Origin of the sequence: Sphingomonas rosea (assembly GCF_039538065.1) — a bacterium.
GTDB classification, from domain to species: domain Bacteria; phylum Pseudomonadota; class Alphaproteobacteria; order Sphingomonadales; family Sphingomonadaceae; genus Sphingomicrobium; species Sphingomicrobium rosea.
The window spans coordinates 728,580-777,500 of sequence record NZ_BAABBR010000001.1 but is presented as its reverse complement, the minus strand read 5'-3'; the positions used below and the strand labels follow the sequence as shown (position 1 = coordinate 777,500).

The 48,921-nt window shown below is 68.6% G+C and carries 45 protein-coding genes, 1 tRNA gene and 2 rRNA genes (2 of these 48 running past the window's edge); 32 read left to right on the top strand and 16 right to left on the bottom strand.

Annotated features, from left to right (window positions below):
- The 6 genes from ABD693_RS03765 to ABD693_RS03740 all read left to right on the top strand — a co-directional run.
- Positions 1–281: ribosomal RNA gene (locus ABD693_RS03765) — 23S ribosomal RNA — on the top strand; it begins 2,511 nt to the left of the window's first position.
- Between the two features lie 114 nt (positions 282–395).
- Positions 396–510, top strand: a 5S ribosomal RNA gene (rrf, locus tag ABD693_RS03760).
- A gap of 129 nt (positions 511–639) precedes the next feature.
- Positions 640–716: transfer RNA gene (locus ABD693_RS03755), tRNA-Met, on the top strand.
- 73 nt (positions 717–789) lie between these two features.
- On the top strand, positions 790–1,560 hold the full coding sequence (xth, locus tag ABD693_RS03750) for an exodeoxyribonuclease III (protein WP_344695666.1): 771 nt from the start codon (positions 790–792) through the stop codon (positions 1,558–1,560).
- Positions 1,532–1,987, top strand: coding sequence for a hypothetical protein (locus ABD693_RS03745; protein WP_344695665.1), 456 nt, complete (start codon positions 1,532–1,534; stop codon positions 1,985–1,987). Before xth ends, ABD693_RS03745 begins: the two co-directional genes overlap by 29 nt.
- A 115-nt stretch (positions 1,988–2,102) precedes the next feature.
- Positions 2,103–3,668 (top strand): response regulator, encoded by a 1,566-nt coding sequence (locus ABD693_RS03740; RefSeq protein WP_344695664.1) that lies wholly within the window; start codon positions 2,103–2,105, stop codon positions 3,666–3,668.
- On the opposite strand, the gene ABD693_RS03735 is transcribed toward ABD693_RS03740, so the two are convergent.
- Complete coding sequence (locus tag ABD693_RS03735; RefSeq protein WP_344695662.1) at positions 3,665–4,561, bottom strand: arginase family protein; 897 nt, start codon at positions 4,559–4,561, stop codon at positions 3,665–3,667. The genes ABD693_RS03740 and ABD693_RS03735 overlap by 4 nt on opposite strands.
- Before the next feature lie 36 nt (positions 4,562–4,597).
- Here ABD693_RS03735 and hutI point away from each other — a divergent pair, with 36 nt between their 5' ends.
- The 8 genes from hutI to gpmA all read left to right on the top strand — a co-directional run bounded on the left by hutI (position 4,598) and on the right by gpmA (position 14,479).
- Positions 4,598–5,812 (top strand): imidazolonepropionase, encoded by a 1,215-nt coding sequence (gene hutI / locus ABD693_RS03730; protein ID WP_344695661.1) that lies wholly within the window; start codon positions 4,598–4,600, stop codon positions 5,810–5,812.
- A gap of 18 nt (positions 5,813–5,830) precedes the next feature.
- Complete coding sequence (locus tag ABD693_RS03725) at positions 5,831–6,226, top strand: MAPEG family protein (RefSeq protein WP_344695660.1); 396 nt, start codon at positions 5,831–5,833, stop codon at positions 6,224–6,226.
- A 33-nt stretch (positions 6,227–6,259) separates the two neighbouring features.
- The gene (gene hutU / locus ABD693_RS03720; protein ID WP_344695659.1) at positions 6,260–7,927 is read left to right on the top strand and encodes a urocanate hydratase; all 1,668 of its coding nucleotides are present in this window, start codon (positions 6,260–6,262) and stop codon (positions 7,925–7,927) included.
- A 153-nt stretch (positions 7,928–8,080) separates the two neighbouring features.
- Positions 8,081–10,756 (top strand): TonB-dependent receptor, encoded by a 2,676-nt coding sequence (locus ABD693_RS03715; RefSeq protein ID WP_425567246.1) that lies wholly within the window; start codon positions 8,081–8,083, stop codon positions 10,754–10,756.
- Positions 10,757–10,760: 4 nt separating this feature from the next.
- Complete coding sequence (locus ABD693_RS03710; protein WP_344695657.1) at positions 10,761–11,087, top strand: winged helix-turn-helix domain-containing protein; 327 nt, start codon at positions 10,761–10,763, stop codon at positions 11,085–11,087.
- Positions 11,088–11,129: 42 nt separating this feature from the next.
- Positions 11,130–12,638, top strand: a complete 1,509-nt coding sequence (hutH, locus tag ABD693_RS03705) for a histidine ammonia-lyase (protein WP_344695656.1) — start codon at positions 11,130–11,132, stop codon at positions 12,636–12,638.
- An 18-nt stretch (positions 12,639–12,656) separates the two neighbouring features.
- Positions 12,657–13,784, top strand: coding sequence for a M14 family metallopeptidase (locus tag ABD693_RS03700; protein WP_344695655.1), 1,128 nt, complete (start codon positions 12,657–12,659; stop codon positions 13,782–13,784).
- Positions 13,785–13,789: 5 nt separating this feature from the next.
- Complete coding sequence (gpmA, locus tag ABD693_RS03695; RefSeq protein ID WP_344695654.1) at positions 13,790–14,479, top strand: 2,3-diphosphoglycerate-dependent phosphoglycerate mutase; 690 nt, start codon at positions 13,790–13,792, stop codon at positions 14,477–14,479.
- Between the two features lie 10 nt (positions 14,480–14,489).
- Here the strand turns inward: gpmA and ABD693_RS03690 are convergent, their stop codons facing one another.
- Entirely contained in the window at positions 14,490–14,939 is a 450-nt protein-coding gene (locus tag ABD693_RS03690) for a winged helix DNA-binding protein (protein WP_344695653.1), read from the bottom strand.
- A gap of 268 nt (positions 14,940–15,207) precedes the next feature.
- Between ABD693_RS03690 and ABD693_RS03685 the strand changes: the two genes are divergently transcribed.
- Positions 15,208–16,149, top strand: a complete 942-nt coding sequence (locus tag ABD693_RS03685; RefSeq protein ID WP_344695652.1) for a hypothetical protein — start codon at positions 15,208–15,210, stop codon at positions 16,147–16,149.
- 24 nt (positions 16,150–16,173) lie between these two features.
- Here ABD693_RS03685 and lepA read toward each other — a convergent pair whose 3' ends face one another.
- A complete protein-coding gene (lepA, locus tag ABD693_RS03680; RefSeq protein WP_344695651.1) occupies positions 16,174–17,997 on the bottom strand; it encodes a translation elongation factor 4 in 1,824 nt (607 codons plus the stop codon).
- A gap of 161 nt (positions 17,998–18,158) precedes the next feature.
- On the opposite strand from lepA, the gene ABD693_RS03675 reads away from it, so the two are divergent.
- Positions 18,159–20,954 (top strand): M16 family metallopeptidase, encoded by a 2,796-nt coding sequence (locus tag ABD693_RS03675; RefSeq protein WP_344695650.1) that lies wholly within the window; start codon positions 18,159–18,161, stop codon positions 20,952–20,954.
- Between the two features lie 63 nt (positions 20,955–21,017).
- On the opposite strand, the gene ABD693_RS03670 is transcribed toward ABD693_RS03675, so the two are convergent.
- From ABD693_RS03670 to purE, 3 genes are all read right to left on the bottom strand, one after another.
- Positions 21,018–21,494 carry a hypothetical protein gene (locus ABD693_RS03670; protein ID WP_344695649.1) on the bottom strand — a complete coding sequence of 159 codons (477 nt, stop codon included), beginning with the start codon at positions 21,492–21,494 and terminating at the stop codon, positions 21,018–21,020.
- A gap of 73 nt (positions 21,495–21,567) precedes the next feature.
- Positions 21,568–22,623 (bottom strand): 5-(carboxyamino)imidazole ribonucleotide synthase, encoded by a 1,056-nt coding sequence (locus ABD693_RS03665; RefSeq protein ID WP_344695648.1) that lies wholly within the window; start codon positions 22,621–22,623, stop codon positions 21,568–21,570.
- Positions 22,620–23,093 (bottom strand): 5-(carboxyamino)imidazole ribonucleotide mutase, encoded by a 474-nt coding sequence (gene purE / locus ABD693_RS03660; protein ID WP_344695647.1) that lies wholly within the window; start codon positions 23,091–23,093, stop codon positions 22,620–22,622. The genes ABD693_RS03665 and purE overlap by 4 nt, the downstream gene beginning before the upstream one ends.
- Positions 23,094–23,216: 123 nt before the next feature.
- Here purE and ABD693_RS03655 point away from each other — a divergent pair, with 123 nt between their 5' ends.
- Positions 23,217–23,798, top strand: coding sequence for a GGDEF domain-containing protein (locus ABD693_RS03655; protein ID WP_344695646.1), 582 nt, complete (start codon positions 23,217–23,219; stop codon positions 23,796–23,798).
- A gap of 3 nt (positions 23,799–23,801) precedes the next feature.
- On the opposite strand, the gene ABD693_RS03650 is transcribed toward ABD693_RS03655, so the two are convergent.
- Together ABD693_RS03650 and ABD693_RS03645 are read right to left on the bottom strand one after the other, a co-directional pair.
- On the bottom strand, positions 23,802–25,007 hold the full coding sequence (locus tag ABD693_RS03650) for an ABC transporter permease (RefSeq protein WP_344695645.1): 1,206 nt from the start codon (positions 25,005–25,007) through the stop codon (positions 23,802–23,804).
- Positions 25,004–25,924, bottom strand: coding sequence for an ABC transporter ATP-binding protein (locus tag ABD693_RS03645; RefSeq protein WP_344697566.1), 921 nt, complete (start codon positions 25,922–25,924; stop codon positions 25,004–25,006). Before ABD693_RS03645 ends, ABD693_RS03650 begins: the two co-directional genes overlap by 4 nt.
- A gap of 67 nt (positions 25,925–25,991) precedes the next feature.
- Here ABD693_RS03645 and queG point away from each other — a divergent pair, with 67 nt between their 5' ends.
- Positions 25,992–27,050, top strand: coding sequence for a tRNA epoxyqueuosine(34) reductase QueG (gene queG / locus ABD693_RS03640; RefSeq protein ID WP_344695644.1), 1,059 nt, complete (start codon positions 25,992–25,994; stop codon positions 27,048–27,050).
- On the opposite strand, the gene ABD693_RS03635 is transcribed toward queG, so the two are convergent.
- A complete protein-coding gene (locus ABD693_RS03635; RefSeq protein ID WP_344695642.1) occupies positions 27,028–27,381 on the bottom strand; it encodes a hypothetical protein in 354 nt (117 codons plus the stop codon). The genes queG and ABD693_RS03635 overlap by 23 nt on opposite strands.
- 102 nt (positions 27,382–27,483) lie before the next feature.
- On the opposite strand from ABD693_RS03635, the gene ABD693_RS03630 reads away from it, so the two are divergent.
- Positions 27,484–28,479, top strand: coding sequence for an adenosine kinase (locus ABD693_RS03630; RefSeq protein ID WP_344695641.1), 996 nt, complete (start codon positions 27,484–27,486; stop codon positions 28,477–28,479).
- A 76-nt stretch (positions 28,480–28,555) separates the two neighbouring features.
- Here ABD693_RS03630 and ABD693_RS03625 read toward each other — a convergent pair whose 3' ends face one another.
- Both ABD693_RS03625 and ABD693_RS03620 read right to left on the bottom strand, forming a co-directional pair.
- A complete protein-coding gene (locus ABD693_RS03625) occupies positions 28,556–30,175 on the bottom strand; it encodes an amino acid permease (RefSeq protein WP_344695640.1) in 1,620 nt (539 codons plus the stop codon).
- A 97-nt stretch (positions 30,176–30,272) separates the two neighbouring features.
- Positions 30,273–30,650 (bottom strand): HIT domain-containing protein, encoded by a 378-nt coding sequence (locus tag ABD693_RS03620; protein WP_344695639.1) that lies wholly within the window; start codon positions 30,648–30,650, stop codon positions 30,273–30,275.
- Between the two features lie 51 nt (positions 30,651–30,701).
- On the opposite strand from ABD693_RS03620, the gene ABD693_RS03615 reads away from it, so the two are divergent.
- The 11 genes from ABD693_RS03615 to ABD693_RS03565 all read left to right on the top strand — a co-directional run bounded on the left by ABD693_RS03615 (position 30,702) and on the right by ABD693_RS03565 (position 42,691).
- Positions 30,702–31,187 (top strand): SspB family protein, encoded by a 486-nt coding sequence (locus tag ABD693_RS03615; RefSeq protein WP_344695638.1) that lies wholly within the window; start codon positions 30,702–30,704, stop codon positions 31,185–31,187.
- 105 nt (positions 31,188–31,292) lie between these two features.
- Entirely contained in the window at positions 31,293–32,684 is a 1,392-nt protein-coding gene (gene fumC, locus ABD693_RS03610; protein ID WP_344695637.1) for a class II fumarate hydratase, read from the top strand.
- Positions 32,681–33,199, top strand: a complete 519-nt coding sequence (locus ABD693_RS03605) for a hypothetical protein (RefSeq protein WP_344695636.1) — start codon at positions 32,681–32,683, stop codon at positions 33,197–33,199. Before fumC ends, ABD693_RS03605 begins: the two co-directional genes overlap by 4 nt.
- A gap of 167 nt (positions 33,200–33,366) precedes the next feature.
- Complete coding sequence (locus ABD693_RS03600) at positions 33,367–34,014, top strand: ImuA family protein (protein WP_344695635.1); 648 nt, start codon at positions 33,367–33,369, stop codon at positions 34,012–34,014.
- Positions 33,935–35,470 carry a Y-family DNA polymerase gene (locus ABD693_RS03595; RefSeq protein ID WP_344695633.1) on the top strand — a complete coding sequence of 512 codons (1,536 nt, stop codon included), beginning with the start codon at positions 33,935–33,937 and terminating at the stop codon, positions 35,468–35,470. The genes ABD693_RS03600 and ABD693_RS03595 overlap by 80 nt, the downstream gene beginning before the upstream one ends.
- Positions 35,471–35,479: 9 nt before the next feature.
- The gene (locus ABD693_RS03590) at positions 35,480–38,974 is read left to right on the top strand and encodes an error-prone DNA polymerase (protein ID WP_344695632.1); all 3,495 of its coding nucleotides are present in this window, start codon (positions 35,480–35,482) and stop codon (positions 38,972–38,974) included.
- 62 nt (positions 38,975–39,036) lie between these two features.
- Positions 39,037–39,435, top strand: coding sequence for a DUF2147 domain-containing protein (locus ABD693_RS03585; RefSeq protein ID WP_344695631.1), 399 nt, complete (start codon positions 39,037–39,039; stop codon positions 39,433–39,435).
- A gap of 61 nt (positions 39,436–39,496) precedes the next feature.
- On the top strand, positions 39,497–40,507 hold the full coding sequence (gene galE, locus ABD693_RS03580; protein ID WP_344695630.1) for a UDP-glucose 4-epimerase GalE: 1,011 nt from the start codon (positions 39,497–39,499) through the stop codon (positions 40,505–40,507).
- Positions 40,498–42,072 (top strand): M20/M25/M40 family metallo-hydrolase, encoded by a 1,575-nt coding sequence (locus ABD693_RS03575; RefSeq protein WP_344695629.1) that lies wholly within the window; start codon positions 40,498–40,500, stop codon positions 42,070–42,072. The genes galE and ABD693_RS03575 overlap by 10 nt, the downstream gene beginning before the upstream one ends.
- Positions 42,073–42,159: 87 nt before the next feature.
- Entirely contained in the window at positions 42,160–42,285 is a 126-nt protein-coding gene (gene ykgO, locus ABD693_RS03570) for a type B 50S ribosomal protein L36 (RefSeq protein ID WP_003046794.1), read from the top strand.
- 121 nt (positions 42,286–42,406) lie between these two features.
- The gene (locus ABD693_RS03565) at positions 42,407–42,691 is read left to right on the top strand and encodes a hypothetical protein (RefSeq protein WP_344695628.1); all 285 of its coding nucleotides are present in this window, start codon (positions 42,407–42,409) and stop codon (positions 42,689–42,691) included.
- 45 nt (positions 42,692–42,736) lie between these two features.
- On the opposite strand, the gene ABD693_RS03560 is transcribed toward ABD693_RS03565, so the two are convergent.
- Positions 42,737–43,147 (bottom strand): hypothetical protein, encoded by a 411-nt coding sequence (locus ABD693_RS03560; RefSeq protein WP_344695627.1) that lies wholly within the window; start codon positions 43,145–43,147, stop codon positions 42,737–42,739.
- A gap of 2 nt (positions 43,148–43,149) precedes the next feature.
- On the bottom strand, positions 43,150–44,373 hold the full coding sequence (gene purT, locus ABD693_RS03555) for a formate-dependent phosphoribosylglycinamide formyltransferase (protein ID WP_344695626.1): 1,224 nt from the start codon (positions 44,371–44,373) through the stop codon (positions 43,150–43,152).
- Here purT and ABD693_RS03550 point away from each other — a divergent pair.
- Complete coding sequence (locus tag ABD693_RS03550) at positions 44,372–45,262, top strand: peptidylprolyl isomerase (protein WP_344695625.1); 891 nt, start codon at positions 44,372–44,374, stop codon at positions 45,260–45,262. The genes purT and ABD693_RS03550 overlap by 2 nt on opposite strands.
- A 65-nt stretch (positions 45,263–45,327) precedes the next feature.
- Here the strand turns inward: ABD693_RS03550 and ABD693_RS03545 are convergent, their stop codons facing one another.
- The 3 genes from ABD693_RS03545 to ABD693_RS03535 all read right to left on the bottom strand — a co-directional run bounded on the left by ABD693_RS03545 (position 45,328) and on the right by ABD693_RS03535 (position 48,825).
- The gene (locus ABD693_RS03545) at positions 45,328–45,588 is read right to left on the bottom strand and encodes a hypothetical protein (protein WP_344695624.1); all 261 of its coding nucleotides are present in this window, start codon (positions 45,586–45,588) and stop codon (positions 45,328–45,330) included.
- Positions 45,589–45,676: 88 nt separating this feature from the next.
- Positions 45,677–48,157 carry an ABC transporter permease gene (locus ABD693_RS03540; RefSeq protein ID WP_344695623.1) on the bottom strand — a complete coding sequence of 827 codons (2,481 nt, stop codon included), beginning with the start codon at positions 48,155–48,157 and terminating at the stop codon, positions 45,677–45,679.
- Positions 48,154–48,825: an ABC transporter ATP-binding protein gene (locus ABD693_RS03535; protein WP_344695622.1), complete on the bottom strand. Its 672-nt coding sequence runs from the start codon at positions 48,823–48,825 to the stop codon at positions 48,154–48,156. Before ABD693_RS03535 ends, ABD693_RS03540 begins: the two co-directional genes overlap by 4 nt.
- Before the next feature lie 36 nt (positions 48,826–48,861).
- Here ABD693_RS03535 and ABD693_RS03530 point away from each other — a divergent pair, with 36 nt between their 5' ends.
- Positions 48,862–48,921 carry the start of an arylesterase gene (locus tag ABD693_RS03530; RefSeq protein WP_344695621.1) on the top strand. The gene runs 618 nt beyond the window's last position, so only the first 60 of its 678 coding nucleotides appear in the window; it begins with the start codon at positions 48,862–48,864; its stop codon lies beyond the right edge, outside the window.

The window sequence follows — 48,921 nt, the reverse complement described above, 5'->3', positions numbered from 1 at the left end:
AGTTTGGTCCCTATCTGCCGTGGGCGTCGATACTTGAGAGGAGTTGCCCCTAGTACGAGAGGACCGGGGTGAACATGCCTCTGGTGCACCAGTCGTTCCGCCAGGAGCGCAGCTGGGTAGCTATGCATGGACGGGATAACCGCTGAAAGCATCTAAGCGGGAAGCCTCCCTCGAGATAAGGTATCATCGAGCCGTGGAAGACCACCACGTTGATAGGCCGGGTGTGGAAGTGCAGTAATGCATGGAGCTAACCGGTCCTAATTGCTCTGTTCGCGCTTGAGAGTCCCACCATCATCGACAGTTCTGCTGATCGATGGGTGTGTCACTCAGCTAGATGACGCCAGAATATTGGTCCGCACGATTTCTAGAACTCTCTTGTCCCGCCGGCTTCATAGCTTGGTGACCATAGCGTCTGTGACCCACCCGATCCCATCCCGAACTCGGCCGTGAAACCAGACTGCGCCGATGGTACTTCAGCTTAAGCTGCGGAAGAGTAGGTCGTCGCCAGGCTTTGCAGCCGGCGGGCACAAGAGAAAACCCATTCACATGTTGAAGTACGCCGCCGCTCGCCCCTTGGGGTAGCGGCGGCGTTCTTGTCTTTTCGGCTTCCGGCTTTCTGCGGTTGCCAAAACATGTTGGCGCGGGGTGGAGCAGCCCGGTAGCTCGTCAGGCTCATAACCTGAAGGTCGTAGGTTCAAATCCTACCCCCGCAACCAATAAGCAAAGGCCGTCCTTCGGGGCGGCCTTTTGTCGTTTGGAGCCAAGCGGCTTGCCAGACGTCTCCTTCGCGTGCGGATCGCGACCTACAATGTGAACGGCGTCAACGGGCGCCTCCCGGTCCTGCTCGACTGGCTGTCGACCACGCAGCCCGACGTCGTCTGTCTCCAGGAGCTCAAGGCACCGAACGAGAAATTCCCCGAAGCGGCGATCCGCGATGCGGGCTACGGCGCGATCTGGCACGGCCAGAAGAGCTGGAACGGGGTCGCGATCCTCGCGCGCGGCAAGGAGCCGCTCGAAACCCGCCGCGGCCTCCCGAACGATCCCGATCCTTCGCAGAGCCGCTACCTCGAGGCAGCAATCGACGGCGTCCTCGTCGGCTGCCTCTATTTGCCCAATGGCAATCCGCGGCCCGGTCCCAAATACGACTACAAGCTCGCCTGGATCGCGGCCTTCGAAACGCTCGCGGCCGAGCTCATCCAGCTCGAGGAGCCGGTTGTCCTCGCCGGCGACTACAATGTCATCCCGACCGAGGCCGACGCGTACAAGCCGGAGCGCTGGGTCGATGATGCGCTTTTCGCGCCCGAGGTCCGCGACGCCTTCGCGCGGCTCACCACCGCCGGCTGGACCGACGCGCTCCGCCATCGTCATGCCGACGAGCGGATCTTCACTTTCTGGGACTATTTCCGCAACGCCTTCGCCCGCGACGCGGGTCTCAGGATCGACCACCAGCTCCTCAATCCGGCCGCCGCGGCGCGACTCGTGGAGGCCGGAGTCGACCGGTCGGTGCGATCAATGCCGAAGACGAGCGATCATGCGCCGGTATGGATCCGATTGGCGTGACCGCGGCGGCGACGCCGGAAGCCTCGCCCGGCGCCGCGGCGGAGCCTTCACGCTCTGGTCGCGCGCGGGCAAGCCGCTCGGCCGCGCCCTCGACGACGTGGTCGCCACGCGTACGAACGAACCCTATCGCATGGGCGATCGCGCCATGCGCAAGGTGATGCAATACCGCAGCGTCGATTGCGTGGTCGACTGTTTCCGCACCGAAAAGGCGGGGGACCAGCTCGCGTCCCTGCTCCTCGGACTTGACGACAAGGACGTCCTCCTCAAGATCTCGGTTTCTGCGCAATCTTCACGGCCGCTGAAAAACGCGCCTGAACCGCCGGGCGCACGCCGCGCATCGCGCCGCCGGGTTCAACGGCAACCGTCCTTTGAAACCCAGCCGCCGCCCCGACAAGCGCCCCAACCGATGCCGCCGCGAGCCGCTTAACCACCCGCTTACTCCCGAGCAGCTATAGGATATTCTCGACAAGTCGCAGCCAAGTGAGCATCGTCGGACATAATATTGAGGTCCGGGATGAGCCGGACCCTAGGGGCACCCGTCGATGCTTGAAGCCGCCGTCACCTTCTTCTCCGGGCAGTTTCAGCCCCACGGCTACTGCCTCTTGTGGCAGCCAGGCCTGATCTGGACGCACGTCGTCTCCGACGCCCTGATTGCGATCGCCTACTTTTCTATCCCGATAGTGCTCGTGAGCTTCGTCCGCCGTCGACCCGACATCGAATTCGGGAAGATGTTCTGGCTGTTCGCGCTGTTCATCCTTTCCTGCGGCCTGACGCACGTCCTCGCCATCTGGAACCTGTGGCATGGCGACTATGCGCTCGAGGCGGTCGTCAAGGCGCTTACCGCCGCGGCCAGCATCCCGACGGCGATCCTGCTCTGGCCGCTGCTCCCGCGGATGCTCGCGATCCCCAGCCCCTCGATGCTCCAGCGCAAGAACGACGAACTCGCCGCCGCGCTGGCAGAGCGCGACGACGTGCTCGGGCAGCTCCGCGCCGAAGTCATCCAGCGCGAGCGCGCCGAGGCCGCCCTCGTCCAGGCCAACAAGATGGAGGCGGTCGGCCAGCTCACCGGCGGGATCGCCCACGACTTCAACAATCTGCTGCAGGCGATCTCGGGCAATATCGAACTCATCGGCATGATGCCCGACAAGCCCGACAAGGTCGCGCGCTGGGCCGCCAATGCTGCGCAGGCGACCGAGCGCGGGACCAAGCTCACCGGCCAGCTCCTCACCTTCTCGCGCCAGCAGCGGCTTGAGGCGCGACCCGTCAACGTCGCCAGGCTCGTCGGCGGGATGGAGGGATTGCTCCGCAATTCGGTCGGCCCGACCGTGAGCCTCAAGGTCGAGGTCGCCGACGACGTCGGCACGGTGCGCGCCGACCCGACCCAGCTCGAGCTTGCCATCCTCAACTGCGCAATCAACGGTCGTGACGCCATGCCGATGGGCGGGACCGTCATCGTCCGCGCCGAGCCGGAAGGCGATCAGGTTGCGATCCGGATCATCGACCAGGGCGTCGGCATGACCCCCGAAGTGGCCGAGCGCGCGCTCGAACCCTTCTTCACCACCAAGGGCCCGGGGAGCGGCACCGGCCTTGGCCTCTCGATGGCCTATGGCGTCGCGCGCGCCGCGGGCGGCCACCTCACCATTGACAGCAAGGTAGGGGAGGGGACGGTCGTCACCTTCGTCCTTCCGCGCGCCGAGGATGACCTGGGGCCGCCCGAACAGGCCGCCGCCGATCCGCGACAGGAAAATGCCCGTTCGGCCGAAATCCTGCTCGTCGACGACGATCCCGCAGTCCGCGCGGCGGTGGCCGACATGCTCCGCTCGCGCGGGCATCGGGTCACCGAGGCCGGCGATGGCCCGCAGGCCTTGCTCCAGCTCGAGCGGTCGGCGGTAGAGCTGCTGCTCCTCGATTTCGCCATGCCGGGGATGAACGGCGCCGAGGTTGCCGCCCGTGCGCGCGAGTTGCGCCCTGACCTGCGGATGCTCTTCCTCAGCGGCTTCTCCGACAGCGCGGCGATCGACCGGGCGGTGGACGGCAAGGCGCGCGTCCTGCGCAAGCCGATTACCGCCAGCGATCTCGCCGACGCGATCGACGAGATGATGGGCTAGGCCCGGCGTTCGAACCCGGCCAGCACCTCGGCCAGCCAGCGTCCCGCCACCAACGACGACAGATCGCCGGGATCGAGCGGCGGATCCCACTCGGTCAGGTCGATCGCGCGCACCCGCGGTTCGGCCGCGAGTCGCCTGACGCCCGCGAAGAAGAGGTGGACGTCCATGCCTCCCGGCCGCGCGCCCGGTGCCGCCGGAAACTGGCTCCGCTCGATCACGTCGATGTCGCAATCGAGGAAAATCGCCTCGACCCCCTCCAGCCGGTCGAGCGCGCGATCGATCGCTTCGCCGATTCCCTGCTCGCGCACCGCGCGCGCGGTGATCACCAGATGGCCGCCCGCGACCGCATCCTCGTGCATCGCGCGGCTGTTGGCGAAGGGGGCCAGCCCGATCTGGACGATGTTCGCGCCCGGCAGGCCGTCGCCAAGCAGCGCCCGGACCGGATTGCCGTTGCTCAAGCCCTGATCGAGCCCGCGCAGGTCGAAATGCGCGTCGAGCGTGATCAGGCCGCAGCGTTCCAGCGGCAGCCCAAGCGCTTCGGCCATGCCGAGCAGGCCCGGTCGCGTTACCGCATTGTTGCCGCCGATCAGCAAGGTCAGCGCGTGCGCCCCGACGCTCGCCGCCACCGCCGCGCGCAGCGGCCCCGTCGCCGCCTCGATGCTCCCCCCGAGCACGACGTCGCCGCGGTCCGCGACCAATGTCGCCAGCTCGCGTTCCGTATCGAGATCGTAGCGCCCGATCCGCCGCAGCACCGCGCGCAGCGCCGCCGGCGCGAGATCGCAGCGGCCCGGCGTCACTGACCCGACACCGAGTGGCGCCCCCACCAGTCCGACCGGCGCTGCCGCATCGGCGGCGACGAGAAGCTCGGAGAGATTGGGCCAGGCGCTGGTCATTGCCGCCCATCTAGCAGCCGCTTACAGCCCTGTCCCATGTGGGATCGCCTTCTAACCGACTGCCATGTCATGACCATGGTCCCGGCTCCCGGCGACCCGCTTGGGCTGATCCGCAACGCTGCCATCGGGATCCAGGACGGCCGCATCGTCCGCGTCGGTCGCCGGACCGAGCTTGCGGGCACGCGCGCGACCGAGGTCGTGCCCTTGGGCGGCGCCTTCGTCACCCCCGGCCTCGTCGACTGCCACACCCACCTCGTCTTCGGCGGGACCCGTGCCGCCGAGCATGCGCAGCGTCGCGCCGGCGCCAGCTATGAAGAGATCGCGGCCGCCGGCGGGGGGATCGCCTCGACCGTCCGCGCGACTGCGGCGGCGAGCGTCACCGCGCTCCTCGCCCAGTCCCGTACCCGCCTCCACGCGCTGATGCGCGGCGGGGTCACAACGGTCGAGATCAAGTCGGGCTACGGCCTCGACCCCGCAAGCGAGCTGCGCCTCCTTAACGTCATCCGCACCCTGGCGCGTTCCGAGCCCGTGCGGATCGAGCCGACCTTGCTCGCGCTCCACGCGCTGCCGCCGGGCGCCGACCGCGAGGCCTTCGTCGAGCGCGTGATCGAGGATCTCTTGCCCACCGCCGCCCGCCTCGGCCTCGCGACCAGCGTCGACGCCTTCTGCGAGGGCATCGCCTTTACGCCCGAGGAAACCGCCCGCCTGTTCGAGGCCGCCGCCGCCGCAGGCCTCCCCGTCCGCCTCCACGCCGAGCAGCTGTCCAACTCGAACGGCGCCGCGCTCGCCGCCCACCACCGCGCACTGTCCGCCGACCATCTCGAGCATCTCGACGAGGCCGGCGCCCGGGCCATGGCCGAGAGCGGCACCGTCGCGGTGCTCCTCCCCGGCGCCTTCTACACCCTGCGCGAGACCAGGGTGCCGCCGGTCGATCTTCTGCGCCGCCACGGCGTGCGCATCGCGGTCGCCTCCGACTGCAACCCCGGCACCTCGCCGAGCCTCGTGCCGCAACTCGCGATGAACATGGCGTGCAACCTCTTCGGCCTTTCGCCCGAGGAAGCGATCGTCGGCATGACCCGCAACGCCGCCCTCGCGCTCGGCCTCGAGCAGGAAGTCGGGACCGTCGAACCCGGCAAGGCCGCCGACCTCGCGGTCTGGCGGATCGCCGAACCCGCCGAACTCGGCTATTGGCTCGGCCTCCTCCCCGAACGCCGCATTTTTGGCGGGCAGGACAGTCTTCCCCAACCCTGACGCACCCGAGGCCGCCCGATGCCCACCGAATTCGTCATGCTTGCGCTCCTGATCCTGCTGGCACTGGTCAACATCCTCTGGGCCGGCGCCGCGCGGACCAGGCAATATGGGCCCGAGTGGAACATGGGCGCGCGCGACGAGCAGGTGCCGCCGCTCCATCCCTTCCCAGCGCGACTGCTTCGGGCGCAGGCCAATCTGTTCGAGACCCTGCCTTTGTTCGTCGCCGCCCTGCTCGGCGCCGCGGCCGTCGGCCACCTCGGCCCGCTCACCCACTGGGGCTCGATCGTCTACGTGGTCGGCCGGATCGTCTACCTGCCGCTCTACGCCGCCGGCATCCCCAAGATCCGCACCCTGGTCTTCTCGATTTCGCTCGTCGGCCTGGTCATGACCTGGTGGGCGCTGCTGTTCGGCTAGAAGCGCGGCGTCGGCGACGCTAAGCCCCGGGCCATGACCGATCGACATGACCGCCGCGACAACCAGCGCATCATCCGGGCCCGCCGCGGGGCCGAGCTGACGGCGAAAAGCTGGCAGACCGAGGCTGCCGTTCGGATGCTCATGAACAACCTCGACCCCGAGGTCGCCGAAGACCCGCAGAGCCTCGTCGTCTACGGCGGGATCGGGCGCGCCGCGCGCAACTGGGAGGCGTTCGACCGGATCGTCGCCACGCTCGAGCGGCTCGAGGACGACCAGACCCTCCTCGTCCAGTCGGGCAAGCCCGTCGGCGTCTTCCGCACCCATGCCGACGCCCCGCGCGTCCTGCTCGCCAACTCGAACCTCGTCCCCAAATGGGCGACCTGGGAGCATTTCCACGCGCTCGATCGCGCGGGCCTCATGATGTACGGCCAGATGACCGCGGGCTCGTGGATCTACATCGGCACGCAGGGCATCGTTCAGGGCACCTACGAGACCTTCGCCGAAATGGGCCGCCAGCATTATGGCGGCGACCTCACCGGCAAGTGGATCCTGACTGCCGGCCTCGGGGGCATGGGCGGCGCGCAGCCGCTCGCCGCGGTCATGGCCGGTGCGCATTGCATCGCGATCGAATGCCAGGAAAGCCGGATCGAGAAGCGGCTCGAGACCCGCTATCTGGACCGCCGCGCCGCCACCATCGACGAGGCGCTGGAAATCATTCGCACCGCCACTGAACCGACGAGCGTCGGCCTTCTCGGCAATGCCGCCGAGCTCGTTCCCGAAATGCTCGCCCGCGGCATCCGCCCCGACGCGATCACCGACCAGACCAGCGCGCATGATCCGGTCAACGGCTACCTGCCGATGGGCTGGACCGTCGCCGAATGGATCGAGCGCCGCGAGAGCGATCCCGAAGGCACCGCCGCCGCCGCCCGAATCTCCATGGCTCGGCACGTCGAGGCGCTGTTGAGCTACAAGGCGCAGGGCATTCCCGTCTTCGACTATGGCAACAACATCCGCCAGGAAGCGCTCGACACCGGCGTCACGCAGGCCTTCGACTTCCCCGGCTTCGTTCCCGCCTACATCCGCCCGCTCTTCTGCCGCGGCGTGGGACCGTTCCGCTGGGTCGCGCTGTCGGGCGATCCGGAGGACATCTACAGGACCGACCAGCGGGTGAAGGAGCTCATCCCTGACGATCCCCACCTTCACCGCTGGCTCGACATGGCGCGCGACCGCATCGCCTTCCAGGGCCTGCCCGCGCGCATCTGCTGGGTCGGCCTCGGCCAGCGCCACCGCCTCGGCCTCGCCTTCAACGAGATGGTCAGGAACGGCGAGGTCAGCGCCCCCATCGTCATCGGCCGCGACCACCTCGATTCCGGCAGCGTCGCCTCCCCGAACCGCGAGACCGAGGCGATGAAGGACGGGTCGGACGCCGTCTCCGACTGGCCGCTGCTCAACGCCCTCCTCAACACCGCGAGCGGCGCGACCTGGGTCTCGCTCCATCACGGCGGCGGGGTCGGCATGGGCTACTCGCAGCATGCCGGCATGGTGATCGTCGCCGACGGAACCGACGCGGCCGCGCGCCGGCTCGAGCGCGTGCTGTGGAACGACCCCGCGACCGGGGTCATGCGCCACGCCGACGCCGGCTATGACGAGGCGGTCGCCTGCGCCCGCGAGCGGGGTCTCGACCTTCCTTCGCTTGGCTGAGGCCTGTCACCGGCCTGTCACGGCCGTGCCATCGCCGCGTCGAATCCACGCAACCAAGCTGTCGAACTTGCGCAATCAAGCTGTCGTTGCCCGCCCCTAGAGCCCCCGCATCAAGCCGGCGCCCAGCGCTGCCGGGGGGACAAGGGACAGATTATGAACAGCGCATTCCGTACGACGACGGCCATCCTTCTTTGTGGCGTGGCGACGCCCGCCCTCGCGGCGCCCGACGTTCCGGTGGCTCCGGCAGCCACCGTGACCGCCGAGACCGGCACGACGGACGCCGCCGCGCAGCCGACCGGCGGCTCGAACGTCGAGGTCCAGGAAATCGTCGTCACCGCGACCAAGCGCGAGACCAACCTCCAGAAGACCCCCATCTCCATCTCGGTCCTGGGCGCCGACACGATCCGCGAGCGCCGCGTCCAGAGCCTTCTCGACCTCGCCGACGGCGGCGTTCCCTCGCTCCGCATCGCGACCTTCGAAGCGCGGCAGTCGGCGCTCACCATCGGCATCCGCGGCATCGTGCCCTTGGACGCCAACCAGCCCGCCCGCGAGCAGGGCGTCGGCGTCTATGTCGACGGCGTCTATCTCGGCCGCCAGCACGGCCTCAACGCGGCGCTGTTCGACGTCGAGCGGATCGAGGTCCTCAAGGGCCCGCAGGGGACGTTGTTCGGCCGCAACACCGAGGGCGGTGCGCTCAGCATCGTCACCAAGTCGCCGACCGGCAAGCTCGAGGGCAACGTGACCTTCGGCGCGGGCAACTTCGGCGCGCACAACGCTTATGCCCACCTCAACCTGCCGAGCTTCGCGGGCATCGCGCTCAAGCTCGACGGCATCATCCAGCACCAGGATCCGATCACCAAGAACCCGCTCGCGGGCCAGGCCGGCTGGGGCTATTTCGACCGCAAGGGCGGCCGCGTCTCGGCGCGCATCAAGCCGCTCACCGGGATCACCAACGATTTCTCGTACGATTACGGCCTCGACAAGAACACGCCCTTCTACAGCCAGCTGCTCAACTACAATCCCAACAAGTGCCTGAGCGGCGGCACCAACGCCGCGCCGATCGCCATCCCGGCCGGCAGCACCTGCGTCACCCCCGGCACCGCCTTCACCAGCACCGCCGGCACCATCCGCCCGCTGCTCCCGGGCGTGGTCGTCAACGGCGATACGCTCCAGCGCACCGCGGACATCGGCGTGCCGCAGCGCAAGAGCCGCGACGAGACCTTCGGCTACACCAACAGCCTGCGCTGGTCGGTCATCCCCGAGCTCGAGCTGCGCTCGATCACCTCGTGGCGCGGGGTCGACGTCGAGCAGTGGGACAATAGCGGCGGCTACCACCGCGTGCCGGTCGTCAACCTCACCGCCGGCTGCGCCGGCGCCAACTGCGCCTTCAGCCGCTACAGCCTCGCCGACCTCCACCAGCGCCAGTTCAGCCAGGAACTGCAGGCGGTCGGCACCGTCGGCCCGGTCGATTACGTCGGCGGCCTGTTCTACTTCAACGAGCGCGTCAGCGACGACGCCGCCACCCCCAATTCGATGGGCGTGACTGCGGTCCTCACCAACGGCGTGTTCGATCCGACCAAGGCGATCTACGCCCCGATCCCGTTCTGCCAGAACACCAATCCGTCGACCGCGAACGACATCGTCGGCGTGGCGGTCCGCGGCTGCAACATCGACCGCGCGTCCAAGGTCCGCTCGCGCAGCTACGCCGCCTATGGCCAGGTCACCTGGAACGCGACCGAGGCGCTGCACCTCACCGTCGGCGGCCGCTACACGGTCGACAAGAAGGAAGGCGCGCTGCTCGTCTCGCGCAACATCGACTATCGCAACCCGGCCAATGCCGCGATCATCGCCGCCAACGGCTACAAGCCGCTCGACAAGAAGTGGACCCGCTTCAACCCGCTGGCGATCGTCGCCTACGACTTCACCCCGCGCATCCACGGCTATCTGAAATATGCGACCGGCTACCGCGCCGGCGGCGCCAGCAGCCGCACCTCCGACTATCGCGCCTTCAATCCCGAGGACGTGAAGAGCTACGAGGCCGGCCTCAAGACCGAGCTGTGGGAGCGCCGCGTCCGCCTCAACGTCGCGGGCTATGTGATGAACCGCAAGGGCAGCCAGGTCGACCTCTCGACCATCCAGCCCACCGCGACCGGCAACTTCAACAACCTCGTCACCTTCAATGCCCCCGGCACCACCAAGATCCGGGGCATCGAGGCCGACATTACCGTGAACCCGGTCGAGGGCCTGCAGATCGGCGCGTCTTACGCCTACACCTACACCAAGATCCCGCCGGTGCCGGTGACCTACACCGCCTTCTGCACCGCCGTGACCCCGGTGCCGCTGCCGAACGCCAACTGCACGCAGGTCGGCGCGGTCGCCAACCAGACCACGGTGCCGCAGCAGTTCTACATCGTCTTCACGCCCCGCAACGCGGCCAGCGGATCGATCGATTACAAGCTGCCGGTCGGTTATCGTGACGCCGCGCTCAAGTTCCACCTCGATGCGAACTACGCCCAGGCCACCCAGGCGTTCGACCAGTTCGCGACCAAGGCCGACAGCTCGTTCATCGTCAACGGCCGCGTCAGCCTCGCCGACATCACCGTCTCGCCGGGCACCGAGCTGACGCTCAGCCTGTGGTCGCGCAACCTGTTCAACGAGCAGTATGTCTACCGCCGCGATCCGTCGAACAGCATCCCGTCGGTCCAGACCACGAGCACGCTGCAGACGCCGAACCTGCTGGCGATCGGCGGGACGGGCAGCATCCTCGGCGACTATGGCAACTTCAACATGCCGCGCACCTTCGGTTTCGAAGGCACGGTGAAGTTCTAAGCCGATGGGCACGACGATGGAGGAGGGGGCGCAGCCGTATATCGACTGCGGACCCCTCCGCCTCGACCTTCTCGCCTATCGTCTCCGCCGCGAGGCCCGCTCGCAGGAGCTGACCCTGACCGAGGCGCGGCTCCTCCAGGCGATGATGCGCGAGCCGGGGCGGGTCGTCACCCGCTCCGAGCTCGAACCCATCCTTCCCTGCGGAGGCACCGGCGAGCGCGCGCTCACCGCCGCCATCTCGCGCCTCCGCCGGCCGCTCGCCGCGCTCGGCTGCGAAGGCTGCCTCCGCGCCGTCCGCGGCCACGGCTACATGTTCGCGCCGCCGGCCTGACCGGAATACCGCTCGGCGCCATTAGCGGCTAAGCGGGCCGCCATGCTCCTTCTCGACCCCGCGTCCATCGACCTCGCCACCCTTCGCACGCTCTGGGCCGGCACCCCCGCCCGGTTGAGCGACGCTGCACTGTCCGCGGTCGACCAGGCCGCCGAGACGGTCGCGCGGATCGTCGCGGGGGGCGAGACCGTCTACGGGATCAACACCGGCTTCGGCCTCCTCGCGCAGGAGCGCATCCCCGGCGACCGGCTCGCCGAGCTGCAGCGAAACCTCATCCTGTCGCACAGCTGCGGCCTCGGCGATCCCGCGCCGGGCGCGGTCGTCCGGCTGATGATCCAGCTCAAGCTCCTCGGCCTCGCCCGCGGTCACTCGGGCGTCCGCCGGATCGTGGTCGACGCGCTCCAGGCCCTGCTCGACCACGACGCGCTGCCGGTCATCCCCAGCCAGGGCAGCGTCGGCGCGTCAGGCGACCTCGCCCCGCTCGCGCACCTCACCGCCGCGCTCATGGGCCATGGCGAGATCGCGCATCGCGGAACCGTCAGGCCCGCCGCCGCCATCCTTTCCGAGCTTGGGCTGACCCCGCTCGAGCTCGGCCCCAAGGAAGGCCTCGCGCTCATCAACGGCACCCAATATTCGACCGCCGCGACCCTCCACGCCCTGTTTGCCGCCGAGCGGATCATGGGCGCGGCGCTGGTCGCCGGCGCACTGTCGGTCGACGCGCTGAAGGGTAGCGCCAAGCCGTTCGACGCCCGCCTCTCCGAGCTTCGCGGACAGCCCGGCCAGATCCGCGTCGCCGCCATCCTCCGCGACCTGCTCGAGGGAAGCGCGATCGTCGCCTCGCACCATCGCTGCGGCCGGGTCCAGGATCCCTACAGCTTCCGCTGCATGCCCCAGGTCCTCGGCGCCAGCCTCGACCTCCTCCACAATGCCGCGCGCACCCTCGTCATCGAGGCCGCCGCCGTCACCGACAATCCGATCCTCTTCACCTCGCCCGACGAAGCGATCTCTGGTGGCAATTTCCACGCCCAGCCGGTCGCCTTCGCCGCCGACACCATCACCATGGCCCTGTGCGAGATCGGCTCGCTCGCCGAGCGCCGCATCTCGGTCCTCGTCGACCCCAAGATGAGCGGGCTGCCCGCCTTCCTGATCGACGATGGCGGGGTGAACAGCGGCCTGATGATCCCGCAGGTCACTGCCGCCGCATTGGTTGCCGAGAATCGCGCCCACGCCTTCCCTGCCTCGGTCGATTCGATCCCGACCTCGGCGGGTCAGGAGGATCACGTCTCGATGGCCCCGATCGCCGCGCACAAGGCGCAGCGCGTCGCCCGCAACGTCGCCGGCATTGTCGGGATCGAGCTCATCGCGGGGGCGCAGGGAATCGACTATCACGCGCCGCTCGCCACCTCGCCGGCGCTGGCGCCGGTCCATGCCCGGGTTCGCGCGATCAGCCCGCATCTTGGCGCCGACCGCATGCTCGCCGGCGAAATGGCCAGCCTTCAGGCCGCGATCCTCGACGGCGGCTTCACCGGCGACTTCCTTCTTCTTCCCTGACCGCTTAGAGGCCGCTCCATGACCATCACCGTCCACAGCGCGTTCGACGCCGGCAACATCCGCCTCGTGAAGAGCGACGGCGCCACCCTCGACCTCGAGATCGTCGACGACGCCGGCGGCGAGTTCCGCCAGTGGTTCTACTACCGCGTGTCGGGCGCGCGCGGGCAGGCGCTGAACATGCGCATCACCAATTGCGGCGACAGCGCCTATCCGCTCGGCTGGCCGGGCTATCAGGCGCGGATCTCGACCGACCGCGAGAGCTGGACGCTCGCCGACACCAGCTATGCCGACGGCGTCCTCACCATCAGCGTCACGCCCGACACCGACATCCTGTGGGTCGCCTATTTCGCCCCTTATTCGATGGAGCGTCACCACGACCTGATCGCCACCATGGCCGAGCTCGACGAGGTCACCCACCGCACGCTCGGCACCAGCCTCGACGGCCAGCCGATCGACTGCCTGACCGTCGGCGAAGGCCCGCTCACCGTCTGGCTCTACGCCCGCCAGCATCCCGGCGAGAGCATGGCCGAATGGTGGATGGAAGGCGCGCTCGAGAAGCTGGTCGACTATGACGATCCGGTCGCGCGTGCGCTGCGTGCACGCTGCACCTTCCACATCGTCCCCAACATGAACCCCGACGGGAGCCGCCGCGGCCACCTGCGCACCAACGCGGCCGGCATCAACTTGAACCGCGAGTGGCACGCACCCTCGGCCGAGCGCAGCCCCGAAGTCCTCTGCGTCCGCAACGCGATGGACGAGGCGAAGCCCGTCTTCGCCATGGACATCCACGGCGACGAGGCGATCGCCGCCAACTTCCTCGCGGGCTTCGAGGGCATCCCGAGCGTCACCGACCGCCAGCAGGAATTGTACCACCTGTTCGCCAACACGCTCGAGCGCATCTGCCCCGACTTCCAGACCCAGGAAGGCTATGAGCTGTCGCGCCCCGGCCAGGCCAACATGAGCATGAGCACGACCCAGCTCGCCGAGCGCTATGGCTGCGTCTCGATGACGCTCGAAATGCCGTTCAAGGATCACCAGCCGATGGCCGACCCGGTCTATGGCTGGAGCGCCGAGCGGTCGAAGGCGCTCGCCAGCTACTGCCTCGACGCGCTCCACCAGATCCTGCCCGAGCTCGAGGTTCGGTAAGCGCCATGCCGACCCTCGTCCTCCTCCGCCACGGCCAGAGCCAGTGGAACCTCGAGAACCGCTTCACCGGCTGGTGGGACGTCGACCTCACCGCGCAGGGCGAAGCCGAGGCCCGCGCCGCCGGCGCCCTGCTCGCCGCCAGGGGGATGGACCTCGACCGCGTCTTCACCTCGGTCCAGAAGCGCGCGATCCGCACCGCCAATCTCGCGCTCGAGGCCCTCGACCGCGTGTGGCTGCCGATGACCAAGGACTGGCGCCTGAACGAGCGCCACTATGGGGGGCTGACCGGCCTCAACAAGGCCGAGACGATCGCCAGGGTCGGCGAGGAGCAGGTCAAGATCTGGCGCCGCAGCTTCGACGTGCCGCCGCCGCCGCTCGAGGGCGACAGCCCCTACGCCTCGCTCCAGCAGGATCGCCGCTACGCCGGCATCGACGTTCCCGCGACCGAGAGCCTCAAGGACACGATCGCCCGCGTCCTCCCCTATTTCGAGACCGAGATCGCCCCGGCGCTCAAGCGCGGCGAACGGGTCCTCGTCGCCGCCCACGGCAACAGCCTGCGTGCGCTCGAAAAGCATCTCTCGGGCATCAGCGACGCCGACATCATCGGCCTCGAGATTCCGACCGGCCAGCCGATCGTCTACGACCTCGACGACGCGTTGAAGCCGCGCGACCGCTACTACCTCTCCGAACGCTGAGCCTCGGCCCTCACAGCGCGAAGGCGCCAACCTCCGCGAAATAGTGCCGCATCGCGGCGCTCGTCTCCGGGCTCATCTCGACGAACACCCGCCGCCCGTCGCGCGGATCGTCGCGCCGGACCAGCAGCCCCCGCTCGGTCATCGTCCGGATCCACCGCAGCGCGGTCGTCGCCGGCACGCCCGACGCGATGCACAGGCTCGACACCGGCACGCGATATTGCGTCAGCTCCGCCTGGTAGAGGTCGAGCATGATGTCCCACGCCGGGTCCGCGAACAGGTCGGCCGGGAAGAAGCTCCCGCGCAGCCGCCGTGCGCGCATGATCGCCCGCAGCGTCTCGGGCTTGATCGTCTCCGCGCCGCCATCGCTCGGAAGCCGGGTCTCGGCCGAATAGGGAAGCTCCTTGCCGGTCGCGCTCAGGACCGTGAGGGTCCGGGCGATCCGCCCGACCTCGTCGATCAATTCCCTTATCCGCGTTTCACCAAATTGCGCATTGTTGAGTTGCACGACCACGGTAAACCCCCATGACGCGATACCTCCGAGCTCGAAGAAACTAGGCGTCGTCCCCGACCAAAGTCCCATCCGTCTTGGTCCGAAGTGAAGGTAATGGACGCCGATCGTCTTTCTGCCCTCACAACGAATAGTCCGATGCGGATGCAATCAACTTCGCGGTCGACGCTTTGCGGTCACCCTCTGTCCTACAGCGAACCTTTATGGTTCAACATGGTCCATGAAGAATCGCACGCCCGCGCCCGCCAACGGCGGCCAGCCGCTTCCTGACTTCCAGCCGGTCGATCGCCGATACCGCCACGACGGATGGACTCCGACCCGCCAGCGCGCCTTCATCGCCGCGCTCGCCGACACCGGATCGGTCTCCCGCGCCTGCGCCATGGTCAACATGGCCTCCGAGGGCGCCTACATGCTCCGCCGCCAGGCCGGCGCGGAAAGTTTTCGCCGCGCCTGGGAAGCCGCGCTCGACTTCGGCGTCCAGCGCCTGCGCGACATCGCCATGGAGCGCGCGCTCACCGGCGAGCTCGTCCCCGTCATGAGCTTCGGCAAGCTCGTCGGCTACCGCCGCGTCACCAACGACCGCCTGCTCATGTTCATCCTCCGGATGCACGGCCCCCAGCGGATCCCGCTGCCGCGCGCGGAAGAGGGCGCGAACCGCCAGCGACGGCGGAAGGGTGAGGGCCTGTCGAAGCTGGCCGCCCCGCTCGCGCCCACGCCCGCCGAGCGCGCCGACGACCAGGCCAACCTCATCCGCCACTTCGACCCCGTCGCCCTGTCGCTCGACCAGATCGAGGCGCTGCAGGCCGTCCTCGCCGAGGCCGCCGCCGCCCACCGCGACCGCCTCGAGCATCCCGAGCACGACCCCGCCATCCACTATCTTCCCGCGCGCGAGGTCAACGAGACGCTCGAGACCGGCTTCAGCGAGGACGAAACCGGCGCCTACGAGAAGGGCGGCCCGGACGAGATCGACTGGCGCCGCCTCGATCCCGAGGGCCTCCGCCAGCAAGCCGAACTCGACCAGATCCTCGCCGACCTCCGCGCCAACCCCCGCACCCCGGAGGAGATCGCCGCAGGCCGCGCCCGGATCGAAGCCGAACGGGCCCGCTCCACGGCCGACGAGGGCGCCAAAACCCGCCGCGGTCTCCGGGACGACAGTCAGTAAGCCGTCGCTGCCGCCCGCAGACGCCTAGTTCTCATCCCCCATCCTGAGCGCCGCGATAAACGCCTCCTGCGGGATGCTGACGTTGCCATATTCCCGCATCCGCGCCTTGCCCTTCTTCTGCTTCTCGAGGAGCTTGCGCTTGCGGGTGGCGTCGCCGCCGTAGCATTTGGCGGTCACGTCCTTTCGCATCGCGCTGATCGTCTCGCGGGCGATGACCTTGCCGCCGATCGCGGCCTGGATCGGGATCTTGAACATGTGCCTCGGGATCAGCTCCTTCAGCCGCTCGACCATCCCGCGGCCGCGCTGTTCGGCGGTGCCGCGGTGGACGATCATCGAGAGGGCATCGACCGGCTCCTCGTTGACGAGGATGCTCATCTTGACGAGGTCGCCCTCGCGCGTCCCGATCTGATGGTAGTCGAAGCTGGCGTACCCCTTCGACATGCTCTTCAGCCGGTCGTAGAAATCGAACACCACTTCATTCAAGGGCAGCTCGTAGGTGAGCTGCGCGCGGCCGCCGACGTAGGTGAGGTTCTTCTGGATTCCGCGGCGATCCTGGCAGAGCTTGAGGATCGGTCCCAGATATTCGTCGGGGACGTAGATGGTCGCCTCGATCCACGGCTCCTCGATGCTCGCGATCCGGTTGACGTCGGGCATGTCGGCCGGATTGTGGAGCTCGATCGTCTTCGCATCTTCGGTCTTCGAATGCGACAGGTGCAAGGTGTAGACGACGCTCGGCGCGGTGGTGATGAGGTCGAGGTCATATTCGCGGGTCAGCCGCTCCTGGATGATCTCGAGGTGGAGGAGCCCGAGGAAGCCGCAGCGGAAGCCGAAGCCCAGCGCGGCGCTGCTCTCGGTCTCGAAGGAGAAGCTCGCGTCGTTCAACCGCAGCTTGCTGATGCTTTCGCGCAGTTTCTCGAAGTCGGCGGCGTCGACCGGGAACAGGCCGCAGAAGACCACCGGCTGGACTTCCTTGAAGCCGGGCAGGGGCTCGGCGGTCGGCTTCTTCGCGTCGGTGATGGTGTCGCCGACGCGGGTCTGCGCGACTTCCTTGATCTGCGCGGTGATGATTCCGATCTCGCCCGCGGCCAGCTCGGGGAGGAGCTGGAGCTTGGGGTTCATGCAGCCGACCCGGTCGACGAGGTGGCGGGTGCCGGCCGCCATGAAGACGATTTCCTGTCCTTTCCGGATCGCGCCGTCGATCACGCGGATCAGGATGACGACGCCGAGATAGGGGTCGTACCACGAGTCGACGAGCATCGCCTTCAAGGGCGCGTCGCGGTCGCCCTTGGGGGGCGGGATCCGGGTGACGATGGCTTCGAGGACCTCGTCGATGCCGATGCCGCTCTTGGCGCTGGTGAGAACCGCGTCGGAGGCGTCGAGGCCGATCACTTCCTCGATCTCGGCCTTGACCTTGTCGGGCTCGGCGGCGGGGAGGTCGATCTTGTTGATGACGGGCACGATCTCGTGGTCGTGCTCGATCGACTGGTAGACGTTGGCGAGCGTCTGGGCCTCGACCCCCTGCGCCGCGTCGACCACGAGGAGCGCGCCCTCGCAGGCGGCGAGGCTGCGGCTGACCTCGTAGGCGAAGTCGACGTGGCCGGGCGTGTCCATCAGGTTGAGCGTATAGGTCTCGCCGTCCTTGGCGGTGTAGGCGAGGCGCACGGTCTGGGCCTTGATGGTGATCCCGCGCTCCTGCTCGATCTCCATGTTATCAAGGACTTGGCCATGGGTCATCTCGCGCTCGGTCAGCCCCCCGGTCTTGAGGATGAGGCGGTCCGCGAGCGTCGACTTGCCATGGTCGATATGCGCGATGATCGAGAAGTTCCGGATGCGGGATAGGTCGGTCATGTCGGGCGAGGCCGCTAGCAGGCTTGGGGGCTGCTGTCAGCCGGGCCGATCGTTCCCGCCGCCCGTCGAAGCCGGCGCGTCGTTCGTCGATGGCCCCGCCCGCGCGCCCGCGAAAGCGGACAGCAGGGCGCATTGCCGTTTTCTCTTGGAGTTTCCGTTCGATGCGCAACGACCTTCGCCTGTCCCTGCTGCTCGGCAGCGCGCTTCTGGCCGTGCCCGCCGCCGCGCAGCAATCGTCGCCCGCACCGGCCCCGCTTCCGACACTCGTCAGCCAGGTCAAGATTCCGAGCCAGGTCTTCAAGCTGCAGAACGGCCTCACCGTCATCGTCCACGAGGACCGCAAGGCCCCCGTCGTCGCGGTCAGCGTCTGGTACAATGTCGGCTCCAAGGACGAGCCCAAGGGCAAGACCGGTTTCGCCCACCTGTTCGAGCACCTGATGTTCAACGGCTCGGAGAACCTTCCGGACGATTACTTCAAGTACACCACCGAGATCGGCGCGACCGACCTCAACGGCACCACCAGCTACGACCGCACCAACTATTTCCAGACCGTGCCCAAGGCTGCGCTCGAGCGGGCGCTGTTCCTGGAAAGCGACCGGATGGGCTATCTCCTGGGCGCGGTCACGCAGCAGAAGCTCGATAACCAGCGCGGCGTCGTCCAGAACGAGAAGCGCCAGAACGACAATCGCCCGGGCGGCCTCGTCAGCTACGAGCTGTTCGGCAACCTCTTCCCCGAGGGTCATCCATATCATCACACCACCATCGGCTCGATGGCCGATCTCGATGCCGCCAGCCTCGCCGACGTCCAGAAGTGGTTCATCGACAATTACGGCCCGAACAACGCGATCCTCGTCCTCGCCGGCGACATCAACGCCGCCGAGGCCCGTCCGCTCGTCCAGAAGTATTTCGGCGCGATCAAGCGCGGCCCGGTGAACCTCCCCGCGCAGGCCGCGGTCCCGGCCGCCAACGGCAAGACCATCGTCATGAAGGACCGCGTGCCGGCCGTCATCCTCAGCCGCAGCTGGGCGGTCCCTGGCATGCTCGGCAAGGACGCCAATGCGCTCGACCTCGGCGGTTCGGTGCTCGGCGGTCTCGCCTCCTCGCGCCTCGACAATGCGCTGGTCCGCAACGAGAAGCTCGCGGTCTCGGTCTCGGCGAGCAACCAGACGCTGCACCGCGTCGGCATCTTCACCATCCAGACCGTGGTGCGCCCCGGCGTCGATCCGGCCACGGTCGACAAGCGCCTCGACGAGATCATGGCCGACTTCATCGCCAAGGGCCCGACCCGCGAGGAACTGAACCGCGCCGCGACCCGCGAGGTCGCCTCGACCATCAAGGGCCTCGAGCAGGTCGGTGGCTTCGGCGGCAAGGCGGTCGCGCTGGCGCAGGGCCAGCTCTATGCGGGCGATCGCGATTTCTACAAGAAGCAGCTCGAGGACTATGCCCGGATCACCCCGGCTCAGGTCCAGACCGCCATGCGCACCTGGCTGACCCGCGCGCCGCTGCGCATCCGGCTCGAGCCGGGCGAGCGCCCCGCCTATCAGGAAGCCAAGGGTCCGGTCGCGGCCAAGGCCGCCGGCACCCCGCCGCCCGCGACCAAGCGCACCATCCCGCCGGTCGGTGACTTCGCCGCGCTCGACTTCCCGACGATCCAGCGCGCGACGCTGTCGAACGGCATCAAGGTCACCTACGCGCAGCGCAACGCCGTGCCCGTGACGACGATGGCGCTGGCCTTCGATGCCGGCCAGGCGTCGGACGCGGCCAACCAGCGCGGCCTGCAGAGCATGGCGCTCGGCCTGATGGAGGAGGGGGCCGGCGGCCTCACCGCCCAGCAGCTCGCCGAGCGTCAGGAAGAGCTCGGCGCCGACATCGGGACGGGGTCGAGCCTCGACCGCAGCACCGTCACGCTCTCGGCACTGTCGGCCAACCTCGGGGGAAGCCTCGATCTGCTCGAGAAGATCGTCGAGCAGCCGACCTTCGCCCCGACCGAACTGGAGCGCGTCCGCACGCAGACGCTGACCAGCATCGCGGCGCAGCAGCGTGACCCCAACGGCATCGTCGGTCGCGTCGTGCCCTCGCTCGTCTGGGGCGCGAACCACCCCTATGCGACGGTCGGCGCCGGTGATCCGAATGCGGTCAAGGGCTTCACCCGTGCCGACGTCGTGGGCTGGCAGCAGAAGTGGATCCGTCCCGACAACGCCGAGATCTTCGTCGTCTCGAACCTGCCGCTCGCGCAGCTCACCCCGCAGCTCGAGCAGCGCTTCGGCAGCTGGGCCGCGCCCGCGGGTGTCGCCAAGGGCGTGAAGGCCTTCACCGCGCCGCCGGCCCGCCCGGCGACGCCGACCGTCTATCTCGTCAACGTACCCAACGCCCCGCAGTCGGTGGTCGTCGCGGCGCAGGTGACTCCGGTCAATCCGCGTGGCGACGTGCTGGCGACCCAGGCCGGTTCGGAAGTGCTCGGTGGCAATTTCCTGTCGCGCATCAACATGGACCTGCGCGAGGCCAAGGGCTGGTCCTATGGCGTGAGCGGCAATTTCAGCCTCAACCAGAACGGCGTGCCCTACACGATCGCCGCGCCGGTGCAGGCCGACCGCACCGGCGATTCGCTGGTCGCGCTCAACGGCCAGGTGACCGACATGCTGTCGAGCAAGGGCGTGACCAACGAAGAACTGCAGCGCGTGCTCAGCAACAACATCAACTCGCTGCCGGGACGGTTCGAAACCTCGTCGGCGGTGTTGAACGCGATGCTGTCGAACAGCCTGCTCGGTCGTCCCGACGACTACCAGAAGCAGCTCGCGAACCGCTATCGCGCGCTGACGACCGGCGGGATCGACCAGGCGATCCGCGGCGCGATCGATCCGAAGGGCTTCACCTGGGTGGTCATCGGTGACGCGGCCAAGGTGAAGCCGCAGCTCGACAAGATCGGCTACCCGGTCCAGGTCATCGAGCCGAAGTAAGCGCTCCGAGCGCCGGGAAAGGGGCTCTCGCCGGTTGCGGCGGGGGCCCTTTTCTATCCGGGGTCAGCGGCTGGCGAGGGTGAGGACGCGTGGCGCCTCGTCGCTGGTGCGGAACTGGCCGGCAAAGCTCCCGCTCGCGGTCTTGGCGGCGCAATCGACGCGGCTGCGATCGACCGCAAACGGGGTGAGGGTGCAGGTGCCCCGCGCGGGCCGCGTGTCGAAGCCGCCCCCGCCGCGCGTCACGGTGGTAACCTGGTCGACCTTGAGGCTGGTCTGGAAGCCGACGCTGCGATCGACGCGGCTGCGAAAGCTCAGCAAACGGCCGTCCTGCCCGGCGAAGACGAAGGACACCGCACCCGAGGCATAGACGAGATTGACGAGCTGGGGCTTGCATGTCGCGCGCGAACGGCCGGCCAGCGCGAGCCGGTCGCAATCGCCCTTCATGAAGCGCAGCATCGCGCCCGCCTGCGAAGGCGCGGGGGCGGCGGTGCTGGTGCCCGCGAGGGCGGTGAAGAGGACGAGCGGCACGAGGCGACGCAAGGCACGAAGCTCCCGCTAGATGTGGATTGGATGGCGCCGTAACGTTCGGGACGGGCGCCCGTTCCGCCCCGGCTCAGCGCAGCCGGGTGACGTGGCCCATCTTGCGACCCGGACGCGCGTCGCCCTTGTCATAGACGTGGAGGTGCGCCCCGGCCTCGGCCGCGAGCATCGGCCAGCGCTCGATCTCGTCGCCGATGAGATTTTCGAGCTCGATGGTGTCGGCGGTGCGGTCGGGGCTGCCGAGCGGCCAGCCGCAGATGGCGCGGACATGCTGCTCGAATTGCGAGGTGCGCGCGCCCTCGATCGTCCAGTGCCCGCTGTTGTGGACCCGCGGCGCGATCTCGTTGACCAGCGGACCGTCGGCGCAGGCGAAGAATTCGACCGTGAGCACGCCGATGTGGCCGAGCCTCTCGGCGATGGCGGCGGCCTGGCGGCGTGCCTCGGGGACGTGGGAGTCGATCGCGGGGCCGGCGGGAAGGAGCGAGCGCCGCAGGATGCCGTCCTCGTGAACGTTGCGCGGCGAATCGAAGAAGGCGACGTCGCCGTCCGCGCCGCGCGCGAGGACGACCGAGAATTCGGCGTCAAAGGCGATCGCCTGTTCGGCGACCAGCGGGCGATGGCCGAGCGCGGCGAGTGCTTCGGGCCCATCGGCGGGATCGCGCACCCAGGCCTGTCCCTTGCCGTCATAGCCGTCGCGGCGGGTCTTGAGCACGAGGGGGAGGCCGAGCGCGTCGATCGCCGCCGCGAGATCGTCGGGATTGTCGACCTGGCGCCACGCCGCCGGGTGGCCGCCGGCGTCCTCGACGAACGCCTTCTCAGCGGCCCGGTCCTGCGCGATGCGTAGGCTTTCGGGGCCCGGGCGCAGCTTGTGAGCGATGGTCGCGAGCGGGGCGACGGGTAGGTTCTCGAACTCGTAGGTCACGACGTCGCAGGCCGCGGCGAAGCGCTCGAGCGCGGCGACGTCGTCGAAGGCGGCGCGGGTGAAGGCGGCGGCGACATCGGCAGCGCAGGGCCGCTCATGCGGATCGAAGATGTGCGCCTTGAGGCCGAGCGGCGCGGCGGCCAGCGCAAGCATGCGGCCGAGCTGCCCGCCCCCGATGATCCCGATCGTCCCGCCGGGGCCGATCATTCGGGCTGCTCGGCCACGTTGTCGGTCTGCCGGGTCCGCCAAGCCTCGAGCCGTTCGCCGAGCGCGTCGTCCGAGAGCGCGAGGATCGAGGCGGCGAGGAGGGCGGCGTTGGTCGCCCCGGCCTTGCCGATCGCGAGCGTGCCGACCGGAATGCCGCCGGGCATCTGCACGATGCTGAGCAGGCTATCCATGCCCGAGAGCGCCTTGCTTTCGACGGGGACGCCAAGGACCGGAAGGCTGGTCATCGATGCGGCCATGCCAGGGAGATGGGCCGCGCCGCCGGCGCCGGCGATGATCACCTTGAGGCCGCGGGCCTTCGCGCCTGTCGCATAATCGTACAGTCGCTTCGGGGTCCGGTGCGCCGAGACCACCTTTGCTTCATGAGCGATGCCGAGCTCCTCCAGGATAAGCGATGCATGGCGCATCGTTTCCCAGTCGGATTGACTGCCCATGATGATTCCGACGTCCATTGCCCTGCCTGACCCCGTAAGCGTGGCCCCGCTGTCTAGTGGCCGCGGCGGCGGCTGTCACCCGCTCCCCAAGCAGGCCGTCATGCGTTATGGAGCGCTCCCGCGTCAGCCATGGGACTTTCAATGACCGACGAGACGTCGATGGTCGAGGATGATCCGCTTGTCCTTCGGGCCGAGATCGCCCGGCTGCGCGAGATGGTCGCGCGGCTCGAGCGTCAGGTCGGCGAACTCGACCAGCTGGCGCACCGTGACAGCCTCGTTCCAGTTCCCAACCGGCGCGGCTTCATGCGCCAGCTCGGCAAGCTTATCGACCGGGCCGAGCGCTATGGCGATTCGAGCGCGATGCTGTTCGTCGATGTCGATGGCCTCAAGATGGTCAATGACAGTTTCGGGCACGAGGCGGGCGATGCCGCGCTGATTCACATCGCCGCGCTGCTGACGGGCGGGGTCCGCCAGAGCGACTGCGTCGCGCGCTTCGGCGGGGACGAATTCGCGGTGCTGCTCGAGCGGGTCGACCTCCAGCAGGCGACCGAGACGGCGCTCCGGCTGACCGACCGGATGGCCGATTCGGGCTTCGAGTTCGACGGTCGCCCGATCCCGCTGTCGGCCGCGATCGGGATTGCCGAGATCCGGCCCGGCGACCGGCCCGAGGACGTCCTCGCCCGGGCCGATCAGGCGATGTACGAGCAGAAGGCCGCGGCCTGACGATCAGGCCTTGGCGAGCTGGCGCTGCCACCAGCGACGCTTGCCCGCCTTGCCGCTCAGCACCGAGCGCCGGAACCAGGCGGCGGCGAACTTGAGGATGATCGCGACCCACAGGCCCTGCCACGCCAGCGCCGCGAGATGCGGCAGGATGGCGGGATCGAGCGCGGCTCGGCCCATCATCGCGAAGGGCGAAGAGAGCGGGAAGGCGGCAGCAAGGATGCCGAGCGGGCCATGGGGTTCGCTGACCGCGAAATTGGCCAGCGCGAAGAGGGCCACCTGCGCCATGGTCACGGGCATCGAGAGCGTCTGCACTTCGCGCGCAGTGCCCGCCTGCGCGCCGATGCCGAGAAACGCCGCGCCGATCAGCAGGTAGCTCATCGCGAAATAGGCACAGCCGAGGAGCGCGAAGACCGGCCAGCCGACCGCCGGCTCGGGCGCGCTGGCGAGTTTGGCCGGATCCACCAGCACGGCCGCCGCGGCGAGCCCGGTCGAGGACCATACTGCGATGCCCGTGAGGCTGACGCTCAGCATTGCGAAGAGCTTGCCCATGAAGACGGTCTCGACCGGAACGGCGGCCGCCAGCACCTCGATGACCTTGTTCGACTTCTCCTCGATGAATTGTGAGAGGAGCATGCCCGAGAGGAGCAGGGTCAGGAAAAAGAGGACGGCCTGGCCGGCCCGCGCCGTGGTCGAGCGCACGGCTTCGACCGAGCCCGAGGTCGCCGCCACCCGCTTGATGACGATACCGGGCAGCGGCCTGGTGTCGGGCGAGGCACGCGACATGATCAGCACGGCCTGTCCGGCCAGCGCGTTGTTCGAATCGATCGATCCGGTGATCCGAGGCGCTCCGAAGGGATCGCTCAGCACCGCGACGATAGGCCGTTTGCGATCGGCTAGCAGCGCCTCGGCATTCGCCCCGGGGGCGGCCGCGACGAGTTCGGGCAGGCGAGCGATTCCGGGCACCTCGTCGAGTTCGTCACGCGCGTCCCGAAGCCGTGCGAATTCAGCCGGCGCGGCGATGACGGCGATCCGCGGGCGGCCTTCGTCCTGCGCGACCCGCGCGCCGATGCCCGCGAAGAGGAGGGCGATGAGCAAGGGAAATAGGGGGCCGAGCAGGAAGAACAGGAAGGTCCGGCTGAACACCGTGGCGGTGTAGTCGCGGCGGGCGATGACCATCGCGGCTTGCAGCTTGTTGAGACGGCGGATCATGCGGCGACTCCCTGGCCCATGGCTTCGGCCGCGGCGGATCCGGCGATGGCGACAAAGGCGTCGTGGAGCCCCGGCCGCTCGATCGAAAGGGTCTCGATCCCGGCGTCATGCTCGAGCAGCGCACGGAGCAGCGGCTCGGGACCCTCGGGTGGCAGTTCGAAGCGCCATTCGCGGCCGGTCCAGCGCGCGTCCGCCGGGAGGGCCAATTGCCACGGACCCTCCTTCGCGCGGGTCTGGAGGCGGACTATCGGCCGGAGCCGGTCGCGCGCCGCATCGACCGCGCCGGCGAATGCGACCTTGCCCGCGGCGATGATTGCGATCCGCTCGCACAGGCGCTCGGCATGGGCGATGACGTGGGTCGAGAAGATCACCGTCGCGCCCGCCGCCGCCTCGGCGCGAATCAGTTCCTCGAGCTTTTCCTGGTTGATCGCGTCGAGGCCAGAGAACGGTTCGTCGAGGACGATCAGCCGGGGGCGATGAACAAGGGTGCCGAGCAATTGCACGGTCTGCGCCATGCCCTTGGACAAGGTGCGTATGGGCTTTTGCGCCCAGTCCGAGAAGCCGCGCTCGGCGAGCATGTCGGTGGCGCGGCGACGACCTTCGGCGAGCGGAAGGCCACGAAGCGCACCCATGAACGCGATCGCCTCGCGCACGACCATCGCCGGATAGAGTCCGCGCTCCTCGGGCAGGTAGCCGACTTCGCTCGCGGCCTCGAGCGGAGAGGAACGACCGAGGAGGGTCCGCTCGCCGCTGTCGGGATCGATGATCCCGAGCAGCATTCGCAAGGACGTGGTCTTGCCTGCGCCATTGGGGCCGAGAAGGCCGAAGATCGAGCCGGTGGGGACCGAAAGGCTCACGCCGTCGACCGCAAGCTTGTCCCCGAAGGTCTTGACGAGGTTGCGGGCTTCGACCGCCATGCCCTCGCCGGTGACTTGCTGCAGCACTCGACTGGTCTCCCCTGTCCCCGCTCTGTAGTGAGACGCCGTGCTTGAACCCGCAAGCCTTAAGGAAAGGATACGCGCCGAGGCCGAAAACCTCGGCTTCGTCTCGTGCGGCTTTGCGCGCGCCGACGCGGTGCCCGAGGCAGGCGAGCGGCTGAAGGAATGGATCGCGGCCGGGCGCCACGGCTCGATGGGCTGGATGGAGGAGCGCGCCGGGCAGCGTGCCCACCCGCAGGCGCTATGGCAAGAGGCGAAAAGCGTGATCGCGCTGGCGATGAGCTATGCCCCGGCGGGCGATCCCCGGGCGCTTGCCGGCACGCCCGACCGGGCGCGGATCAGCGTCTATGCGCAGGGGGCGGATTACCACAAGACGGTCAAGAAGGCGCTGAAGGCGCTGGCCCGGTTCATCGTCGATGCGGTGCCGTCGCAGCTCAAGGTGTTCGTCGACACCGCGCCGGTGATGGAAAAGCCGCTCAGTGCCGCTGCGGGGATCGGCTGGCAGGGCAAGCACACTAATCTCCTGTCGCGCGAGCACGGCAACTGGCTGTTCCTCGGGGTCATCTTCACCGAGCTCGAACTCGAGCCGGACCCGCCGGCGAGCTTGCATTGCGGGTCGTGCACCGCCTGCATGGTGGCTTGCCCGACGGGCGCGATCGACGGCCCGGGCCAGATCGATGCCCGGCGCTGCATCAGCTATCTCACCATCGAGCATTCGGGACCAATTCCGGCCGAATTTCGCGAGGCGCTCGGCAATCGCATCTACGGCTGCGACGACTGCCTCGCCGCCTGTCCGTGGAACCGGTTCGCGAGCCAGGCGCAGGCGAACAAGGCGTTCCTGCCGCGCGCCGAACTCACTGCGCCGCGGCTCGCCGACTTGCTCGCCCTCGACGACGCGAGCTTTCGCGCGATCTTTGCGGGTAGTCCGATCAAGCGGATCGGGGTCGACCGGTTCCTGCGTAATTGTCTCATCGCGGCGGGGAACAGCGGTGACGACGCGCTTCTGGGACCGGTGAAAAGGCTGGCCGGCCATGCCGATCCGGTCGTCGCCGAAGCCGCGACGTGGGCACTGGAACGACTGGCTAGCGCGCCGACAGGGCCGTGATGCAGCCTTCGACCGGGATCGTGTCGCCGCTCCCCGGACGCCGGGCATCGACATGGAGGACGCTCGCCGCGCCGGCGCCGCTTGCCGGCGGGTAAAGGTAGGCGTCGAGTACGCAGGCGCCATTCTGCCACTGGAGCTTCAGGCCGCTGCCCTCGCGAACCTGGAAGCTCGGATTACCGAACCGCTCGACCAGCGCCGTCTGCGTCAGTCCGGACAGGCCGGTGCGAACCTCGGCCACCGGCGGACGCGCGATCGGCGTGTAGGTGACCTTGGGCGGCGTGCTCGCGCAGGCGGTGATCGCAAGGGCGGCAAACGGAAGCAGGCGACGCATCAAGCGCTAGTGCCGAGGGTGGCCGCGCGGCGCAAGGCTGGACGCGCCGAACCGCCGCCGCTACCCGCCGCGGCCATTAAAACCGCCATTGCAGGACCTTCCATGACCCAGCCCCGCTACGACGTGCTCGCCATCGGCAATGCGATCGTCGACGTGATCGCCGATGCCGACGACGCCTTTCTCGAGAGCCAGGCCCTCGACAAGGCCAGCATGCGGCTCATCGACGAGGCCGAGGCCGAGCGCCTTTACGGTCTGATGGGCCCGGGCAAGGAAGCGAGCGGCGGGTCGGCCGGCAACACCGCGGCGGGACTTGCGGCGCTCGGCATCAAGACCGCCTTCATCGGCCAGGTCGCCGACGACCAGCTCGGCGGCATCTTCGCGCACGACATCCGCAGTCTCGGCGTTGCGTTCGACACGCCGGCGCGCGGCGACGTCGGTGCCACCGCGCGCTGCCTGATCCTCGTCACCGCCGACGCGCAGCGGACCATGAACACCTTCCTCGGCGCCGCGCAGCAGCTGTCGCCGGAGGCGATCGACCTCGAAGCGGTGCGCGACGCAGGCATCCTCTACCTCGAAGGCTATCTTTGGGATCCCGAAGTGCCGCGCGCCGCGATGGAAGCGGCGATCGCCGCCGCGCGCGAGGCCGGGCGCAAGGTGGCCTTCACCTTGAGCGACACCTTCTGCGTCGACCGCCACCGCGACGGCTTCCACCGTCTGCTCGACGAGAAGAAGGTCGATATCCTTTTCGCGAACGAGGCCGAGCTTCTCGCCATGACGGGCGAGCGCGACTTCGAAACGGCGCTCGCCGCGCTTGCCGCCAAGGTGCCGGTGCTCGCGGTCACGCGCAGCGAGCAGGGCGCGGTGGCGGTCGCGGGCAGCGAGCGGGCGTCGGTTCCGGCCGAGCCGATCGACAAGCTGGTCGACACCACCGGGGCGGGCGACCTTTTCGCGGCCGGCTTCCTAGCGGGACAGGCGCGCGGGCTCGGTCTCGAGGCGTCGCTCCGCTTGGGCGCGATCGCCGCGGCCGAGGTCATCCAGCATTATGGCGCGCGCCCCGAGGCCGACCTCAAGGCGCTGGCCGGCGACATCCTCGGCTGATCCCGCCCAGAGGGCACAAAGCAAAAGGGCCGGAGCATCGCTGCTCCGGCCCTTTCTTTTTGGCTTGTGATGCCGATCAGTTGCGGTGGTCGCCCTCGCCACCGACTCCGGCGACGCTCGGGTTCAGCGCGTCGACATCGCCTTCCGGCACGTCGACGATGCCACGTCCGAGATGGCTCGCTTTGCGGCTGTAGCCGAAATAGACCAGCATGCCGACGGCACCCCAGATGGGGAGCACGAGCATGGCGTCGATCGGCAGGTTGAAGAACAGGAAGATGCAACCCGCGATCGTCAGCGGTCCAAGCAGCCACAGCGCCGGGGTGCGGAAGCTGCGCTGGCGGTCCGCAGCGGTCTTGCGCAGCATCATGACCGCAATAGCGACCATCATGAACGCGTAGAGCGTACCGGCATTGGCGATGTCGGCGAGCTTGCCGACCGGCAGGAAGGCCGCCGCAAAGGCCACCGCACCGCCGGTCATCGCGGTCACGATATACGGCGTCTTCCACTTCGGGTGCACCGCCGAGAGCTTCTCGGGGAGCAGGCCGTCACGGCTCATCACGAAGAAGATGCGGGTCTGGCCGAACATCAGGATCAGGATGACCGACGGCAACGCCAGCGAGGCGGCGATGCCGAGTGCGTTACCGACGCCCGACCAGCCGATCTGGCGCAGGACGTGGGCGAGTGCCTCGTTCGAGCAGACCAGCGGCAGCTTGTCGGCAGCGTAGGTGGCGCACTGGCGGGCGAGCTCTTCCGAGCCGGCCGGGAAAGGCACGCCGTTCGGGCCCATGATCGGCTGGCCGCCCATGGTGCCGATCGCACCAGCGGCGACGAGGATGTAGAAGACCGTGCAGAAGAGGAGCGAACCGACCAGGCCGATCGGCACGTTGCGCTGCGGGTTCTTGGTCTCCTCCGCCGCGGTCGAGACCGCGTCGAAACCGACATAGGCAAAGAAGATCGTCGCCGCCGCGCCGACCGCGCCGAGGCCCGAACCGAAACCGCCGAAGACGCCGGCGGGCAGGAACGGATTGAAATTGTCGGCATTGAAGTAGGAGCTGGTCAGCGTGATGCCGATGAAGGCGGTCAGCGCGGTGACCTTGATCGCCACCAGCACCGCGTTGACGCGGGCGCTTTCGGTGGTGCCGATCATCAGCAGCCATGTGATGATGAGGGCGATGAAGACCGCCGGCAGGTTGATCAGCCCGCCTTCGATTCCGCCGAGCGCGAGCGGGGCGCCCGACAACCAGGTCGGCAACTCCACCCCGAGGAATTCCTTGAGGACCGTTCCGGAGAAGAAGCCGGACCAGCCGACCGACACGGCGCTCGCCGCGACGGCATATTCGAGGATGAGGGCCCAGCCGACCGTCCAGGCGAGGATCTCGCCCATGGTCGTGTAGGTGTAGGTGTAGGCGGAACCCGCGACCGGCAGCATGGCCGCGATCTCGGCGTAGCAGAGGGCAGCGACGATACAGACCGCGCCGGCAATGGCGAAGGCCAGCATCAGGCCGGGACCAGCCTTCTGGGCGCCGGCGGCGGTCAGCACGAAGATGCCGGTGCCGATGACGCAGCCGATGCCGAACAGCGTCAGCTGAAACGCGCCGAGCGTGCGGTGAAGCGACTTTTTCTCCGCGGTGCGGAGAATTGCATCGAGCGGTTTGACCCGCCCGAACAGCCCCTCATTGGGTGCCGATGTTGCCATAAGTAATTCAATCCCCTCCAAGGAATTCGTGGCGCGGGAGCCTAGCGGCTAGTTCCGGAGGCGCAATGCTGTTGTCACATCGCGCTGAAATCGCGGTTCAGCGGGCGAGCATGGCCCCGAGCGGTTGCCCGCCGAAGATGTGCACGTGGAGGTGTGCGACCTCCTGGCCCGATCGCTTCCCGACATTGGCGAGGAGCCGGTAGCCCTGCGGCTCGGCACCGACTTGGCGCGCGGTCTCGCCGATCGCCCGGACGAAGTCGGCGATTTCCGCCTCGGACGCCCGGGCGGAAAAATCCTCCCAGCTCACATAGGGGCCCTTCGGGATCACCAGCACGTGGATCGCGGCGAGCGGGTTGATGTCATGGAAGGCCAGGCTGTGCTCGGTCTCGAGTACCTTCTTCGACGGGAGCTCGCCCCGGACGATGCGCGCGAAGATGTTGTTTTCGTCATAGGGATGCTTGTGATCAATTGGCATGGAGGCGTTTCCCGGTTGACCCTAATGCCGGCCTCGCTACCAGTTCGGGCCATGGCCGACGAGAGCGCAGAAAGCCTGATTCCCTATGACGAGATCGTGCAGGAGGCGCTGCGCGATGTCGTGAGCCGCGTGCTGTCCTCGATCGAGAAGGGCGGCGGGCTGCCCGGCGGGCATCATTTCTACATCACCTTCCGGACGCGCTTCGCCGGTGTCGAAATCCCCAAGCACCTCGCCCAGCGCTTCCCGGACGAGATGACCATCGTCATCCAGCACCGTTTCTGGGACCTCCATGTCGCGCCCGACCATTTCACCGTCGGCCTGAGCTTCGGCGGAGTCCCCGCAACGCTGCGCGTGCCGTTCGCGGCCGTGACCGATTTCGTCGATCCGGCGGTCGACTTCAGCCTCAAGTTCCAGGCCAATGGCGCCGAGCATGACGGCCATGAAGAGCATGATGCCGCCGAGAATGACGCGCCGGTCGCGACCCCGGTCGAGGACGGCTCGAACGTCGTCTCGGTGGACTTCACTCGTAAGAAATGACGCTTGGCGTCACCCCGGGCTTGACCCGGCGTCTGCCTTCCTTTTGACGCGCGCTGAAGAACAAGGCGGATCCCGGCTCAAGGCCGGGATGACGGAAGGAAGCGCATGACCAACACCCGCACCGAGACCGACAGCTTTGGACCGATCGAGGTCCCGGCCGACTGCTATTGGGGTGCGCAGACCCAGCGCAGCCTCGGCAACTTCCCCTTCGGCGAGCGCGAGCGCATGCCGATCCGGCTGGTCCACGCCCAGGCGATCGTGAAGCAGGCGGCGGCGCGGGTGAACCGCAAGCATGGCCTCGACACCAAGCTCGCCGACGCGATGGAGACCGCGGCCGCCGCGATCATTGCCGGCCGCCACGACGACCAGTTCCCGCTCTCGATCTGGCAGACCGGCAGCGGCACCCAGACCAACATGAACGTCAACGAGGTGATCGCGGGGCTCGCCAACGAAGCGCTCGCCGGCACCCGCGGGGGCAAGACCCCGGTCCACCCCAACGACCACGTCAACAAGAGCCAGAGCTCGAACGACAGCTTCCCGAGCGCGCTTCACGTCGCCGCCGTGCTCGCGGCCGAGCAGCAGCTCTATCCCGCGCTTGACCGGCTGACCGCTTCGCTCGAGGCCAAGGCCAAGGCTTGGGACGGGATCGTCAAGATCGGCCGGACCCACACGCAGGACGCGACCCCGTTGACGCTGGGCCAGGAATTCAGCGGCTATGCGGCGCAGCTCAAGGCATGCCGCGCCCGGATCGAGGGCGCGCTCGAGGGCAATCTGCGCAAGCTGGCGATCGGCGGCACCGCGGTCGGCACCGGGCTCAATGCGCCCGAGGGCTGGGCGGACGACATGTGCGCCGCGATCAGCGACATCGCCGGCTCCTCCTTCCATCCCGCGCCGAACAAATTTGCCGAAATGGCGGCCCGTGACGGGCTCGTCTTCTTCCACGGCGCGCTCAACACGCTGGCAGTGGCGCTGACCAAGATCGGCAACGACATCCGCTTCCTGGGATCGGGGCCGCGCTCGGGCCTCGGCGAGCTCAGCCTCCCCGAGAACGAGCCGGGCAGCTCGATCATGCCGGGCAAGGTAAATCCGACCCAGGTCGAAAGCCTGACGATGGTCTGCGCGCAGGTCATCGGCAACCAGCAGGCGGTAACCGTCGGCGGTCTCCAGGGCCATTTCGAACTCAACGTCTTCATGCCGTTGATCGGGTCGAACGTGCTGCGCTCGGTCGAACTGCTGGCGACCGCGATGGTGAGCTTCGCCGAGCGCTGCGTCGACGGGATCGTCGCCAACGAGGATCATATCCGCGACCTCGTCGCGCGCAGCCTGATGCTGGTCACCGCGCTCGCGCCCGAGATCGGCTACGACAACGCCGCAAGCATCGCCAAGCATGCCCACAAGAAGGGGCAGAGTCTCAAGGAGGCGGGGCTCGAGCTAGGATTGGTCGACGAGGAGACCTTCGACCGGGTGGTCCGCCCCGAGACGATGATCGGTCGGTGAAGCGCGTAGCGGCTCTCGTCGCCTGCGGGCTTCTTGCCGGCTGCGCGACGAGACCGGCGCCTGAGCCCGTTCGGGTCCCGCCGCGCGTCGATCGCCCATCGGGATCGTCGGCCGGTCTGGTCAGCCCGCAGGAATATGTCGGTGAGTCGGCGTCGCGGACCCTGCTGCTGGTCCGCGCGGCCGAGCTGATCGCGGAGCGGGTGCCGGGGCTCACGTCCGAGGCCGACCGAATCGCGGCCGGGCAGCGCGGGATTGCGGCGCAGCTCAATCTTGCCGGGCGACGCCTCAATATCCTGCCATCGGCGACGCTCCGGCCGGCGCATGCCGCCGAGCTCCAGTTTCTCGAGCGCAGCGCCGATCCGGCGAGGGCGTGGCGAAGCCTGGCAATGCGGTCGATCGACGCCTGCATCATCCGCGAAAAGTCCTATGCCGAGCGCGGATCCAGCCCGACGTTGCGGCCGGTGGCCCGTTTTGCCGCATCTGTCTGTGAGGAGCAGCGGACCAATTTGAAGTAGCTGGAGTCGCCCGATTGACTCCGTTCGCATACTCGCGCGAATAAGAACAAAAGCAGAACAAGAACGTTGCGAGTCGTGTGGATCGAGGTTTTCGCCTTGTCGCCGGCGGCGGGAGCCGTGCGGCTGAAGAGGATGGTTTTCCGGCACAGGCCGGGCACCAATGGCCTTTGCCTGCCCGCGACAAACCCGCGCTCCGGCTTTCGCCGGGTGCCGGCAGCGCCATCCTGTCCGAACTTTTCGCCGATTCTCCGCGCGACGCCGGATGGACCGGCTTCGTCCTCGCGCAGGTTGCTCCGGCCCGGCCCTTGCTGTGGATCCAAGAGCGGATGGCGATCCTCGAGGGCGGGCGGGTCCATGCGGCCGGTCTCGGGCCACTGGCCGCCGAGCTCATCCATGTCGAGGCGCGCGACGCCAAGGCTGCCCTGTGGGCGATGGAGGAAGGCCTGCGATGCCCTGCGCTAGGCGGCGTCATCGGCGAATTGTGGGGCGATCCGCAGGCGCTCGACTTCACCGCGACACGGCGGCTGGCCGTGGCGGCGGAAAAGTCCGGGGTCGCCTGCTGGCTAGTCCGGTTGCAGGGCAGCGCCAATCTCAGCGGCGCGCGCGAGCGCTGGCGGCTGGGCAGCGCGCCGAGCGAAACCCATTCCTTCGACCCCAAGGCCCCGGGCAGCCCACGCTGGGACGCCGAACTCTTCCGCTCGCGCCGGCGGCTGCCCGGACGATGGGTGGTGGGGCGTGAACCGCCGAATCTGCTCCCTGTGGCTGCCGAACCTGGCGATCGAGCGCTGGGCCAATGGCAGCGACGCACCGGATGAGGCGCTGGCCCGGCCGGTGGTGCTCACGCTCGAGGGGCGTCACGGCCAGCTGATCCATGCGGTCACCCCGGCGGCCGCCGAGCGCGGCGCACGGCCCGGCGGTCGGCTGACCGACGCGCGGGCGCTCGATCCCGGACTCGAGGCCGAGCAAGCCGACGTCGCGGGCGAGGAAGCATGGCTACGCGCGGCGGCGCGCTGGGCGAGCCGCTGGTCGCCGCTGGTCGAGGTCGATGGCGCGCATGCGCTGCGGCTCGATGTCAGCGGGGTCGCGCACCTGTTCGGCGACGAGAAGGGGCTGATGCGCGACATGGAAGCGCGGTTCGCCGCCATGGGGGTCACCGCGCGGGCCGCGATCGCCCCGACCGCCGGCGCCGCATGGGGCCTCGCCCGCTATGCTGCCGAGCCGCGCCCGGTCCATGACGAGGAACTGGCGCGCGTCCTGGCGCCGCTCCCGATCGCGGCGCTGCGGCTGTCGGCGGTGGCCAATCACATGCTGGTGCGGCTGGGGCTGAAGCAGGTCGGCGACCTTGCCGGCGTGCCGCGCAAGGCGCTCGCCCGGCGCTTTCCCAAGGACGAACACCCGCTCGATGCGCTCGACCGCGCGCTTGGCCGCAAGCCCGAGCCGCTTACCCCTTTGCCCGAGGATCCGCCGCCGCGCGCGCTGTTGCCGATCAAGGAGCCGGTGGTTCATCCCGAGGCCGCGGCACAGGCGCTGGCCCGGCTGGTCCCGCCGCTGGCGCGCGAACTGGCGACCCGCAAGCTCGGCGCACGGCACCTCGTCCTGACCGCCTTCCGGGTCGACGGCAGTCTCGGCGAGGTCCAGGTCGCGACCTCGATCCCGACGCGCGCGCCCGACCATCTCCATCGGCTCCTGTCGGGCATGCTCGAGCGGCAGGGAATCGACCCCGGCTTCGGGATCGACGCCTTCGCGCTCGAGGTGCGCTGGTGGGAGAAGCTCGATTCGGCACAGGACGCCTTGCTCGGAGAGGCCACGGGCGAGACGGCGGTGGCGGCGCTGATCGACCGGCTGAGCGTCCGGCTCGGCCCGTCAAAGGTGCGGCGGCCGGTCCGGGTCGACAGCCATGTGCCCGAGCGCGCGGCCGGCTGGGGCGCGGGAGTCGACACCGACCCGTCGCCGCCCGCCGTCGCCGCGCCCCCCGCAGACCAGCCCACCCGGCTCCTCGATGCTCCCGAGGAAGTGGCGGTCATCTACGCCACTCCCGAGGGGCTGCCGCGGCGCTTCGTGTGGCGCCGCAAGGTGCATGACATCGCCCGCGCGCAGGGACCACGGCGGATCTCGCCCGAATGGTGGCGCGAGCGCTCCACCGCCCGGCTGCGTGACTATTACAAGGTCGAGGACAGCGAGGGCCGCCGCTTCTGGATTTTCCGCGAGGGCGTCGTCGGTGACGGCCGCGGCGGCGCGCCCTTGTGGTTCGTCCACGGGCTATTCGCGTGAGGCCGGGTCATGCCTGAACAGGAAGGCTATGCCCGCCGCCGGCTCGAGCGCGAGGACGGTCCGCTCCCGCCGATGCCCAAGGCCGCGTTCGTCGAGCTCGGCATCGCCACGCCCTTCTCGTTCCTGCGCGGGGTGTCCGACGCGCTCGAGCTCATTCCGACCGCGATGGAACTCGGTATGGACGCGATGGGGGTCGCCGACCGCAACACGCTGGCCGGGGTCGTGCGGGTCCACACCAATGCCAAGACGGCCGGGCTGAAGCCGCTGATCGGGTGCCGGCTGGTGATCCAATCGTCTCCCCTCCCGCCTGCGGGAGGGGCCGGGGGAGGGGTTGTCGCGATCCGCCCGGGACTTCACGAACCCGGCCTCGCCCCGGCCCCCTCCCCGCAGGGGGAGGGCGGGGATATCGAGTTCCTCGCCTACCCGCGCGACCGCGAAGGCTATGCCCGCCTGTCGCGCCTGCTGAGCCTTGGGCAGGGCCGCGCTCCCAAGGGCGAGTGTCACCTCACCCTCGACGATGTCGCGGAGCACCGCGAGGGCATCGCCTTCATCGCCTGCCCGGGCGAGAACCTCGACGCGTTCGAGGCGCGGCTGCCCGCGATCCGCGCCGCGTTGCCCGACCTCCGCCACATCGCTGCCACGCACCTCTATCGCGGCGACGACCTCGCGCGGATCGAGCGGCTCGACCGTCTGGCGCGGAGTGTCGGCGCGACCATCCTCGCGTCGAACGACGTCCTATACCACGTCCCCGAAAAGCGCCCGCTGCAGGACATCGTGACCTGCATCCGCGAGAAGGTGACGCTCGCCACTGCCGGCACGCGGCTCAATCCTAATGCCGAGCGGCATCTGAAGGGCCCGGACGAGATGATCCGGCTGTTCGAGCGCTGGCCCCACGCCATTGCCGCGACGCGCGACTTCGCCGACGGCCTCCACTTCAGCCTCGACGAGCTGCGTTACGAATATCCGCGCGAAAGCGTGCCCGAGGGGCGCACTCCGCAGGAGCAACTGATCCACCTCACCTGGGAGGGGGCGGCCGAGCGTTATCCCGATGGCGTCCCCGACAAGGTCGTCAGGCAGATCGAGCACGAGCTCCGGCTGATCGAGCGGCTCGACTTCGCGCGATACTTCCTGACGGTTCACAGCATCGTCGCCTTTGCTCGAAGCTGCGAGCCGCCGATCCTTTGCCAGGGCCGCGGCTCGGCGGCGAACAGCGCGGTCTGCTATTGCCTGTCGGTCACCGCGGTCGACCCTTCCACCACCGACCTCCTGTTCGAGCGCTTCATCTCCGAGGAGCGCAAGGAGCCGCCGGATATCGACGTCGATTTCGAGCACGAGCGGCGCGAGGAAGTGATCCAGCATATCTACGAGAAATATGGCCGCGACCGCGCCGGCCTGTGCGCTACCGTGATCCACTATCGCCCGCGCTCGGCGATCCGCGAGGTCGGCAAGGTGATGGGCCTGTCCGAGGACATTTGCGCTTCGATCGCCGGGACCATCTGGGGCTGGGGCGAGGACGTCACCGAAACCCACGTCACCGAGGCGGGGCTCGACCTCACCGACCCGCATCTCGCCCGGACGATCAAGCTCGCCGAGCAATTGATCGGCATGCCGCGCCACCTCAGCCAGCATGTCGGCGGGTTCATCCTGACCGAGCGACCGCTGATCGAGACGGTGCCGGTCGGCAACGGCGCGATGCCCGACCGCACCTTCATCGAATGGGACAAGGACGACATCGAGGATCTCGGCATCCTCAAGATCGACGTGCTCGCATTGGGCATGCTGACCTGCATTCGCAAATGCTTCGGGCTGATCGAGGAAGTGCATGGGCGAAAACTCGACCTCGCCACCGTCCCGCGCGAGGAGCCCCGCGTCTACGACATGCTGTGCAAGGGCGATTCGCTGGGCGTCTTCCAGATCGAGAGCCGGGCGCAGATGAACATGCTCCCGCGTTTGAAGCCCCGCTGCTTCTACGACCTGGTGATCGAGGTCGCGATCGTCCGCCCGGGCCCGATCCAGGGCGACATGGTCCACCCTTTCTTGAAGCGCCGGCAGGGCAAGGAGCCGGTCGACTATCCGCGCCCCTCGCCCGACCATGGCCCGCCCGACGAACTCGAGCGCATCCTCAAGCGGACGCTCGGCGTGCCGGTGTTTCAGGAGCAGGCGATGAAGATCGCCCTCGACGCGGCCAAATTCTCGAGCGCCGAGGCCAACCAGCTCAGGAAGGCGATGGCGACCTTCCGCTCGCGCGGCACCATCGACCTCCTCCAGGACAAGATGGTCGAGCGGATGGTCACGCGCGGCTACGAGCGCGAGTTCGCCGAACGCTGCTTCCACCAGATCCGCGGCTTCGGCGAATATGGCTTTCCCGAAAGCCATGCGGCGAGCTTCGCGCATCTCGTCTACGTCTCGAGCTGGCTGCGCTGGCGTTATCCCGCCGCCTTCGCCGCGGCGCTGCTCAATTCGCAACCCATGGGCTTCTACGCCCCCGCCCAGATCGTGAAGGACGCGCAGGCGCACGGAGTGACGGTGCTGCCGGTCGACGTGAACGAGAGCGGCTGGGATTGCTCTCTCGAGGTCCCGCGCCCTTCGACTGCGCTCCACTCCGCTCAGGACGAACGAACGGATGTCGCGACCCAGGGCATCGTTCGTCCCGAGCGAAGTCGAAGGACGCATGCCGAAGTCGCGTTGCGCCTCGGCCTCCGCCAGGTCGAGGGACTGCGCGCGATGGATGCGGCGCGGCTGGTCGCGGCGGCCCCCTACAAGGCGGTCGAGGACCTCCATCGCCGGGGCCAGGTCCCGCCCCATGCCGTCGTCCGCCTCGCCGAGGCCGACTGCTTCCGCTCGATCGGGATGGATCGCCGCCAAGCGTTGTGGGACGCGCGGACGCTCCGGCCCGCGCCCGAGCTTCCGCTCTTCGCCGCCGCTCGTGCCCGCGAGGAGGGGGAGGAAAGGGAGAAAGCCATCCTCCCCGCCATGCCACTCCCCGAGCATGTGGTCAGCGACTACCAGACCACGCGCCTCAGCCTGAAGGCGCATCCGATGCAGTTCCTGCGCGATCACTATGCGGCGCGCGGCTTCGTCCGGGCCGCCGACCTGCGCGACGTCCGCTACGGCAAGCGCGTCAGCCTCGCAGGACTTGTGCTCATCCGCCAGCGCCCCGGAAGCGCCAAGGGCGTGTGTTTCATCACGCTCGAGGACGAGACGGGCAATGCCAACCTCGTCGTCTGGCCCGATGCCTTCGCCGCCCAGCGCAAGGTGGTGATGGGCGCCCGGCTGATGGTCGTGCACGGCATCGTCCAGCACGACGAGGCGGTATGCCACCTGATCGCCAGCCGGCTCGAGGACGACAGCTGGCGGCTCCGCTCGCTGAGCGACAGCCAGCACTTCGATCCGCAGGTCGGGCGCGGAGACGGGGCAGGGCCGAGCCGCCCGCCCATGGCCCGCCACCCGCGTGACGCCGAGGTCATCCCCAAGGCGCGAGTCATCAACTGCCCGACCTATTGACGCCACAATCCCGCCACGCTTCGGCAAGGCTGGCGAAAGACTCCCATGCTATAGGCACGTCCATGCGAAACCTTGCTTTTCTCGCTTCGGCCCTGGCGTTGCTCGCGACCCCGGCGATGGCGCAGAGCCCGCTCGAAGGCCTGTGGACCAATCCCAAGAAGTCGATCGTCGTGCGTATCGCGCCGTGCGGCGAGGCCTGGTGCGGCAAGGTCGTCCGCGCCTCGGCTCGGGAGGATGCCAAGGCCAAGGCCCGCGGCATGGAAGACGGTCTGGAGGGCGAGCAGATGCTTACCAACCTGCGTCCTGCCGGCCACGGCAAGTGGAAGGGGCAGGTCTATGTCCCCAAGATCCGCTCCAAGGTCGGAAGCACGGTCACCATGCAGGCGCCGGGCAAGATGAGCGTGTCGGGCTGCTTTGCGGGCCTCATCTGCAAGACGCAGGTCTGGACCCGCGTCGACTGACGTCACGGCGTCAAAAGGCGGCTCTTTCCTTCAACTTGGCTGGCCGCTAGCGCCGACAGCCATGAGCAAGCCCACGATCCTCGTCACCGGCGGTGCCGGCTACATCGGAAGCCACGCCGTCCTCGCTCTTTATGACGCGGGATGGCCGGTGGTGGTGGTCGACAACCTCTCCAACGGCTCGCGCGAGGTGGTGCCCGACGAGGTGCCGCTGATCGAAACCGACATCGGCGACGCGGCCGCCATGCGCGCGGTCCTGAAGGAGCATCGGGTCGGCGCGATCATGCATTTCGCCGGTTCGATCGTGGTTCCCGAAAGCGTCACCGACCCGCATTTCTATTATCGCAACAATACCGTCGCGAGCCACGCGCTGCTCGGCGCAGCGATGGAGGCGGGCGTCCGCCATCTCCTCTTCTCATCGACCGCCGCGACTTACGGCGCGCCCGAAACGGTGCCGATCGACGAAGACGCCCCGACCCGCCCGATCAATCCCTACGGCTGGTCCAAGCTGATGACCGAGCAGATGCTCCGTGATGTCGCGGCCACCGGCGCCATCAACTACGGCGCGCTGCGCTACTTCAACGTGGCCGGGGCCGATCCCAAGGGCCGTTCGGGCCAGATCGGCAAGGGCGCGACCCACCTCCTCAAGGTCGCCTGCGAGGCAGCGGTCGGCAAGCGCAGCCACGTCGACGTGTTCGGCACCGACTATCCGACTCCCGACGGCACCTGCATCCGCGACTATATCCACGTCGCCGATCTCGCCGCCGCCCATGTTCTCGCGCTCGAGGCCCTGATCGCCGACCCGGCCGAGAGCTTCACCTTCAACTGCGGCTACGGCCGGGGCACGTCGGTGCTCGAGATGCTCGAGATGCTCGACCGGGTGAACGGAACGCCGGTCAAGCGCGTCCTCGGACCGCGCCGCGCGGGCGATCCCCCGCAGTTGGTCGCCGCCAATCGCCGCTTGGTCGAACGACTGGGTTGGCAGCCGCGCTTCGCCGATACCGGGACCATCATCGAAAGCGCCCTGTCCTGGGAGCGCCGCCTCTTTCAGAAAGAAGCCGCCGTTTGCGCCTGAATCTGCTCGCCGTCCCGCTCGCCGCGGTCCTCATCGCCGCGGCGCCCGCGCCCACCGCCAAAATCGCACCGCTCTACAAGGCGCCGCAGGATCAGGCCGACCGGGTCCATGCCACCGTCCAGTTCCTGGCCGACGACCTGCTCGAGGGTCGCGGCACCGGCAAGCGCGGCCATGAGATCGCCGCTGCTTATGTCGCCAGCCGCTTCAAGGCGCTCGGCCTCGAGCCCGCCGGCGAGAATGGCACCTGGTACCAGCGCGTGCCCTTCCGCCGCGCGTCGATCGACGGCACGCCGACCTTCAATCTGACGCTCGGCGGCAAGACCGAAGCGCTGACGACCAAGGACATCGCGGTTCGCCCGAGCGTGACCGAGGCGGTCCGCAATCTCAGCGCGCCGCTGGTCTACGTCGGCTACGGCCTCCGCGACCCCAAGCTCAAGCTCGACGATTATGCCGGGCTCGACGTTCGCGGGAAGATCGTGATCACGCTGGGCGGCACGCCGCCGGGCCTGCCGAGCGACATCGCCGCCCACCTGTCCTCTCGCAAGGCCGAGATGGCGGCGCAGGCCGGCGCAATCGGCATCCTCGACATCAGCGGCGGCAATGCCGGCACCCGTCCGGTGACCGACTGGATCGACAAGGCCGGCCGCGCCGGTTCGACCCCGATGGGTCTGCGCGTCCGCGGCGTCATCGCCCGCTCGCTCGCCGAGCGGCTCTTCGCTGCTTCGCCCAAGCCCTATTCCGCGATCCTCGCCGCCCGCGCGGCGGGCAAGCCGCTTCCGGGCTTCGCGCTGGGATCGTCGATCGCGATGAACGTCAAGTCGAGCTGGAGCGACTTCACCAGCCCCGAGGTCATCGGCCGCATGCCCGGCAGCGATCCGCGCCTTGCGGGCGAGCATGTTGTCCTGATGGGCCACCTCGATCACCTCGGCATCAACGAAAATGCCAAGCCGGGCGAGGACGCGATCTTCAACGGCGCGCTCGACAATGCCGCGGGGGTCGCGACGATGCTCGAGGCCGCCGAGCGCTTCAAGGCGTCGGGCCAGCGACCCAAGCGCTCGCTCCTGTTCGTCGCCAACACCGGCGAGGAGCTGGGCCTTCTGGGCGCGTCCTACTGGGCCGAGCATCCGACGGTGAAGGATATCGTCGCGGGCGTCGATCTCGACATGCCGCTCCCGCTTTACGACTTTACCGACGTCACCGCTTTCGGGGCCGAACACAGCACGATCGCCGACGCCGTCGCCAAGGCCGGCCGCACGATGGGCATTTCCGTCGGTCCGGACCCCATGCCCGAGCAGGGCATCTTTGTCCGCTCGGACCATTATCCGCTGGTGCTGCGCGGCATCCCGGCGATCCTGATGTTCACCGGCCATGCCAATGGCGGCAAGCCGTTCTGGGACAAGTTCTTCGAGGACACCTATCACCGTCCGAACGACGACCTGAACCAGGCAATCAACTGGGGCGCGCTGGCCCGCTATGGCGAGCTCAACTATCGTATCGCCCGCGAGCTCGCCGACAGCCCCAAGCGGCCGGCCTGGAAGAAGGGCGATTACTTCGCCAAACCTTGACTCGGGCGGCGCCCTCCCATAGGGGCGCTCGCCGAAGCCTACGGGCGTCAGCCGACAACCAGTATATAAAGAGACGGGCGTCCCGCCATGAAGATTCGCAATTCGCTCAAGAGCCTCAAGGACCGTCACCGGGACAACCGCGTGATCCGTCGTCGCGGCCGTACCTACGTCATCAACAAGACGAATCGCCGCTTCAAGGCGCGCCAGGGCTAAGTTCTGGCTGAACCGTCCCCAAACGGGGCGGCTCGATTCATCGCAAGAGCAGAGCGGCCTGCCGTCATCGACGGTTCAGGTCGCTTCGCGTATCAGCATTCTTGCGAAGGAGCCTGATTCGATGCGTACGTTGATGTCCACCACCCTTGCTGCCGCGCTCGCCGCGGCCGGCTTCGGTCTAGCGGCGTTGCCGGGGACGGCAGCGGCGCAGTCGAGCGGGCAGGGCTGCGTCTCGCCGCCCGGCCTCAACTACATGATCTGCAACGGCCAGCGCGTGCCCAAGCCCGGCAACCGAATCAACAATCCGGACGGAAGCTGGCGCGAGGAAAGCAAGCAGGGCAACTGCATCGTCGTTCGCGAAAAGACCGCGACCGGCGAGTTCAAGGAAAGCCGCCGCTGCGATTAGGCGCTGCGGTGAGTGCAAATGATGATGAGGAGGGCGACCGAACGGTCAGCCCTCCTTTTTTATGCCCCGCGCGGTGCGGCCGCTGGGATCGGCCGCGATCTGGCAAGCCGGCAGCTTGAAGCGCGCATTGTCGGTGCAGGGACGAACCTGAGCGCTGCCGTCGGGCCCCACGAAGATGCCCCACTGCCGCTTGTCGTCGCAGTCGGCTTCCCACATCGACAGCTTGTTATACTCGGTGACGTAGCCCGAGCGGACCACCCGCTTGCAGCGCAGGCCGCTGGCGAGGATCGCCCGCTTGAGCGCGATGTCGCGCATTTCGTCGGTGAGCTGGTGAAGCCGCTCCTGCTCGGGTCCGCGGACCGCGATGGCGGGGTCCTTGGGCGCGGCCGCCTTGTTGTCGCCGCCTCCGCAGGCGGCGGTGGCGAGAAGGAGGGCGGGCACGAACAACAGGCGCATCGTCATTCCTCTTCGTAATCGATCCGGACCGCCGCCGCGGCGCGCTTGGCGAGCGCTACGGCATCCTCGGTGCTGGCCGCGCGCGCAAGCGCCACGCCCATGCGCCGACCCGGAAGGGTTTCCGGTTTACCGAACAGCCGAAGGTCGACCGGGGTTGCCTCTTGCGAAAGGGCGAGGGCGTCGGTCACGCCTTCGAAGCGGAATCGGGTGCTAGCCCGGTCGGCAAGGATCACCGCCGACGCGCTCGGACCCGCAGCGAGGATCGGTGCGACAGGCAGGCCGAGGATGGCGCGGAGGTGGAGTTCGAACTCGTTCGGCGACTGGCTGATGAGCGTCACCATGCCGGTGTCATGCGGACGCGGGCTGAGCTCGGAGAAAATCGCGCGGTCGCCGGCGACGAAGAACTCCACGCCGAACAGTCCTCGGCCGCCAAGTGCCGAGACGATCGTCGCCGCCTGCCGCTGGGCGGCCTCGAGCACGCCGGGCGAGAGCGCTGCCGGCTGCCAGCTCTCGCGATAGTCACCCGCCTCCTGGCGATGCCCGATGGGCGGACAGAAATGCACGCCGTCGGCCGCCGCGACCGTCAGCAGCGTGATCTCGCTGTCGAAGCGAATATATTCCTCGACGATCACCCGCGGCCGGTCGCCGCGCATTTTCTCGATCGCGTTGCGGAAGGCGGAGCGGACCTCATTTGTCGTCGTGGCGGTGCTTTGCCCCTTGCCCGAAGAGGACATGACGGGCTTGATGACGCAAGGCAACCCGACGTGATCGACCGCGGCGAGCGCCTCGTCCTCACTCTCGGCGAAGCGGTAGCGGCTGGTGGTGAGGCCGAGCTCCTCGGCGGCGAAGCGGCGAATGCCGTCGCGGTTCATGGTGAGCTGCGCGGCCTTTGCCGAGGGTACCACGTGCCAGCCCTCGCCCTCGAGCTGCGCCAGCGCGGCTGTGTCGATCGCCTCGATCTCGGGAACGAGGAAGTCGGGGCGGTGCTTCTCGACTGCGGCCCTGAGCGCCGCGCCGTCGAGCATCGAGAAGACCTCGCTCGCATCGGCGACCTGCATTGCGGGAGCACCGGGATAACGGTCGCAGGCGACGACCATGCAACCGAGGCGTTTGGCGGCGATCGCGAACTCGCGCCCGAGTTCACCGGATCCGAGCAGCATCAGCTTGGCGAGGAACATGGGGTGGGTGCTACCGCAACGCGTCATCCCGCGATAGGGTAAGGTCATGATCGCGCTCCTCGCTCTCGCCGCCGTGGCCGCCGCGCCCTCGGCCAAGCCGCTAACCCCCTCCGAAATCGTGTCCAAGGCGCCCGCTGCCGACTGGCAGACGGTGTCGCCGGCCGATCTTCTCGTCATCGACTATGAGGGCGGTGGACGGACGGTCATCCAGCTCGCGCCCGACTTCGCGCCGGTTCACGTCGCCAACGTCCGCGCGCTCGCGAATGCGGGCTATTGGAAGGGCTCGAGCATCTACCGGGTGCAGGACAATTATGTCGCGCAATGGGGGGTGAATGAGGGCGGTCCGCCGACCCCGGCGGGCGTCGTCGCCAAGCCGCCGGCGGAATATAGCCGATCGGTCAAGGGGCTGACCCTGCGGCCGCTCGGCTATGCCGATCAATATGCGCCGCGTGTCGGGCACGCCGGCGGTTGGCCGGTCGCATGGAATCCAAAGACGGGCCGGGCCAATCTCACCCATTGCTACGGGATGGTCGGTGTCGGCCGCGACATGGCACCCGACACGGGCATGGGCGGCGAGCTCTACGCGGTGATCGGGCAGGCCCCGCGCCACCTCGATCGCAACATCGCGCTCGTCGGCCGGGTAATCGAGGGGATCGAGAACATGTCGGCGCTGCCGCGCGGCACCGAGGCGCTTGGGTTCTACAAGGCCGGGACGGTGGCGCGGAAGATCGCCTCGGTCCGCCTCGCGTCGGCGATGCCGGCAACCGATCGTCCGAGCTTCCAGGTGATGCGCACCACGGGCGCGACCTTCGCGAGCTATATTCACGCGCGGGCCAATCGGCAGGATCAGTTCTTCCAGGTCCCGGCCGGAGGGGTCGACCTATGCAATGCGCCGGTGCCCGTCAGACGGACACCGGCGCCTTCATCCTCGCGTTAGTCGTCCCCAATCGACAGGCTAGCGCTACTACCGCTGCCCTTCCCTGACGCCGTGGGGACGTCTCGTTACGCCGCCCAGGCGTGTCCTTGATTCCGGTTGCGATGCTGGATCACCGCGGGACCGCTATGATGCCGCGTGCTCGCTTCGGCGAGCGGCAAGGCCGTCGCGCAGAAGGCACATTCGGCCGACATCCGACCGATCAGCCAGTGCGTACGGCCGCAGCCGGGGCAGTGGTTGACCTCGTGGTCGCGGTAGACCGCATGATAGCCGCGGCCCTTGGGATCGTGCTTGAGGCCGAGGTCGCCAAGAGACGGGAAGCTAGTCATGCCGATAATCCTTTCGAGGGCTTTCAACGGCATGGGCCTCGTGAAGGTTCCGTGACACTGCGGCGCTTTGCGATGGATTGATGGCCCTTCAAAGGTCGCGAAGCGCAGCGGCCGGACGGGCCCGGAGCGCCGGCCAGGCGGCGCCGAGAGCGGTCAGGATTGCCACCAGCATCCCCGCCAGCGGAAGCGCGACCAGGATCAGCCAGTCGGGCCGGAAGGCGAAGTCGAACAGCCTGGTCACAGTCAGCCACGCGGCGATCGTGCCGGCGGCGAAGGCCAGGAGAACGATTCCCCCGCTCATCGCCGCAAACTCGATTCCCTGCGCCTTAAGGACGTCCGAGCGCGACGCACCGACAAGCTTCAGAAGCACGCTCTCGCGGGTGCGTGCCCGGCGCGTGGCGGCGACCGCGCCCGCGAGGACAGTCACCCCGATGAGGATGGCGACAAGCGTCGCGATCCGGATCGCGCCGTCGAGGCCCTCGAGAATCGCGGTCACTCGGGTGACGACGTCGCTCACCCGGATGGTGCTGACCATCGGCAGCGCCTCGGCAAGGTCGCGCTCGAACCGGAGGGTTGAGGTTCCGCGAGGCGGCGCGATCGTCGCCATCAACGTGTATGGCGCCTGCTCGAGCGTGCCCGGTGCGAAGATGATTGCGAAGTTGAAGCCGAAGCTGCGCCAGTCGATCGTCCGAAAGCTCGCGATCCGCGCCTCGATCGGAACGCCGAGCACGGCCACGGTCAGCGTGTCTCCGATCTTGAGGTTGAGCGCCTTGGCGGCCTCCATGTCGATGCTGACCAGCGGCGGGCCGGCATAGTCGCGCGGCCACCAGCCTCCCGCGACGACCTTGTTGCCGACCGGAAGGTCGCGCGCGAAGGTCAGGCCGCGATCGCCGCGCAGGATCCACGCGCCCTCGGGGATGGCGCGCATCGCCGAGACCGGCTGGCCATTCAAGGCCGTCACGGGACCACGCAGCGAGGGGACAAGGCGAAGGTCGGCGCCCGGCGCCGTCGCTGCCGCAAGTTGCCGGAAGCGGGCTTCCTCGGCGGCGGGTATGTCGAGCATGAACAAGGCCGGGGCCTTGGCGGGAATGTTTTCGCCTAGCTCGCTTCGGATGCTGGCCCCGACTCCCGACAGCGCGACGAGGAGCGACAGGCCAAGGCCAAGCGCGACGCTGAGGCGAACGGTCGCCGCGCCCGGACGGTGGAGCGCGGCAAGGCCGAGGCGGGTCAGGGGGCCGCCGACGCCGCTCGCGGCGCGGGCGAGCCGTGCGATCACCCAGCCGGCACCCGCGAACAGGAAGGCCAGCGCGAGCGCGCCAACGATCGTCACTCCCGTCGTCAGTCTGTTTTCCGAGGTGAGCATCGCCAGCGCGACCACGCCAGCGGCGGCAAGCAGAGGCACGATGAGGTCCCGGGCACGCGTACCGCCTTCATCGACGTCGCCGCGGAGCACCGCCGCCGGTCGTGCCCGGGCTGCCCGGGCGAGGGGAAGCCAGGTAGCGGCGAGCGTCACCAACAGGCCGAACAGGGCCGAGCGTCCAAGGGCACCCCACTGCGGGCTGGGATCGGGGGCCACGGGAAGGAGATCGGCCGCCGCCTTGCCGACGACGCCGGGCACCACCGCGCCGATCGCGAGACCGAGCAGGATCGCCAGGCCGGCGAGCAGGGCGACGCTCGTTCCCAGCATGATCAGCAGGTCGCGCTGCCGCGCGCCATGGACCTTGAGGATCGCGATGGTGGCGCGGCGCGAGGCGGCGAAGGCCGAGGCGGCCGACGCGATCCCGATGCTGCCGATCCCGAGCGCGCCGAGCGCGATCAGCAGCAGCATCTGTCCCGTCCGGTCGGTGAAGCGTCGCGTGCCCGAGGCGGCGTCGCCCTTGTCGGTCACTCGCCAGCCGCCATCAGGAAAGCGCTGCTGGAAGGCCTTGCCGAGCGCTGCGCCATCGGCGCCCGGCGGAAGCGCGAGGCGGTAGCTGCTGGTGTAAAGGCTGCCGGGCTGGACGAGCCGGCTGGCGGCGAGGCCGGCCTGGCTCACGAGAACCGGCGGCGACAGGGCAAAGCCTGATGGCGCGGGGAGTTCGTCGACGATGCCGCTGACCCGAAGGTTCGCATAGCCGATCCGCACCGGGCTCCCGATGCCGAGGCCATAACGCTCGGCCAATTCGCGCCCGACCGCGGCCTCGCCAGCGCTTCCGGGCAGCCGGCCCGAGGCGAGCGTGATGCGCCCGGCGGCGGGCCAGCCCGGCTCGATCCCGCTCAGGTCGACCAGCACGGTCCGCTCGCCCGGCAGCCGCGCGGTACTGCGCAAGGTGACGCTGCCCCGGACGGTACCGAGCCGGCGCATCGCCGCCAGCTCCGCTTCGCTTGCCTGCCGCTGCGAGACGCTGAGCGCCACGTCGCCCCCGAGCAACTCGCGCGCCTGACCGTCGATGGTCGAGCCGATCGCGCTTGCGAGGCTGGTGACGGCGGCCAGCCCTGCAACCGCGATCGTGAGGCAGGCAAGCAGCAGCCACAGCCCGCCGATCCCCTGCGCGAGGTCCCGGCGGCCGAGCCGGAGCCCGGCGATCATGCGGTGAGCAGCCCGTCGGCGATCCGCACGATCCGTCCCGCGCGCGCCGCCACCACGGGATCGTGCGTGATGACAAGGAGGCTCGCCCCGGCCGCCGCCACGCGGTCGAATAGGAGGTCGATGATCCGGGCACCGGTCGCGGCGTCGAGATTGCCGGTCGGCTCGTCGGCGAGCAGCAGCTTCGGTGCCGGGGCGGTGGCGCGGGCGATTGCCACGCGCTGCTGTTCCCCGCCCGAAAGCTGCGCAGGGTAATGGCCTTCGCGCGCGCCGAGCCCGACCGCGGCCAGTTCGGCGCGCGCCCGATCCCGCGCATCGGTCGCGCCGGAGAGCTCGAGCGGGACCATGACGTTCTGCAGCGCAGTCATGGTCGGAAGCAGGTGAAAGGCCTGTAGTACCACCCCGACCGAGCGGCCACGAAGCCGCGCCAGCGCGTCCTCGCCGAGCCGGCTCATGTCCTCACCGAGCACCTGCACCGAGCCGGAGGTCGCTCGCTCTAGGCCCGCGATCACCGCCATCAGCGAACTCTTGCCCGAACCCGATGCGCCGAGCACCGCGACGGTCTCGCCCTCGGCGATGATGAAATCGATTCCCCGGAGGATCTCGGTGCGGGCCGAGCCCTTGCCAAGCGTGAGGCGAACATCGGCGAGCTGAACAAGGACGGAGGTCATGCCATGCCGAGCTAGGAAGCTTGAAGGGCATCGGCAATGGCCTACATGGCGGGGGTGCACCGCTGGTTCCTGCTTCCCTTCATGATCGCCTCCGCC

Coding starts and splice junctions, on each gene's coding strand:
- purE (WP_344695647.1), bottom strand. CDS start 23,093: ATGGACGTCGGAATCATCATGGGCAGTCAATCCGACTGGGAAACGATG.
- ABD693_RS03675 (WP_344695650.1), top strand. CDS start 18,159: ATGCGCAACGACCTTCGCCTGTCCCTGCTGCTCGGCAGCGCGCTTCTG.
- galE (WP_344695630.1), top strand. CDS start 39,497: ATGAGCAAGCCCACGATCCTCGTCACCGGCGGTGCCGGCTACATCGGA.
- lepA (WP_344695651.1), bottom strand. CDS start 17,997: ATGACCGACCTATCCCGCATCCGGAACTTCTCGATCATCGCGCATATC.
- ABD693_RS03540 (WP_344695623.1), bottom strand. CDS start 48,157: ATGATCGCCGGGCTCCGGCTCGGCCGCCGGGACCTCGCGCAGGGGATC.
- ABD693_RS03590 (WP_344695632.1), top strand. CDS start 35,480: ATGCCTGAACAGGAAGGCTATGCCCGCCGCCGGCTCGAGCGCGAGGAC.
- fumC (WP_344695637.1), top strand. CDS start 31,293: ATGACCAACACCCGCACCGAGACCGACAGCTTTGGACCGATCGAGGTC.
- ABD693_RS03725 (WP_344695660.1), top strand. CDS start 5,831: ATGCCCACCGAATTCGTCATGCTTGCGCTCCTGATCCTGCTGGCACTG.
- ABD693_RS03635 (WP_344695642.1), bottom strand. CDS start 27,381: ATGCGTCGCCTGCTTCCGTTTGCCGCCCTTGCGATCACCGCCTGCGCG.
- ABD693_RS03655 (WP_344695646.1), top strand. CDS start 23,217: ATGACCGACGAGACGTCGATGGTCGAGGATGATCCGCTTGTCCTTCGG.
- gpmA (WP_344695654.1), top strand. CDS start 13,790: ATGCCGACCCTCGTCCTCCTCCGCCACGGCCAGAGCCAGTGGAACCTC.
- hutI (WP_344695661.1), top strand. CDS start 4,598: ATGTGGGATCGCCTTCTAACCGACTGCCATGTCATGACCATGGTCCCG.
- ABD693_RS03615 (WP_344695638.1), top strand. CDS start 30,702: ATGGCCGACGAGAGCGCAGAAAGCCTGATTCCCTATGACGAGATCGTG.
- ABD693_RS03585 (WP_344695631.1), top strand. CDS start 39,037: ATGCGAAACCTTGCTTTTCTCGCTTCGGCCCTGGCGTTGCTCGCGACC.
- ABD693_RS03740 (WP_344695664.1), top strand. CDS start 2,103: ATGCTTGAAGCCGCCGTCACCTTCTTCTCCGGGCAGTTTCAGCCCCAC.
- ABD693_RS03685 (WP_344695652.1), top strand. CDS start 15,208: ATGAAGAATCGCACGCCCGCGCCCGCCAACGGCGGCCAGCCGCTTCCT.
- ABD693_RS03650 (WP_344695645.1), bottom strand. CDS start 25,007: ATGATCCGCCGTCTCAACAAGCTGCAAGCCGCGATGGTCATCGCCCGC.
- ABD693_RS03550 (WP_344695625.1), top strand. CDS start 44,372: ATGATCGCGCTCCTCGCTCTCGCCGCCGTGGCCGCCGCGCCCTCGGCC.
- ABD693_RS03620 (WP_344695639.1), bottom strand. CDS start 30,650: ATGCCAATTGATCACAAGCATCCCTATGACGAAAACAACATCTTCGCG.
- ABD693_RS03535 (WP_344695622.1), bottom strand. CDS start 48,825: ATGACCTCCGTCCTTGTTCAGCTCGCCGATGTTCGCCTCACGCTTGGC.
- hutH (WP_344695656.1), top strand. CDS start 11,130: ATGCTCCTTCTCGACCCCGCGTCCATCGACCTCGCCACCCTTCGCACG.
- ABD693_RS03710 (WP_344695657.1), top strand. CDS start 10,761: ATGGGCACGACGATGGAGGAGGGGGCGCAGCCGTATATCGACTGCGGA.
- ABD693_RS03745 (WP_344695665.1), top strand. CDS start 1,532: ATGCGCCGGTATGGATCCGATTGGCGTGACCGCGGCGGCGACGCCGGA.
- ABD693_RS03645 (WP_344697566.1), bottom strand. CDS start 25,924: ATGGCGGTCGAAGCCCGCAACCTCGTCAAGACCTTCGGGGACAAGCTT.
- ABD693_RS03565 (WP_344695628.1), top strand. CDS start 42,407: ATGCGTACGTTGATGTCCACCACCCTTGCTGCCGCGCTCGCCGCGGCC.
- ABD693_RS03665 (WP_344695648.1), bottom strand. CDS start 22,623: ATGATCGGCCCCGGCGGGACGATCGGGATCATCGGGGGCGGGCAGCTC.
- ABD693_RS03715 (WP_425567246.1), top strand. CDS start 8,081: ATGAACAGCGCATTCCGTACGACGACGGCCATCCTTCTTTGTGGCGTG.
- ABD693_RS03630 (WP_344695641.1), top strand. CDS start 27,484: ATGACCCAGCCCCGCTACGACGTGCTCGCCATCGGCAATGCGATCGTC.
- purT (WP_344695626.1), bottom strand. CDS start 44,373: ATGACCTTACCCTATCGCGGGATGACGCGTTGCGGTAGCACCCACCCC.
- ykgO (WP_003046794.1), top strand. CDS start 42,160: ATGAAGATTCGCAATTCGCTCAAGAGCCTCAAGGACCGTCACCGGGAC.
- ABD693_RS03700 (WP_344695655.1), top strand. CDS start 12,657: ATGACCATCACCGTCCACAGCGCGTTCGACGCCGGCAACATCCGCCTC.
- ABD693_RS03560 (WP_344695627.1), bottom strand. CDS start 43,147: ATGCGCCTGTTGTTCGTGCCCGCCCTCCTTCTCGCCACCGCCGCCTGC.
- ABD693_RS03545 (WP_344695624.1), bottom strand. CDS start 45,588: ATGACTAGCTTCCCGTCTCTTGGCGACCTCGGCCTCAAGCACGATCCC.
- ABD693_RS03735 (WP_344695662.1), bottom strand. CDS start 4,561: ATGACCAGCGCCTGGCCCAATCTCTCCGAGCTTCTCGTCGCCGCCGAT.
- ABD693_RS03625 (WP_344695640.1), bottom strand. CDS start 30,175: ATGGCAACATCGGCACCCAATGAGGGGCTGTTCGGGCGGGTCAAACCG.
- hutU (WP_344695659.1), top strand. CDS start 6,260: ATGACCGATCGACATGACCGCCGCGACAACCAGCGCATCATCCGGGCC.